This window comes from Pseudomonas sp. TE3644 (genome assembly GCF_056278815.1).
In genome coordinates this window covers 5,007,372-5,064,070 of record NZ_JBWBQF010000001.1, presented here as the reverse complement: position 1 = coordinate 5,064,070, position 56,699 = coordinate 5,007,372, and the positions used below count along the sequence as shown (strand labels likewise).

Annotated in this window: 49 protein-coding genes and 1 tRNA gene (2 of these 50 cut by a window edge); 22 read left to right on the top strand and 28 right to left on the bottom strand. The window is 61.2% G+C overall.

Annotated features, from left to right (window positions below):
- The 3 genes from ACZ9GA_RS22310 to ACZ9GA_RS22300 all read right to left on the bottom strand — a co-directional run.
- Positions 1-938, bottom strand: partial view of a GAF domain-containing sensor histidine kinase gene (locus ACZ9GA_RS22310; RefSeq protein ID WP_457360715.1) — the 5' portion only. 241 nt of this gene lie to the left of the window's left edge; the window shows 938 of its 1,179 coding nt (coding positions 1-938); it begins with the start codon at positions 936-938; the stop codon falls past the left edge of the window.
- Between the two features lie 333 nt (positions 939-1,271).
- Positions 1,272-3,821: a bifunctional diguanylate cyclase/phosphodiesterase gene (locus tag ACZ9GA_RS22305; RefSeq protein WP_457360716.1), complete on the bottom strand. Its 2,550-nt coding sequence runs from the start codon at positions 3,819-3,821 to the stop codon at positions 1,272-1,274.
- Positions 3,822-3,939: 118 nt separating this feature from the next.
- A complete protein-coding gene (locus tag ACZ9GA_RS22300; RefSeq protein WP_457360717.1) occupies positions 3,940-4,998 on the bottom strand; it encodes a diguanylate cyclase in 1,059 nt (352 codons plus the stop codon).
- Between the two features lie 269 nt (positions 4,999-5,267).
- On the opposite strand from ACZ9GA_RS22300, the gene ACZ9GA_RS22295 reads away from it, so the two are divergent.
- Positions 5,268-6,335 carry an MBL fold metallo-hydrolase gene (locus tag ACZ9GA_RS22295; protein ID WP_457360718.1) on the top strand — a complete coding sequence of 356 codons (1,068 nt, stop codon included), beginning with the start codon at positions 5,268-5,270 and terminating at the stop codon, positions 6,333-6,335.
- An 84-nt stretch (positions 6,336-6,419) separates the two neighbouring features.
- Here ACZ9GA_RS22295 and ACZ9GA_RS22290 read toward each other — a convergent pair whose 3' ends face one another.
- Together ACZ9GA_RS22290 and ACZ9GA_RS22285 are read right to left on the bottom strand one after the other, a co-directional pair.
- Positions 6,420-7,289 (bottom strand): formate/nitrite transporter family protein, encoded by an 870-nt coding sequence (locus tag ACZ9GA_RS22290; protein WP_457360719.1) that lies wholly within the window; start codon positions 7,287-7,289, stop codon positions 6,420-6,422.
- Positions 7,290-7,362: 73 nt separating this feature from the next.
- A complete protein-coding gene (locus tag ACZ9GA_RS22285; RefSeq protein WP_457360720.1) occupies positions 7,363-8,238 on the bottom strand; it encodes an alpha/beta hydrolase in 876 nt (291 codons plus the stop codon).
- A gap of 100 nt (positions 8,239-8,338) precedes the next feature.
- Here ACZ9GA_RS22285 and ACZ9GA_RS22280 point away from each other — a divergent pair, with 100 nt between their 5' ends.
- Together ACZ9GA_RS22280 and ACZ9GA_RS22275 are read left to right on the top strand one after the other, a co-directional pair.
- Complete coding sequence (locus tag ACZ9GA_RS22280; protein WP_457360721.1) at positions 8,339-9,331, top strand: diaminopimelate epimerase; 993 nt, start codon at positions 8,339-8,341, stop codon at positions 9,329-9,331.
- A gap of 30 nt (positions 9,332-9,361) precedes the next feature.
- The gene (locus ACZ9GA_RS22275) at positions 9,362-10,540 is read left to right on the top strand and encodes a hypothetical protein (RefSeq protein ID WP_457360722.1); all 1,179 of its coding nucleotides are present in this window, start codon (positions 9,362-9,364) and stop codon (positions 10,538-10,540) included.
- 94 nt (positions 10,541-10,634) lie between these two features.
- On the opposite strand, the gene ACZ9GA_RS22270 is transcribed toward ACZ9GA_RS22275, so the two are convergent.
- A complete protein-coding gene (locus ACZ9GA_RS22270; RefSeq protein ID WP_457363672.1) occupies positions 10,635-12,248 on the bottom strand; it encodes a methyl-accepting chemotaxis protein in 1,614 nt (537 codons plus the stop codon).
- A 188-nt stretch (positions 12,249-12,436) separates the two neighbouring features.
- On the opposite strand from ACZ9GA_RS22270, the gene ACZ9GA_RS22265 reads away from it, so the two are divergent.
- Positions 12,437-13,180, top strand: coding sequence for a UPF0149 family protein (locus ACZ9GA_RS22265; RefSeq protein WP_476226820.1), 744 nt, complete (start codon positions 12,437-12,439; stop codon positions 13,178-13,180).
- Between the two features lie 226 nt (positions 13,181-13,406).
- Here ACZ9GA_RS22265 and ACZ9GA_RS22260 read toward each other — a convergent pair whose 3' ends face one another.
- Both ACZ9GA_RS22260 and ACZ9GA_RS22255 read right to left on the bottom strand, forming a co-directional pair.
- The gene (locus tag ACZ9GA_RS22260; protein ID WP_457360724.1) at positions 13,407-14,006 is read right to left on the bottom strand and encodes a DcrB/PsbP domain-containing protein; all 600 of its coding nucleotides are present in this window, start codon (positions 14,004-14,006) and stop codon (positions 13,407-13,409) included.
- A 93-nt stretch (positions 14,007-14,099) separates the two neighbouring features.
- Positions 14,100-14,345, bottom strand: coding sequence for a hypothetical protein (locus tag ACZ9GA_RS22255; protein ID WP_457360725.1), 246 nt, complete (start codon positions 14,343-14,345; stop codon positions 14,100-14,102).
- A gap of 135 nt (positions 14,346-14,480) precedes the next feature.
- Between ACZ9GA_RS22255 and ACZ9GA_RS22250 the strand changes: the two genes are divergently transcribed.
- Positions 14,481-14,557 (top strand) — tRNA-Val (locus ACZ9GA_RS22250).
- Positions 14,518-15,342 carry a UPF0149 family protein gene (locus ACZ9GA_RS22245; protein ID WP_476227660.1) on the top strand — a complete coding sequence of 275 codons (825 nt, stop codon included), beginning with the start codon at positions 14,518-14,520 and terminating at the stop codon, positions 15,340-15,342. The genes ACZ9GA_RS22250 and ACZ9GA_RS22245 overlap by 40 nt, the downstream gene beginning before the upstream one ends.
- 455 nt (positions 15,343-15,797) lie before the next feature.
- Here ACZ9GA_RS22245 and ACZ9GA_RS22240 read toward each other — a convergent pair whose 3' ends face one another.
- Together ACZ9GA_RS22240 and ACZ9GA_RS22235 are read right to left on the bottom strand one after the other, a co-directional pair.
- A complete protein-coding gene (locus tag ACZ9GA_RS22240; RefSeq protein ID WP_457360727.1) occupies positions 15,798-16,844 on the bottom strand; it encodes a PDDEXK nuclease domain-containing protein in 1,047 nt (348 codons plus the stop codon).
- 565 nt (positions 16,845-17,409) lie between these two features.
- On the bottom strand, positions 17,410-17,889 hold the full coding sequence (locus tag ACZ9GA_RS22235; protein ID WP_457360728.1) for a hypothetical protein: 480 nt from the start codon (positions 17,887-17,889) through the stop codon (positions 17,410-17,412).
- A gap of 432 nt (positions 17,890-18,321) precedes the next feature.
- Here ACZ9GA_RS22235 and ACZ9GA_RS22230 point away from each other — a divergent pair, with 432 nt between their 5' ends.
- Positions 18,322-19,524, top strand: coding sequence for a hypothetical protein (locus tag ACZ9GA_RS22230; protein ID WP_457360729.1), 1,203 nt, complete (start codon positions 18,322-18,324; stop codon positions 19,522-19,524).
- Between the two features lie 87 nt (positions 19,525-19,611).
- Positions 19,612-20,763, top strand: coding sequence for a S8 family peptidase (locus ACZ9GA_RS22225; RefSeq protein WP_457360730.1), 1,152 nt, complete (start codon positions 19,612-19,614; stop codon positions 20,761-20,763).
- Between the two features lie 95 nt (positions 20,764-20,858).
- Here ACZ9GA_RS22225 and ACZ9GA_RS22220 read toward each other — a convergent pair whose 3' ends face one another.
- On the bottom strand, positions 20,859-23,231 hold the full coding sequence (locus tag ACZ9GA_RS22220; RefSeq protein ID WP_457360731.1) for a TOTE conflict system archaeo-eukaryotic primase domain-containing protein: 2,373 nt from the start codon (positions 23,229-23,231) through the stop codon (positions 20,859-20,861).
- Between the two features lie 446 nt (positions 23,232-23,677).
- On the opposite strand from ACZ9GA_RS22220, the gene ACZ9GA_RS22215 reads away from it, so the two are divergent.
- Both ACZ9GA_RS22215 and ACZ9GA_RS22210 read left to right on the top strand, forming a co-directional pair.
- Complete coding sequence (locus tag ACZ9GA_RS22215; RefSeq protein WP_457360732.1) at positions 23,678-24,565, top strand: nitrilase family protein; 888 nt, start codon at positions 23,678-23,680, stop codon at positions 24,563-24,565.
- Between the two features lie 14 nt (positions 24,566-24,579).
- Positions 24,580-25,563, top strand: coding sequence for an asparaginase (locus ACZ9GA_RS22210; RefSeq protein ID WP_457360733.1), 984 nt, complete (start codon positions 24,580-24,582; stop codon positions 25,561-25,563).
- A 390-nt stretch (positions 25,564-25,953) separates the two neighbouring features.
- Here the strand turns inward: ACZ9GA_RS22210 and ACZ9GA_RS22205 are convergent, their stop codons facing one another.
- Positions 25,954-26,853 carry a DUF6216 family protein gene (locus ACZ9GA_RS22205; RefSeq protein ID WP_457360734.1) on the bottom strand — a complete coding sequence of 300 codons (900 nt, stop codon included), beginning with the start codon at positions 26,851-26,853 and terminating at the stop codon, positions 25,954-25,956.
- A gap of 136 nt (positions 26,854-26,989) precedes the next feature.
- On the opposite strand from ACZ9GA_RS22205, the gene ACZ9GA_RS22200 reads away from it, so the two are divergent.
- Entirely contained in the window at positions 26,990-28,537 is a 1,548-nt protein-coding gene (locus ACZ9GA_RS22200) for an McrB family protein (RefSeq protein ID WP_457360735.1), read from the top strand.
- Positions 28,534-29,814 (top strand): McrC family protein, encoded by a 1,281-nt coding sequence (locus ACZ9GA_RS22195; RefSeq protein WP_457360736.1) that lies wholly within the window; start codon positions 28,534-28,536, stop codon positions 29,812-29,814. Before ACZ9GA_RS22200 ends, ACZ9GA_RS22195 begins: the two co-directional genes overlap by 4 nt.
- Positions 29,815-29,877: 63 nt before the next feature.
- Here ACZ9GA_RS22195 and ACZ9GA_RS22190 read toward each other — a convergent pair whose 3' ends face one another.
- On the bottom strand, positions 29,878-30,462 hold the full coding sequence (locus ACZ9GA_RS22190) for a BRO-N domain-containing protein (protein WP_457360737.1): 585 nt from the start codon (positions 30,460-30,462) through the stop codon (positions 29,878-29,880).
- A 454-nt stretch (positions 30,463-30,916) separates the two neighbouring features.
- Here ACZ9GA_RS22190 and ACZ9GA_RS22185 point away from each other — a divergent pair, with 454 nt between their 5' ends.
- On the top strand, positions 30,917-32,218 hold the full coding sequence (locus tag ACZ9GA_RS22185; RefSeq protein WP_457360738.1) for a hypothetical protein: 1,302 nt from the start codon (positions 30,917-30,919) through the stop codon (positions 32,216-32,218).
- A gap of 79 nt (positions 32,219-32,297) precedes the next feature.
- Here the strand turns inward: ACZ9GA_RS22185 and ACZ9GA_RS22180 are convergent, their stop codons facing one another.
- Positions 32,298-33,545 (bottom strand): ribonucleotide-diphosphate reductase subunit beta, encoded by a 1,248-nt coding sequence (locus ACZ9GA_RS22180; RefSeq protein ID WP_027977151.1) that lies wholly within the window; start codon positions 33,543-33,545, stop codon positions 32,298-32,300.
- Between the two features lie 817 nt (positions 33,546-34,362).
- On the opposite strand from ACZ9GA_RS22180, the gene ACZ9GA_RS22175 reads away from it, so the two are divergent.
- Positions 34,363-35,349: a hypothetical protein gene (locus ACZ9GA_RS22175; RefSeq protein ID WP_457360739.1), complete on the top strand. Its 987-nt coding sequence runs from the start codon at positions 34,363-34,365 to the stop codon at positions 35,347-35,349.
- A 100-nt stretch (positions 35,350-35,449) separates the two neighbouring features.
- On the opposite strand, the gene ACZ9GA_RS22170 is transcribed toward ACZ9GA_RS22175, so the two are convergent.
- Both ACZ9GA_RS22170 and ACZ9GA_RS22165 read right to left on the bottom strand, forming a co-directional pair.
- Positions 35,450-36,016: a plasmid pRiA4b ORF-3 family protein gene (locus ACZ9GA_RS22170; protein WP_457360740.1), complete on the bottom strand. Its 567-nt coding sequence runs from the start codon at positions 36,014-36,016 to the stop codon at positions 35,450-35,452.
- Positions 36,017-36,137: 121 nt separating this feature from the next.
- Positions 36,138-39,017, bottom strand: a complete 2,880-nt coding sequence (locus tag ACZ9GA_RS22165) for a ribonucleoside-diphosphate reductase subunit alpha (protein WP_457360741.1) — start codon at positions 39,015-39,017, stop codon at positions 36,138-36,140.
- A gap of 478 nt (positions 39,018-39,495) precedes the next feature.
- On the opposite strand from ACZ9GA_RS22165, the gene fhuF reads away from it, so the two are divergent.
- Complete coding sequence (gene fhuF / locus ACZ9GA_RS22160; protein ID WP_457360742.1) at positions 39,496-40,176, top strand: siderophore-iron reductase FhuF; 681 nt, start codon at positions 39,496-39,498, stop codon at positions 40,174-40,176.
- A gap of 133 nt (positions 40,177-40,309) precedes the next feature.
- Positions 40,310-41,368 carry an IS110 family RNA-guided transposase gene (locus ACZ9GA_RS22155; protein WP_457363673.1) on the top strand — a complete coding sequence of 353 codons (1,059 nt, stop codon included), beginning with the start codon at positions 40,310-40,312 and terminating at the stop codon, positions 41,366-41,368.
- A 338-nt stretch (positions 41,369-41,706) separates the two neighbouring features.
- On the opposite strand, the gene ACZ9GA_RS22150 is transcribed toward ACZ9GA_RS22155, so the two are convergent.
- The gene (locus ACZ9GA_RS22150) at positions 41,707-42,414 is read right to left on the bottom strand and encodes a 4'-phosphopantetheinyl transferase family protein (protein WP_457360743.1); all 708 of its coding nucleotides are present in this window, start codon (positions 42,412-42,414) and stop codon (positions 41,707-41,709) included.
- An 83-nt stretch (positions 42,415-42,497) separates the two neighbouring features.
- Positions 42,498-43,289 carry a dienelactone hydrolase family protein gene (locus tag ACZ9GA_RS22145; protein WP_457360744.1) on the bottom strand — a complete coding sequence of 264 codons (792 nt, stop codon included), beginning with the start codon at positions 43,287-43,289 and terminating at the stop codon, positions 42,498-42,500.
- Between the two features lie 192 nt (positions 43,290-43,481).
- Here ACZ9GA_RS22145 and ACZ9GA_RS22140 point away from each other — a divergent pair, with 192 nt between their 5' ends.
- From ACZ9GA_RS22140 to ACZ9GA_RS22130, 3 genes are all read left to right on the top strand, one after another.
- Positions 43,482-44,159 (top strand): response regulator, encoded by a 678-nt coding sequence (locus ACZ9GA_RS22140; protein WP_008365854.1) that lies wholly within the window; start codon positions 43,482-43,484, stop codon positions 44,157-44,159.
- Positions 44,156-45,502 carry an ATP-binding protein gene (locus tag ACZ9GA_RS22135; RefSeq protein WP_457360745.1) on the top strand — a complete coding sequence of 449 codons (1,347 nt, stop codon included), beginning with the start codon at positions 44,156-44,158 and terminating at the stop codon, positions 45,500-45,502. The genes ACZ9GA_RS22140 and ACZ9GA_RS22135 overlap by 4 nt, the downstream gene beginning before the upstream one ends.
- A gap of 411 nt (positions 45,503-45,913) precedes the next feature.
- Positions 45,914-47,230: a dicarboxylate/amino acid:cation symporter gene (locus ACZ9GA_RS22130; RefSeq protein ID WP_457360746.1), complete on the top strand. Its 1,317-nt coding sequence runs from the start codon at positions 45,914-45,916 to the stop codon at positions 47,228-47,230.
- A 180-nt stretch (positions 47,231-47,410) separates the two neighbouring features.
- Here ACZ9GA_RS22130 and ACZ9GA_RS22125 read toward each other — a convergent pair whose 3' ends face one another.
- On the bottom strand, positions 47,411-47,905 hold the full coding sequence (locus ACZ9GA_RS22125) for a SprT family zinc-dependent metalloprotease (RefSeq protein ID WP_457360747.1): 495 nt from the start codon (positions 47,903-47,905) through the stop codon (positions 47,411-47,413).
- A gap of 83 nt (positions 47,906-47,988) precedes the next feature.
- Positions 47,989-48,588 (bottom strand): Yip1 family protein, encoded by a 600-nt coding sequence (locus ACZ9GA_RS22120; protein ID WP_027977161.1) that lies wholly within the window; start codon positions 48,586-48,588, stop codon positions 47,989-47,991.
- A gap of 311 nt (positions 48,589-48,899) precedes the next feature.
- On the opposite strand from ACZ9GA_RS22120, the gene ACZ9GA_RS22115 reads away from it, so the two are divergent.
- A complete protein-coding gene (locus tag ACZ9GA_RS22115) occupies positions 48,900-50,324 on the top strand; it encodes an MFS transporter (RefSeq protein ID WP_457360748.1) in 1,425 nt (474 codons plus the stop codon).
- A gap of 179 nt (positions 50,325-50,503) precedes the next feature.
- The gene (gene ttcA / locus ACZ9GA_RS22110) at positions 50,504-51,328 is read left to right on the top strand and encodes a tRNA 2-thiocytidine(32) synthetase TtcA (RefSeq protein ID WP_455924369.1); all 825 of its coding nucleotides are present in this window, start codon (positions 50,504-50,506) and stop codon (positions 51,326-51,328) included.
- Between the two features lie 109 nt (positions 51,329-51,437).
- Here ttcA and ACZ9GA_RS22105 read toward each other — a convergent pair whose 3' ends face one another.
- The 5 genes from ACZ9GA_RS22105 to arsC are packed head-to-tail and all read right to left on the bottom strand — an operon-like array spanning position 51,438 to position 54,313.
- Positions 51,438-52,274, bottom strand: coding sequence for a TolB-like translocation protein (locus ACZ9GA_RS22105; RefSeq protein WP_457360749.1), 837 nt, complete (start codon positions 52,272-52,274; stop codon positions 51,438-51,440).
- 8 nt (positions 52,275-52,282) lie between these two features.
- Entirely contained in the window at positions 52,283-52,954 is a 672-nt protein-coding gene (locus tag ACZ9GA_RS22100; protein ID WP_457360750.1) for a DNA-3-methyladenine glycosylase I, read from the bottom strand.
- The gene (locus ACZ9GA_RS22095; RefSeq protein ID WP_457360751.1) at positions 52,955-53,365 is read right to left on the bottom strand and encodes a DUF2069 domain-containing protein; all 411 of its coding nucleotides are present in this window, start codon (positions 53,363-53,365) and stop codon (positions 52,955-52,957) included. It abuts the gene before it with no gap.
- The gene (gene wrbA, locus ACZ9GA_RS22090; protein ID WP_457360752.1) at positions 53,358-53,963 is read right to left on the bottom strand and encodes an NAD(P)H:quinone oxidoreductase; all 606 of its coding nucleotides are present in this window, start codon (positions 53,961-53,963) and stop codon (positions 53,358-53,360) included. The genes ACZ9GA_RS22095 and wrbA overlap by 8 nt, the downstream gene beginning before the upstream one ends.
- Entirely contained in the window at positions 53,960-54,313 is a 354-nt protein-coding gene (gene arsC, locus ACZ9GA_RS22085; protein ID WP_457360753.1) for an arsenate reductase (glutaredoxin), read from the bottom strand. The genes wrbA and arsC overlap by 4 nt, the downstream gene beginning before the upstream one ends.
- Positions 54,314-54,417: 104 nt before the next feature.
- Between arsC and ACZ9GA_RS22080 the strand changes: the two genes are divergently transcribed.
- Positions 54,418-54,873, top strand: a complete 456-nt coding sequence (locus ACZ9GA_RS22080) for a TlpA disulfide reductase family protein (RefSeq protein WP_457360754.1) — start codon at positions 54,418-54,420, stop codon at positions 54,871-54,873.
- 106 nt (positions 54,874-54,979) lie between these two features.
- Here the strand turns inward: ACZ9GA_RS22080 and ACZ9GA_RS22075 are convergent, their stop codons facing one another.
- The 3 genes in view from ACZ9GA_RS22075 to ACZ9GA_RS22065 are tightly spaced (at most 42 nt apart) and all read right to left on the bottom strand, a layout consistent with a single transcriptional unit that may run on beyond the window.
- On the bottom strand, positions 54,980-55,354 hold the full coding sequence (locus ACZ9GA_RS22075; protein ID WP_457363674.1) for an META domain-containing protein: 375 nt from the start codon (positions 55,352-55,354) through the stop codon (positions 54,980-54,982).
- Positions 55,355-55,377: 23 nt separating this feature from the next.
- Positions 55,378-55,815, bottom strand: a complete 438-nt coding sequence (locus ACZ9GA_RS22070) for a hypothetical protein (RefSeq protein WP_027977170.1) — start codon at positions 55,813-55,815, stop codon at positions 55,378-55,380.
- Between the two features lie 42 nt (positions 55,816-55,857).
- Positions 55,858-56,699: the 3' portion of a 2-hydroxyacid dehydrogenase gene (locus ACZ9GA_RS22065; protein WP_457360755.1), read on the bottom strand. Its footprint extends 148 nt past the window's final position; the window shows 842 of its 990 coding nt (coding positions 149-990); the start codon falls outside the window, past its right edge; it ends in the stop codon at positions 55,858-55,860.

Below are 56,699 nucleotides of genomic sequence, written 5' to 3'. Positions count from 1 at the left end.
GCGCGAACCGTCACGATGCCATCGTCGGCGCCGTGATAAATGGCATTGGCCACCAGGTTGGACAGCAGCTGGGCGATGCGATCCCGGTCGCAATGCACGCCCTGCACTGCACCGATGTGCACATCGATCTGGCGCAGCGGGTGCACCCGTTGCACCTCGCTGACCACGTGCAATAGCGCTTCGGCCAGGTCGGGGCGTGGCTGCAGGTCGACGGTAATGCCGCTGCCCAGGCGGCCACGGGCAAAATCCAGCACGTCTTCCACCAGTTGGGTGGCGCGCCGCCCGGCCGTGAGGATGTGCTGGATCAGGCCACGGCTTTTTTCGTCCGCCGCCTTGCGCAGCAGCAGTTCGGCCCCGGCGCTGATGGCGAACAGCGGGTTGCGCAGGTCGTGGCCCAGCACGGCGATGAACTGATCGCGCACGTCGGCCAGCTGGCGCGCTTCGTTGAGGGCGACGCTGGTGCGTTGATGGTTCTCGTCGTTTTCCATCTGGATGGCCAACACCCGCGCGAACGACTCCATCATGGGCTGGATGGGGCTGTGCCTGAGGTTGGCCGGGTTGGGGTCCAGGGCACAGATGGTGCCGAAGAAGCTGCCATCGGTGCGGAATACCGGCACGGAAATATAGCTTTCGAACTGGTAAATGCGCGGGGTGTGATGGTCGTGGTACAGCGGGTCTTCACTGGCCTTGTCGATGACGATGGTCTGGTGATTGCCGCGGATCTCGTCGCACAACGTGGTGGCCAGCTCCAGTTCGCCGCCCACGCCCAGGCCAAAGCCCAGGTTGTCGCGCACGGCGCAGGCGGTCCAGTGGGTGTCGGTGACCCGCGCCACCGCGGCAAAGCGCAGGCCGGTGGTTTCGCACACCACCTGCAGCATGGCCGGGACAGCGTCGATACGGCCGATGGTGGCGATATCAGCGGCGATTGTAGTGCCCATGGACAGTCCGGGGTTCAATGAGGATAAAGGTGAAATTTCCCAAAGTATGGCGGGCAAGTCGAGCAGAGTTTGAAAATAGTTGGCAGGTTGCCAACCTACCCGTGTAGCAGCAACTGTCTTCATGTGGGAGCGGGCTCTGCCCGCGAAGAGGACGCCGTGGTGGTTCAGATACTTCGCGGTGTTCTTTTCGCGGGTAGAACCCGCTCCCACAGGTTGGGGGTGATGTCAGGATAAATAGCGGTGCCTGCATCGCGACTAAAGTCGGCTCCTACGCCGTCCGTGGTAGGAGCCGGCCTTGGCCGCGATGCAGGCGACGCGGCCTGGAGGCCGTGGCTACAAGGCGGCAACGGGGGTGCCCACCAGCAGATGGGTCAGCGCCTGGCGCTCGATGGGGCGGCTCATGAAAAAGCCCTGCACTTCATGGCAGTGGTCATTGCTCAGCGCTTGAAGTTGCTGCTCGGTTTCCACGCCCTCGGCCGTCACGGTCAGGCCCATGGCCTTGCCCAGGTTGATGATGGCCTGCACCACCGCCCGATCGCTGTCGGTGCAGCCCAGCGCGGCGATGAAGCGCTTGTCGATCTTCAGGCTGTCGAAGGGGTAAGTGCGCAGGTAACCCAGCGATGAATAACCCGTGCCGAAGTCGTCCATGTTCAACTTCACGCCTAGCTCCTTGAGCGCCGTCAGGGTGCCCAAGGCATTTTCGATGTCATTCATCATCACGTTCTCGGTCACCTCCAGCTCCAGCCGCTGGGCCGGCAACTGGGTCTGCACCAGCACATCGCGCACGTCGCGCACCACGTCGCCGTGGGTGAACTGCGCCGGTGACAGGTTGACCGAAATCATCACCGACACCGGCCACTGCCGGGCGGCCTCGCACGCCTCGCGCAACACCCAGCGGCCGATGGGCACAATCAGGCCCGTCTGCTCGGCCAGGGGGATGAAGGTGTCCGGCCCCAGTAACCCATGGATCGGGTGCTGCCAGCGGATCAAGGCTTCCACCGAGACAATCTCCATGCCACGCAGGCGGTAGCGGGGCTGGTAGTGCAGCACGAACTCATGATTCTTCACGGCCAGGCGCAGGTCGGTTTCCAGCTGGCGACGATGCTGGATCTGCTCGTGCATCTGCGCGGAAAAGTAGCGCCAGGTATTCTTGCCGTCGGCCTGGGCCTGGTACAGGGCGATGTCGGCGCAACGGATCAGCTCGTCCGGGTCCAGGCCCTGCTGGGCCGATTGCGCGATGCCCAGGCTGGCGCCTACATGCAGGGCCTGGTCCTGGTAGTCGATGGGCTGGTGCAGGTTGTCGATCAGGCGGGCGCAGAACCGGTCGATTTCCAGGTGGCTGTCCATGCCGCACAGCGCCAGCACGAATTCGTCGCTGCCCAACCGCACGACCAAGTCCTTTTCGCGCGTGGAGTCGCGCAGCCGGGCGGCCACTTCCAGCAGCACCGCATCGCCGGCCGGGTGGCCCAGTGAGTCGTTGATGGGCTTGAAGCTGTCCAGGTCCAGCATGATCAGCGTCACGGGCGGCGGCGTGGGTTGCAAGCGCAGTTGTTCGAAGTAGTGGGCCAGCTGGTTACGGTTGGCCAGCCCGGTCAGGGCATCGTGCATGGACAGGTGCTGAATCTGCGCATGGGCGGCCACCTGGTCGGTGATGTCGCTGGCGGTGCCGCGGTAACCCACCACCTGATGATCAAACAGGATAGGCCGGGCCGACACCCGGCAGTAACGCAGCTGGCCGCCGTGATCGCGGTAGGCACAGCGCAGGCTGTTGGCCGATGCGCCGCCCAGGCTGCGCAACCAGGCCTGCAGGGGCATGGTTTCACATTGCAGCAAGTGGTCGATGGTCTGGTTCACCCAGTCCTGGCTGGCATAGCCGGTGACCACGGCAAAGCGGCTGGACAGGTAGTTGAGGCGGTAGTGCTCGTCGGTTTCCCAGATCCAGTCCGATGCCGCCTCGGCCACTGCGCGGAAGCGCTCTTCGCTGGCCTCCAGGGCTTGATTGCTCTGGTGCAGCTTGCCGTAGCCTTCCTCGATCTGGCGCGCGGTACGCAGGGCGTAGCGGAAAAACCAGCCCATCAGCACTGCCAGCACCACGAACGCCGCCGCCAGGGTGGGCAGCACTTGCCACAGCAGTTGGTTGCCCGGCCGCGGGGCTGCCCAGGTCAGGTCGTAGCCAGTGTCGCCCAAGGGCAGGCGCGCCTGGTCGGGCGCGCCGGTAGCATGGCTTTGTATCCCCAGGTTCTGCAAGCCGTAACCGTCGCCCAGGGCCTGCAGTTTAGCGGGGGTAAGGCTGTCGACGAACAGCAGCACCGAGGTGTCGGCAGGGGCGGGCTGCGGGCCGTCGTCGTCGGGCAGTATGGGCGAGGCACTGAGCAGCGCCGGCCAGCCATTGAACAGGGCCACCTGGCTGACGGCAGCACCGCCCGGCATCGCCGCCTGTGCTGCCTGAATCACCGAGCGCAGCGGTGTGGAGATGAAATCGCCGATCTCGGCATTGCTCAATTGGCCCAGGTACAGGCTGTATTTGGTGCTGCGGCTGTCCACCACGAACACCCCTTCATAGCCCATCTGGCTGTACAGCGAAGGGCCCAGGTTATGCTGGGCGTAGGCCCACTGCACATCGACAGGGCCGTTGAGGCGCTGGAAAGCGGTGTTCCACACGCCGTAGCTGCTGGCGCGGCTGGCAGCGTCTGCCTGGCGAGTTTGCAGGGCTTTCTGGGCATAGAAGCGGGTTTGCTGCAGTTGGTCGGCGTTCAAGCCATCGGCGATCTGCACCAGCATGGCCATGGCGGCCACTAACGTGAGGGCAAACAGCCCCGCCAGGACGCCGAGCAGCTTGCGGGTGAATATCAGGTGGCGTGGCGCGGTGGCGGTGCTATCCATACTGGGGCGCATCCTTGGAGACACACGCCCATGGCGGTAGGCCACATAGCATGAAAGCGTCCTGATCTATAGAAGCAGATGGATCCAGAACGTTCCAGCCGGTCGTCCGAATGGATGGTTAATTGAGCAGCAGCAGGTCGGCTGCGCAGATGCTGACCCGGTTGCGGCCTGTGTTCTTGGCCACGTACAAGGCCTTGTCGGCCTCGTCGAGCCAGGCGGCCGGATCGTCCAGTTCCAACCGGCAGGCGGCCAGGCCGATGCTGAGGCTGACCCGCAAGGGTTCGACCTGGTAATGGCGATAGTCGCAGAACACCTGGCGCAGGCGCTCCATCACATCGCTGGCCTGGGCCATGTTGACCCCCGGCAGGATGACGCAGAACTCGTCACCGCCGTAGCGCCCGGCCAGGTCGGTGTCGCGCAGGTTGCGCCGCAGTTGGAAGCTCAAGTGGCGCAGCACCTCGTCACCCACGATATGCCCGAAGGTATCGTTGATGCCTTTGAAGTGATCAATGTCGATCAGCGCCAGCACGGCCTGGCTGTGGTCGCGGCGGCAGCTGCGAAACCGGCTGTTGAGCGCGTCTTTCCAGGCCCCGTGGTTGAGCAGCCCGGTGAGGCTGTCGGTGCGGCTCAGGGTGCTGAGGGTGCGCTTGTGCTCGGACAGTTGGATTGCCAAGCGGTAGCACACCCAGCCCACCGCCAATGGATACAGGGTGAGCATGGGCAGGCAGGCCAGCACCTGCAGGGGCGTGGATTGCGGTGCCCAGCCAAGGCCAAACAGGGTGATGGCGGTCAGCATGCCCAGCAGTTGGGCGCCCAGCCCGCGGATGAACAGGCGCAGGCCGCCACCGGCGACGTTGTTCATGGTGACCATGGACAGCAAGGTGATGGAGGGCAGCGGGTTGAAATGCAGGATAGCGACCCAAAATCCACAGAACAGGGCATCGCACAGCAGGTTGCGACGTTCGGCCTCGAAAGGCTCCGCCGAGCGCAGCGCCAACTGATAGGCGATGTGTGGCCACACCAGGCCGTTCACGGTCAGCAGGGCCAGTAGCCAGGCAGGCGGCGACAGCGGATAGACCCCGGCCAGTACGCTGATCAGGCATAGGGCGGTGCCCAATACCCGCGGGGCGTAGATGCGTTTGGCAAACGACAACCCTTTGCCGGTGCGGTTTTCCATAGATCGAGTTACCCGGCTGAACGCAGCCGCTTCCTTGTACAAGGTTGGCGTATTTGTAGAATTTAGGCGGTTTATCGCATAAATAATGTGAACATTGGCAGTGGCCTTGCAAGCCATTTCAGCGGTAATTCGTTCCGCCGAGGGCTTAAGCACACGGCGTGTAGCATGTAAGAACTTTCCGTAGGAGGCTGTAGGGGGATTCTCTATGGCAAATGGCTACCTGACAGCGGCCGGGGCGACGCGCCCCGACCTTCGGAGTACTGCTGATCATGAGTGAAACGTCACTGAACACCGGGGAACGTTCGGCAACGGACGCCGCCGCGCCCTCGCGCCGCGTCGAAGGCCAGTTCCGCAACCAGAAGATGCTGCCCAAAGACGGCTTCCTGAAGAAACTGCGCATCGGCTTCAAGTACCTGCTGTTGCGCAAGCCGCCCGGCACCCGGCCGCGTCAGGGAATACCTGTACAAACCTTAGACCGGGAGCAGTTGCTTGTATCACCTGATGACAGCTTGTGGCGGCTGGGGCACTCCACACTGCTGATGAAGCTGCGTGGGCGTTTCTTCATCACCGACCCGGTGTTCTCCGAACGCGCCTCGCCCGTGCAGTGGGCGGGCCCGAAGCGTTTTCATCAACCGCCGCTGAGCATCGAGCAATTGCCGCCGATCACGGCCGTGATCCTCTCCCACGACCACTACGACCATCTGGACGAAGACGCCATCCGCCAGTTGGCCGACAAGACCGACTGCTTCCTGACCACCCTGGGGGTCGGTGATCGCCTGATCCAGTGGGGCATTCCCGCAGCCAAGGTCCGGCAACTGGACTGGTGGCAAGAGACCGAGGTGGCCGGCACCCGCTTTGCCGCCACCCCCACCCAGCATTTTTCCGGGCGCAGCCTGTTCGACAGCAACAGCACCTTGTGGGCGTCGTGGGTGATCATGGAGCCCGACCTGCGGATTTTCTTCAGTGGCGATTCGGGGTACTTCGACGGCTTCAGGCAGATCGGCGAGCGCTACGGGCCGTTTGACCTGACGCTGATGGAGACCGGGGCCTACAACGTCAACTGGCCCAGCGTGCACATGCAGCCGGAGGAAAGCCTGCAAGCGCATCTGGATGTGCGTGGGCGGGTGCTGTTGCCGATCCACAACGGCACCTTTGATTTGTCTTCCCACGATTGGGAAGAGCCCTTCCAGCGTATCGTCGCCCTGGCCCAGGCCAAGGGCGTGTCGGTGAGCACGCCGCAGATGGGCGAGCGGGTGAATGTGCGTGGGCCGCAGCAGGGCGCGGCTTGGTGGGAGGAGGCTGCGCAGCCTGCCCCCTCCCCCCGACCCGCGCTGTAGCCGCTGCCGCCAGGCTGCGCTGGCCCAGTGCCTCGCAGCAGATTCCCAGTGTACAAGCGGGCCAGCGCAGCCTGACGGCAGCGGCTACGGGTTGTGGCGGTTGGGTTGATCGGTCTTGGGCGGCGGCGTACCGCTGTCGCTGCGGATCTGCGCATGGCTGATCAGGGCGAAGATGAAACTGCCGCCAATGATGTTGCCCGCCAGGGTAGGCCCGGCAAAGGTCATCAGAAAGTCCTTCCAGCCCAGCTCGCCGGCCCACACCAGGTAGGACACCTCCGCCGAACCCACGACAATATGGGTGAAGTCGCCCAGCGCCATCAGGTAGGTGATCAGGATGATGATCCACATCTTCGCGCTTTCCTGCGAGGGGATCATCCACACCATGGTGGCGATCATCCAGCCCGAGACGATGCCCTTGGCGAACATCTGCGAGGCGTCGTTTTCCATCAGCTTGCGGCCGATGTCGAGGAAGGCAATGTCGGTCTTGCTGTCGAAAATCGGCAAATGCAGCATCACGTAGGACACCAGCAGCGTGCCGGTCAGGTTGCCCGCCAGCACCACGCCCCACAGGCGCAACAGGCGCCCGGCATTGACCAGGGTAGGGTGGGTCATCAGCGGCAGCACGGCCGTGAGGGTGTTTTCGGTGAACAACTGCTGACGCGCCAGAATCACCGCCAGGAAGCCCGCCGAGTAGCCCAGGCTTGCGATCACCTTGCTGGCTTCGGCGTCCGGCAATCGGGAATTGAACAGCCCCATGGCCATCAGCGACAGGCCCATGGTCAGCCCCGCCGCAAGCGCCGACCACCACAGGGCAGCCACGTTGCGTTCCAGCTCATGATCGCCCTGGGCGCGGATGATTTCGTGTAGCACAGCAGCGCGGGGCGGCTGGTTTTTCTGTACTTCCTGCTCTTCGTCGGGCGACAGGCCCGGGGTCTTGCCCTGCTGATTGTCCATGGGGCTCCTGAGCGACTTCACGGGGACGGCAAATGCCTATAGCAATGACCCTGCCGGCCCCGGTTTAGTTGCGTCAGCCCGCGCCCTGTGTGGCCTTCAGGCCAAACAGCTGGTGCAGCGCCCGGGCATAGTCGGCGCTGCCCAGGGTCATGCTGTTGAGGTGCGTGGCGCCGGGCACCAGCAGCAATTGCTTGGGCCCACGGGCGGCTTCGTAAAGCGCCTGGCTGAAGCGCGACGGCACGTAGCGGTCGTCCAGGCCATGCACGATCAGCACCGGCATGCCGATGGCGCCGATCTTGTCGATGGAGTCGTATTTCTCCGACATGATCCAGCGCACCGGCAGCGAGGTGTGGATCACGGCTGCCGCCGCATCGCCCAGGTCGGTGAAGGTGGATTCGATGATCAGCCCAGCGGCCTGCGGGGCGTCGCTCTCGGTGATGTGCCGTGCCAGATCGACGGCAATCGCGCCGCCCAGCGAGTGGCCGTAGATGAAGCGCTTGTCGGCGTTGGGCTGCAACTGCACTAGGCGCTGCCAGGCCACCTGCGAGTCTTCATACACGCTGGCCTCGGAGGGCAGCCCGCCGGGGCTGTCGCCGAAACCACGGTAATCAATGGCCAGCACCGAGAAGCCCAGGTTGCGCAGTTCGGTGATGCGCCGCACCTGGGCGGTGAGGTTCCAGCGCGTGCCGTGCAGGTACAGCGCCGTGGGCGCGTTTTTCTGCGCTGCCGGCCACCACCAGGCGTGCAGGTGCTGGGCGTTGTCCACGGGGATGTTCATCTGCTGCACGCCGGCGGGGATGCCGTTGAACCAGCTGGCCGTGCCTGGCTGGATGCTGTACAGCAGTTCGCGTTCCTTCACGCCCAGGCGCGAGGCACCGACGGTCAGGGCAAGCACAAGCAGCATCAGCACGCTGAGGGCGCGCCAGCGGCGGCGGATCAATGAGGGCATGGCGCCTCCTGGTGTGGGGCGGCAGGAAAGTGACAAGTGTACTCACTGGGGGCATTTCCCGGTAATGTCGAAGTTTTTCCAGTCATTGCGAGGCTGTCCCATGTTGTATGACGCGCGTGGCAATCGCTACGTGGTGAGTTCCCCCGAGCACCTGCGTGGCCTGGGTATCGCCATTCCCGATAACGCGGCCCAGGCCGCCCGCGAGCGTGGTCAGTGGGCGGCGGCTGCGGTAGCAGCGCTGTGTGACTGGCCCGCGGGCGCACGGCCCAGCGATGCCAAGGCGCACCGCAGCGATGGCCTGCTGGTGGGGCCGTTCCAGGCCCAGGCGCCGTTCGACCTGTTGATCGTCAATACCGACGGTACCCTGGCCGAGCGCAGCGGCAATGGCCTGACCATCTTTTCCCAGGCGTTGCACGACCAGGCGCAGATCGCGCCGGGGCAGGGCTTTACGCTAAACGTGCACCATGACAAAAGCGATGCGCTGTCGCCAGTACCGGTCAGCGTCGAGCCGGCCCTGGTCGAGGGTGTGCAAGGCTTCTGGCTGGACCTGGGAAGGCCGGCGTTCGGCAGCGAGGCGGTGGGTGCACAGGGCGTGCAGCCTCAAGCGTTCAATGCGCGTCCCGTTTATCACGTGCCCGGGCTTGCGGCCATTGATGATCAGTGGTCGCGCAGCGTGTTCGTGCGAATCGGCAACCCGCACTGCGTGACGTGGCTCGACAGCCCTCAGGCGTTGCCGAGCATGGCGCAACTGCGGGCACCGCAACTTGAGGCCGCCCTGACGCTGATCGCCTTCGCGCAAGACGGTGGCCAGGGGCTTGGCCTGCCGTGCCCGGCGGGTATCAACCTGCAATGGGCCGCTTGGCTTGCGCCGCAGCAACTGGCGGCGCGGGTGTTCGAGCGTGGCGAGGGCGCCACCGAGTCCTCGGGCACCAGCGCCACGGCGGTAGCCTGCGCAGCCTGGCGAGTGGGGCTGGTCGAGGCCGGGCAGGTCAGCGTGCAGATGCCGGGCGGCACCGCGCCGCTGAAGCTGGTAGCCGAGCACGGCGAACTGGTTGCCGTGCAACTGTTCGGTACCGCCAGCCTTCAGCCATAATGGGCGCATCGTCTTGTAAGGATTTTCTCCATGACCCATGGATGGCTGCGCCCCTGTCTGATGTCCCTGAGCCTGTTGGCCAGCGCTGTGCAGGCTGATGTCTATACCGGCACCCTGGGGGCGATGCCGATTGTCGTCGATCTGGACATGACCAATCCGGAGCAGATCAGCGGGCGGTATTTCTACGAGAAATACCACCGCGACCTGGCCCTGTCCGGCACCCTGGCCGACGGTCAGCTGACCTTGAACGAAGGCCTGGATGACAACAGCGACACCCCGCGCCCGCAGTTGCAGCTAAAGCGCCGCAGCGGCGACGGCTGGGAAGGCCAATGGCAGAAGCCCGATGGCAAGCCGCTGAAAGTGCAGCTCAAGCCGGCGCAGGTGCCCGATACCCCGGCCGGTAGCGACCCGTTCTGGGTGAGGTTGCACGACAACGCCCCCTACGACTACCTGCGCCTGCTGCAGTTGCCGCTGGTCAACGGCAAGCACGACACCTTCATGGGTTACCCCTTGCAGTGGCGCGGCGAGCCGAATTCGAAGATCCAGCTGTTCGAAGTGCAGTCCGGCTACCCGGAACCGCAACTGAGCCAGGTCAACCAGGCATTGCGTGCGCGGCTGTTCAGCGAAGTGGTGAGCTACCACGAGTGCATGCTGGGCAGCACCCGCTTCGGCGAAGGTGAGTACGACCAGACCGTGACGCCGACCTTTCTGTCGCCGGCGGTGCTCAGCGTCAGCGTGTACACCAGCTATTACTGCGGCGGCGCGCACCCGGATTTCGGCGATGCGCCGATCAATTTCGATGTGGTCCATGGCAAGCCGTTGTCGCTGGAGGACGTGCTGTGGGTGGGCCAGGGGCCGGCGTTCCATTACGACGATCGTGAAGGCGCGCAGCAGTCGGAAGAGGCTGACGTGGACTTCGACAAATTCTCGGACTACCGGCAGAAGTTTCTGGCGCCGTGGCTGGTGCAGCAGTTCACCCAGCTGTACCCCAACGAGATGAAAAAACCTGCGGATGAAAACGACTGTGACTACACGGATCCGGAGGTGTGGAATTACCCGACGTGGCACTTTACCGACAAGGGCATTGCCTTTGGGCCGAGCTTTGCGCGGGTGGCGCGGATGTGTGAGGGGACCGAGTGGTCGGTGTTGCCGTATAGCGTGATTGCGCAGCATCCGGGTGGGGTGAAGTTGGCGTTGCCGACGAATTGAACCTGGGACCGCGGCGCCTGTATCGCGGCCAAGGCCGGCTCCTACGCCAATCTGCGTAGGAGCCGGCCTTGGCCGCGATGGGCGCGCGCAAGGCTTAAAGCGAAAACCGCCCCAGCATCCCATCCAGCTCCACCGCCAGACGCCCCAGCTCCTGGCTGGCCGTGCTGGTCTGCGCCGCACCGCTGGCCGTCTGCATCGACAAGTCACGAATCCGCACCAGGTTACGGTCCACTTCCCGCGCCACCTGGGCCTGCTGTTCCGCCGCCGTGGCAATCACCTGGTTGCGCTCATCAATCCCCGCCACCGACTTGGAAATACTGACCAAGGCATCCTTGGCCACCTGCGCCCGTTCACGCGTGCGCCCGGCCTGGGCGGCGCTTTCGGCCAGGGCCTGCACGGTCTGCCCGGTGCCTGCGTGGATGCCCGCCATCATCTGTTCAATTTCACGGGTTGAGGCGCCCGTGCGATGGGCCAGCCCGCGCACCTCATCGGCCACCACCGCAAAGCCGCGGCCTGCCTCGCCCGCCCGCGCCGCCTCAATGGCCGCGTTGAGGGCCAGCAGGTTGGTCTGGTCGGCCACGTTGCGGATCACCTCCAGCACCTTGCTGATACCCAGGGTTTCGGTGGCCAGGGCCTGGGCGCGCAGGCTGGCCTGCTCCACCTGGTCGGCCAGGGCGCCGATGTCGGCCATGGTTTCATCCAGTTGCTGTTGGCCTTCGCGCACGGCGCTGCTGGAGCTGCGGGACTCGGTGGAGGTTTCCACCGCATTGCCGGCCACCTCTTCCACCGCCTGGCTCATCTGCGTGACGGCAGTGGCGGCCTGTTCGATCTCGCTGTATTGCTGCTGCAGGCCTTGGGCGCTGTCCTGCATGATCGCGCCCATTTCCTGGGTGGCCGAGTTCAGTCGTCCTACCGCGCCGCCGATCTGGTGGATCACCGCGTGAAGCTGGTCTCGCATATGCCCGAGCATCTGCAGCAACTGCGCCACCTCGTCCTGGCCGTGGGCGACCACGGGTTGGCTGAGGTCACCGGCCGCCACGGTCTTGGCCACGTCCAGCGCCTGGCGCAGCGGGCGAGTGATGCTCACGCTCAGGCGCCAGGCTTGCAGCAGCATCAGTATCAGCGCCACGCCGACGGCGATCGGCAGCACCCACTGCACTTTCGCCGAGGTGCTGGCCGTGTTCTCCAGCGCCTGGGCACTGGTCTGCTTGTTGAGTTCGCGCAGCAGTTGCACCTGCATGTCCATCAGCGAGCCCTGGTTGGCCAGGTCGTTGTTGGACAGGTTGGCGGCTTCGCTCAGTTGCTTGTGCTCCACCAGGTCAATGGCCTGCTTGAACAGGCTGACAAACTGTTGGGAAGCGTCCTGCAGCAACTTGATCGAATCGCGTTCGGTGCCCTCGGGCACCTTGGCCAGGTATTGGCTGAAGTACTGATCCACCTCGCCGCTGAGCTGTTGCAGGTTGATCTTGCGGTTCACCAGCTCGGCCGGATCGTTCGCGTACACCAGCAACAGCGCCGCCTCGGTGCGCATCTTGGCCAGGTCTATGGCGATGGCATCGGCCTGGGCAATGCTGGACAGCGGCCCTTGCTCGATCAGCTCACCCTGATGGCGAATGTGCTGCACCGCCGCCAGGCAAAGCCCGCCAATGGCCGCCAGCAGCACGGCGCACAGGCCGAAACTGGCCAGCAGGCGTTTGCCGATACTCATGCGGCGTAACAGGGGAGGGCGGTGGGAAGGCTTGCGACGCAGGGTAAAACGAAGGTTCACGGCGGCTGACTCGTATGAAAACTACATCAAAAGGTGTACCTGCGTTCCATGATGGCTTTATGACACTTTGTTGATTCCGTGAAATAAATTTTCGCCAGCCAGCAAGGCTGGCGCATTGGGCCGTCATAATGGCGGCCTACACCATGCCCAACGGACTACGCTGGGCGGTAAATCGACTTACACTGTTATTCATCTCCCCACGGCCCTATTCAATGAACACTCCAAGCGCTGCACCCCTGACCGACGCCCAATGGGACTTCCTCGAGTCGATGCTTGAGCAACACAAATCCGAAACCAGCGTGTGGAACACCTCGGAGCTGGACGGCTACCTCACCGCCCTGGTGTCCGGCCCTACGGTGATCCCGTTCGAGGAGTGGTTCGAGGCCCTGTGGGGCGGCATGGAATTTTTGCCCAAGTGGGAAAGCGACCAGCAGAGCGACCGCTTCATCGCTCTGGTGGTGCAGCACATGAATGAAATCGCCGGCAAGCTGATCGAAAACCCTGAAGAGTTCTCGCCCATCTTCATGGAAGACGAGCACGAAGACGGCCACTTCACCCTCAGCGTCGAAGACTGGTGCTTCGGCTACGAGCGCGGTGTGGTAATGGGCGACGGCTGGCCCGGCCTGCCGGAAGAAGAACAGGAACTTCTGGCCGGCATCCTGGTGCACACCTACGACGACGAAGACGAAGAAGAAGCCATCGACGTCGAAGAAGCCGCCGACATGGTTTGCGTAGGTGCCCTGAACCTGCACGCCTACTGGCTGGCCAAGCGCGCGCCCAGCGAGCCGGTGCGGGTGGGTGACAAGGTGGGGCGTAACGACCCTTGCCCGTGTGGGAGTGGGAAGAAGTTCAAGCAGTGCTGTTTGCACTGAGGTCAGCAACCGTCTTGAAATGGCGTTGTCTGCATCGCGACTAAAGTCGGCTCCTACATCGTGCGTGGTAGGAGCCGGCCTCGGCCGCGATGCAGACAACGCAGTCCTGTAGCAGCTGCCGAAGGCTGCGTCACAGGCGACGCGGTTATTCAGCAACTACGCGGCGTCCGTGACGCGACCTGGCGGCCGCTGCTACGGGTTGCCTGAGACTGTTGGTGCAGCGCGGCTATTTGCCGCTGACGATGTTCTTCACCAGCGCCTCATGCCCCTTCTTGTCATCAGCCCGCGAAATCACCTGCACGATCGACATGCTGGTCCCCGACCCCGCCAGGAACGTGGTGGACAGGGTAGGGCCGCCGCCCTGGGTGGCGGTGCTGTCGATTTCACGCACGCCCAGCCCCTTGATGGTGAATTCCTTCTCGCCGGTTTGCTTGAAATCGGGCAGGCCGGCGCTTTGCTGTTTGACGAAGTCCTTCATCGCACCGTCGAGGAAGTCGGCGTCATAGTCGCTTACGTTTGCCTGCTGCGGCGTGGGGCCTTCGCTGGCCATCACCACGCGCTTTTCCTTCTCGCTCTGATACAGCGTGCCTTTGGCCCCGCTGGTGCCATCCTGCTCGTCACCGGCGTCCATGGCGCTGGCCACGTAACCGGCGGGCAGGGTGAAGCTGAATTTGCCCTTGAGCAGCGACACCTTGGGGCCCGCCGTCGGCTTCTTCGCCGGTGCTGCGTGCTTGCTGGGGTGGGCATGGGTTTGCGCCATGGCCGGTGCGGCCAGCGCCAAGGCCGCGGCGATCAGCGCGGCGTGGGAAAGGGTGCGCAACAACATCGAATACTCCTGGCCAGCCGCGCCTGAAGGGGCCGGGCGCGGCGCGAGGCGGCAAGGGTGCTGCAAGTGCCGGCGGGGCGCAAGTGCGCGCCATCAGTTATCCGGGCAGAGGTTTTCCTTGGCGCAGTCGGCGGCCTTGCGCACGGCGGCGCACCAGTCGTTGTCGTTCTGTTGGCCGGTTGGCATGGCGGCGCATTGGGCCCGGGCTTCCTGCACCTTGATCGGGTCCAGTTGGCGGTTGGCAGTCAGCAAGGTGCGGTAATCGACTTTCGGGGCGTTGGGGTCGGGCGAGCAGGCGCAAAGCGTAAAAAGGGCAGAGCAGAGGGCAAGTGATGCCATTGTTTTTTTCACGAGACAGCTCCCTGAGTCAGCGTTTCAGGTACTGAGTGTAGCCCCCTGAAACGCGCAGTTGTCACATTTGCGCACGCCCATGTTGACAGCCTCGCGTAAATCCGTAGAATGCCGCCCCACAGCAGGCACGTAGCTCAGTTGGTTAGAGCACCACCTTGACATGGTGGGGGTCGTTGGTTCGAGTCCAATCGCGCCTACCAAACAAAATCCGCTCTGCTGGGCGGTGAGAAAAGGGCGATCCGAAAGGGTCGCCCTTTTTTGTTGCCTCACGTTTTACCCTGATACCCTTGAATGTGCCCACTCGCCCTACAGGACACCCGCCATGGCCTACACCATCAGCAACGATCCGCTGACCGCCGAACAGTTTCACTTCATCCAGGACCAGCTGGACGCGTTCGCCATCGAGTCCAGCGTGCGCACGGTGTCGGAAATGGACGGCTTCTTCACGGCCGTGGTGTCCTACAAGGACGCTATCCCGTTCGACGCCTGGTACCTGTCGTTCTGGGGCGGCGGTGACCTGCCCAAGTGGAAAAGCGAGCAGGCCTACCAGACCTTCTTCGATTCGCTGATTCAGCACATGAACCAGATTTCGCTGATGCTGATCGACCATCCCGAAGACTATCACCCCATCTTCAACCAGGCCGAAGACGGAGAAGGCCTGGATTGCCTGGACTGGTGCGTGGGTTACCTGCGTGGCGCTACCACGCTGGTCAGCGGCTGGAGCGCGATGCCCGAGGCACCGACTGCGGCGCTGAACTTTATCTTCAGCCAATTGGATGCCGACAAGGCCTCGGCCAAGCAGCCGACTGACCTGGCGGATGCCCTGACCAATGCTGCCCGTGAACTGCACACCTATTGGGCCGAGCAGCGTACGGATGATGAGCCGGACGACTCGCGCACCGTGCGCATCGAGCAGAAGGTAGGGCGCAATGACCCGTGCCTGTGTGGCAGCGGCAAAAAATTCAAGCAGTGCTGCGGCCGCTGATCTCTTGCGCACCCTGTAGCCGCTGCCGCCAGGCTGCGCTGGCCCCTGAGTACACCCTGGAAATGTCCTGCGCATGAAAGGGCCAGCACGGATGCGCTCCGACAGGACGTTGGAAGGCCACAAAAGAACCCGCTTCGGCGGGTTTTTTATTGCTCGCGACTTATGCAAACGCCCCCCGTAGCCGCTGCCGTCAGGCTGCGCTGGCCGTCCCATACGCAGGTAAATCAACGGGTGTACTCAGGGGCCAGCGCAGCCTGGCGGCAGCGGCTACAAGCGTTGTTACGCCGTCCTATAGCCAAAGGCTTACACGACTACACAGCAATCTCCTCTTTCCTACACCCTGCTCAATCGATATTCTGGATCCAACAACTGAAGCCAAGGAGGCGCTTCAGGGCCACGGATGGTTGGCCATTGAAAGGATGCAGCCCGACACGGATGTTGGAATGGCCAGGACACTAAACCCGCTTCGGCGGGTTTTTTGTTGCCTGGCATTCGGCCAGGGGCGCGTCCAGGTTGTAGAACTCCTGCAGCTTGGCCTGCAACAGGCGCTTGTCCGGCAACTGCGTCTGGTATTCAGCAATCAGTGCGGGCGACAGCGAACGGTTCAGCGCGTATTCCACCACTTCATCATCGCTGCTGGCGCACAGCAGCACGCCGATGGCCGGGTTCTCGTGGGGCTTGCGCACGTCGCGGTCCAGGGCCTCCAGGTAGAACTCGAGCTTGCCCAGATATTCAGGCTCGAAGCGGCCCACCTTGAGTTCAACCGCGACCAGGCAGTTGAGGCCACGGTGGAAGAACAGCAGGTCGAGGCTGAAATCGCGGTGGCCTACCTGCAAGGGGTATTGCGAGCCAACGAAGCAGAAGTCGCGGCCCAGTTCGGCCAGGAAGTCCTTCAGGCGGTTGATCAGGCCGGTGTGCAGCTCGGCCTCACTGTGTTGCCGGGGCAGGCCGAGGAATTCCACTACGTAGGCGTCGCGGAATACGTCCAGGGCGGCGGGGTGGGTGGTGGCGATCGTGGGGGTGGTTTTGGTGGGTTCCAGTACGGTGCGTTCGAACAGGGCGGCTTTGAATTGGCGTTCGAGTTCGCGTTTGGACCACTGTTCCTTGATCGACATCCGCAGGTAAAACTCGCGCTCTTCAGGCCTTTTGCTTTGGCCGAGGATGATCAGGTTGTGGGTCCATGGCAATTGTCGCACCAGCGGTGCGACTAATTCGTCCTGATGGTAGGTTTTGTAAAACTGACGCATGCGGAACAGGCTGGCACGGGTGAAACCTCGCAGGCCCGGGTGATGCTTGGCCAGATAAGCTGCCAGGTCAGCGACTACACCTTCCCCCCATTCAGCGCTTTCCAATTTTTTGCAGATATAAGCACCTACTTGCCAATACAGCTCAATCAACTGCGTATTCACCGCCTGCGCCGCACGCAACCGTGCCCCCGTGATCAACTGCGCCACTTCGGTGAAACTGGTATGCAGGGCTGGGTCGTTGGACGTTTTGCTCATGGTCGATCGCTGCTCGATGTCTGGAAAGACCAGCGACGATAGGGGCACGCAGGGGGCGAGTCGACAGGCCCTCCAGCCATTAAATAGGCAGGCAAAAGGCCAGGTTGGCCAACACATCCATCAGCGAAAGCGCTCTAGCCCAGGGATCTTGCCCACACGGTAGAAAAATCACGCACTGCTGTCAGATTTGTCCTTCAGCCGTATCAGAAATGGAAACGCCCCAACTCGGCTCCGTCCTGCGCCGTCTTCAGAGCCGTGTTACACCACCCATAGCGAAAGGCTTACACGCAGTGCCCACGATCTCCTCTGTTGCCACCCCGGCCACAGGCTTAATCTAGCTACACAGGTGAAGCGCAGGAAGTGCTTCAGTCACGGAAGACAGGCCAGCACGGACGCGCTCTGACAGGATGTTGGAAGGCCATCAAAGAACCCGCTTCGGCGGGTTTTTTATTGCCTGCTGTTGCGCTATACCTCAATTCCCAATGTGGGGCCGGGCGAAGCTCGGGAAAAGACCACCGCGGTGGCCCCTTCCCGAGCTTCGCCCGGTCCCACATCATGATCGCAATTAGTTGATACGGCCCGGTGGGGTAGCGGGCACCTGCTGCCACGGCACATTGCACGTGCGCACATTCGGGTAATACGCCTGCGAAGTGCGGCAGTAATACCAATCCGAGCTGGCCTGCGCCGGCGGTGGCGGCACGGCCGAGGTTTGCACAGGGGCTGCCTGGTACACGGGTGCGGGCTGATATTGATACACCGGCGCCGGTGCGTAATACGTGGTCGCCGGGTAATAGTAGGTAGTCGCCGGGTAGTAGTAGCTACGCGGGTAATAGTACGAGTTGGACACCACCGCAGCGGTATACCCCAACCCCAGCCCTAATCCCAGGCCCCACCAGCCGGCGCCACCACCCCAGCCACCGCCACGCCCATGCCAACCACCACCACCCCCACCATGCCAGCCACCAGCAAAGGCCGGGGCCGACAGCGCGGTTGCGGCGGCCAGTACGCCAACGAGCACACTGCGTTTGATCCGATTGATGTTCATGATGCCTGCCAGATGAAAAGTCCTACGGCGGTTGTTCGCGTGGGCGGTTGAGCATCGTTCCCGCGAGGGGAATGGACGTCTCGCATCCAGGGAATCCGGTCGCCGTGGTGGCCGGAAAACACCCCTGCATCCCACTTGATAATAGACCAAGTCCGATGCGCCAAACCGTGCGGGCGCCCAGTGGCAATGGCGCCCCGGCCCCCGTCACGCCTGCGAGGGCATGACTTAACAGTAATCCTTTTCACCTGTCTGCAACATGAATGCGTGTACCGCTGGGCATACGCCTACGGGCGTGGTTTATGCATCGGACCTGCGGTTGCCAGGGCATTTGGGAAACTTCATACAAGCAAACCGGAAACGGCCGGTATTTTCACTTTGGCGGGTGGTTTTTCATCTCATGGCAATTCAAATGAGTGATCAAAAGGACCGTCCATGTCGCCCGATACCCCCGCGCTCCCCATCCAGACCCGCACCGTGCTTTGCCTGCTGCTGGCCGTGGCAGCCCTCAGCTTCATCAGTGGCCTGAGCCTGTCCCACGGCCTGCTGCCCGAGGCCAGTTGGCCGTCTTATGCGGACATGGTTGGCAACCTTGACCAACCGGGCGCCTGGCTGCGCTGGGTGATCGGCGACCTCAGCGAATTTGTCTTCTACAAACACGAGTTCGCCGCCCTCGGCCTGATGGCCGGCGCAGGCCTGGCCTGGTGGGCCAACGTCACCGGCAAACGCTGGCAGGGCTTCGCCATTGCCTACGGCACAGGCCTGTGGCCCTGGCTGGTAACCAGTTCAGTCATTAGCCTGGTCCTGAGCAACCTGCTGTGGGGCTGGACCCTGGACGCCGACACCTGGCAGCCCACGTTCGTCGCTTTCGTCTCGCTGCCTGCGGCTCTGGTGCTGATGTACGGCCCCGGCTGGAAAGTGGCCCTCAACGGCGCCGTGTTCGGGGCGCTGCTGGTCACCCCCGCCAGCCTGTTGCTGGTCAATTTCGTCTGCCTGCGGTGGAACATTCCTGCCGTGGTAGGCGCCGTTTCCGGCATGGCCTTGGCCACCCTCGTAGCCTGCCTGCTGTGCAAATGGTTCCCGGCCCTGATGGCCAGCAGCACCGAGCCACTGACGCCGCAACCGCCCGCCGCGCCGCTGCATCACGGACTGATCTGGGGCGTTCGCCGCGTATTGGCGGACTTTTCCGAAGCGCCGTTCTTCGGCAACGAACTGGCCAGCCTCGGCCTGCTCGGCGGCGTGCTGCTGGCCTGGTGGCTCAACCCTGACAGCCCCGTGTACGGCACCGGCCTGCTGCTGCCGATCATTATCGGCCAGGCCCTGAGCTCGGCGATCGGCATCTACCTGTGGCGCGGGCACTGGATGACCAAGGGTTGGTACCCCACCTACATCCCCATCGTCTCGGTCGTACCCGCCGCAGTGCTCACCCATGGTGGCAGCCCGCTGGTGGTGGCCTTGAGCGCAGTGCTGGGCGCCCTGGTCGCCGCGCCACTGGCCGACGGCCTGGCGCAAAAACTGCCCACCTGGCTGCCGCCCTTCGTGGCCAACGTCATCGCCATGGCCATCAGCACACTGTTGATCGTGCCCTTCATCGGCCTGCTGATCGTGGCCAGCGCCTGCACGCAGGGCTATTGGTAAGCCATCAAGGCTTTCCCTCTACCTCGCCCGGTTCACGGGGCCTATGGTCGCGAAGGCAAACCCGCCGCCCTTACAAGGACCGTAACCATGAGAGAGTACATTGTGCTGCGCCGCGAGGCGCCCCGTTCCACCTACGGCTTCGCCAGCCTGGCCAGCCACGAAGAAGCCGACCCTACCCTGAGCGTGGAGCGTATCCCCGCCCACGCCCTGGCCGAACTCACCGCCGAACCGGAAGTAGCGCTGGTGGCGCCGAAAATGCCCACCCGCCTGATCCAGCCCAAAGCCGTCAGGGCCAAAACCCTGGCCCCCTGCTGGGGCATCGAAGCCGTGGGCGCCCTGGCTAGCCGCTACACCGGCGACGGCGTCAGCGTCGCCGTACTGGACACCGGCATCGACGCCAGCCACCCCGCCTTCAGCGGCATGGACCTGATCGAAAAAGACTTCAGCGGCTCCGGCAACGGCGACGTCGAAGGCCACGGCACCCACTGCGCCGGCACCCTCTTTGGCAGCGGCCCTGGCCAGCGCATCGGCGTGGCGCCGGGCGTCAACCGCGCACTGATCGGCAAAGTGCTGGCCAACGACGGCACCGGCAGCTCGGAAATGGTCTTCGACGGGCTGCTGTGGGCCCTGGACCAACGCGCCGACATCATCTCGCTGTCCCTGGGATTCGACTTCCCCGGCATGGTCAAAACCCTCAGCGGCCAAGGATGGCCAGTGCCATTGGCCACCTCCAACACCTTGGAAACCTACCGCGGCAACCTGCGCATGTTCGACGCCATCATGGCTATCATCAAAGCCCGCAGTGCCTTCGGCACCAGCCCCCTGGTCATCGCCGCCGCGGGCAACGAAAGCCGCCGCAAGACCAGCCCCGAATACCGCATCGCCGCCTCGCTGCCGGCTGCGGCCGACGATGTGCTGTCCGTGGCTGCTGTGGGGCGTGATGGGCAGCAACTGCGGGTGGCTGACTTCTCCAACACCTTCGCTACTTTGGCCGCGCCTGGCGTGGGCATCACTTCGGCTGCGCCAGGGGGCGGGTTCAGGACCCTGAGCGGCACCAGCATGGCGTGCCCGCATGTGGCGGGGGTAGCGGCGTTGTGGTGGGAGGCGATTGCGGCCAGCGGCAGGAAGGCCAACTCGCGGAATGTGCGGGCGCAGTTGATTGCGCAGGCTAAGCGGGATGGGATTGTGGATATGGATGAGGTGGATTTGGGGCAGGGGATGGTGGTGGCGCCGGTGTAGGGGGATGGGGGGCTGCGCTGGTTGTGGCCCAACGTGGGAGCCGGCAAGCCAGCTCCCACTCGCTCGAAACAGCGCCACCTTATTTTTGTCTGAGGCTAAAGCAACTCCAGCGTTCCCGATGAATCCGCCAGCCGATACCCCATCGCCTTGTATCCCGCTTTACGCTTCTCCCACATCCTGAGCAAAGCAACATTTCCTTCGTCTACGAAATCTATAACTTGCACATCGGACTTATCGGTGTGGGTACGGTGCAGTCGACCGGCGTATTGCTGAAGCATGCCTTTCCAGGAAATGGGCATCGCTAATACCAGTGTGTCCAACGGTGGGTGGTCAAAACCTTCGCCGATGAGCGTACCTGTAGCCACCAGCACCCTGGGCGCTTGCGCTTCAAGCGACTCCAACTCGCTGAGCAGGGAAATGCGCTGCTTTTTAGGGATGCGCCCGTGGAGAGTAAAAAGGTTCGTCACATGCTCCCTTAGCACTGCGTCCAGCGCCTCCACATGCTCGGTACGCTGGCTCAGTACCAGCACTTTTCTGCCTTGGTTGTAGGATTGAATCACTTCCGATGCGATGATCGAAGTGCGCGCAGAGTCTTGCGCCAATTGTTTGAAAATATCCTGAATGCCTGCGCCTTCCGCGACCGAGATAGTCGCTGAAAGTAACCGCGGCATCACGGACAGATCGTGCGGCGCACTCATGGGGCGGGTGGCTGTATGGCGGATAGGGCCGCATTGCATGAAGATGATCGGTTGTTGGCCGTCGCGCCGGATTGGCGTGGCGGTAAGCCCCAACACATAGCGTGCCGGAGCGCTCCTCAACAGCGCCTCGAAGGATACCGCTGAAAGGTGATGGCATTCGTCGACGATGATCTGACCGTAGTTCTTCACCAGGTCGCTGATCTCGCCCTTGCGTGACAATGACTGCACCACCGCGATATCGATTTTTCCGGTGATCTTCGATTTGCCGCCACCGACTGTACCGACAACCTCTTTGCCAACGCCAAGAAACGCCTGCAACCGTTCTTGCCATTGCCGCAGCAGTTCGGTGCGATGGACAAGAATAAGGGTATTCACCCGACGTCTGGCGATCAGCGCGGCAGCCGTGACGGTTTTTCCGAAAGCGGTGGGCGCACACAGCACACCAGTGTCATGAGGCAGCATTGCGCCGATCGCAGCATCTTGATCGGGCCGCATCGTCCCCAGGAAATTTACATCCAGTGGTATGCCAGCGAAGCGTTCATCCTGCAGCACCGGGGTGATTCGGTGTTCTTGCAATAGTGCGAGCGCTGCATCCCAGCAACCCCGTGGCAACGCAATGTGCAAAGGGAAGTTCTGAGCACAGCCGATGACTCGTGGTTTGTTCCACACAGACATGCGCATCGCCTGTGCTTTATAAAATTCAGGGTTCTGAAAAGCCGCGAGCCTGATTAACTGGTTGGCAAGAGGTTGCGGCAGTTGAGTCTTTTCAAAGTAAATCAAATTGGCCATCGTGACAGTAAGCGTCGCCGGCATTAAGCAGTTGTGCGTCTGGGCTTTCTCCCTGGTGTCCTTCCAAGGTTGCGCACTCTCGTCCTCATCGACATACGCCACCGCTACAGGGTCTCGGTTGCCGATGGCTTGTGTAATCGCCGGTTGGATTTGCTCCGCCGTCATTCGCTGGATCGATGCCAGAAAAGCCCATTGGTCTGGATAGGGCTGTAACAAGGCGTCTACGAAGACACTGTGATCATTTGCCCTCGCGCGTTTTTGCAGAGGCAAGGCTATGAGATTTCCGAAACCGCCCTTAGGCATAAAGTCCTGGTTTGGAAAGAGCCGATCGTATGAGCTGAGCGAAAGCTGACGAGTGCGTTCGCAGGCATGGCTGATGATTGCCGCACCCAGCCGGCGGGCATCGCTGGCCGGGACTTTGCCCTCAAAGAAGATCCAAGCATGCGCGCCATTGCCCGACCGCGAGATCTCAAGCGCTACCGGGATGTCGAGAGCCTCGCAAGACTGCACGAACGCGACAGCATCAGCGCGCCATTCGGCTTCATCAAAGTCGGCGGCCAGAAAGCAGCAGGTATCATCCCCCAGTAGCGGATATACGCCGACAACCTCCGTTCCCGCAAGATGGCGGTAGATGACTTCGTCCGTGACAGGCAGTAACTGGCGCCGACTGCAATCACCACATTTGATTCGTGGCTTTTCGCAGATTCCGGGCCGCCACTCATTCGCGCAGGCAGGGGTATATCCTGACTTGCCGGTCTTGCCCTCCCAGCGCAACGGGTAAACATCGGTACGGCCTTTGAACAAGCTGCGGAACAACGCAAGCTTGCCATCTGTGTCGAGCGCCTGGGTTGAGGGAACGTGTACCACGGGTATCAGTCGGGGCTCGACTGGCACCTGCCAGTCGATGCCGTGAGTTTCAAGCAGCGCAATCAGTCTGGCGTTTTCTGCTTGTAGTTTTGCCACCAGTGGAGTGTCTTTCACCTGACTTGACCTGAATATGAAAAACGTTCAGCAATTTGGCCCAGCAGCCAATCTTGTTTCGAATGCATCAAACGTTTTGCGTTCTAGCAAAACCCATCGACAACCTACCGTTACGCTGCGAGGAACGCCAACGTCCCTGCTGTTTTGCGCGATGCTGAGGTTGGTCCATTCAAATTTTACTCGAGATATCCCCGGCTGATGAGTTGATAGCAATGAGCGGCCTAGCCCATTCAACCACTACCGAGGCTCGGAAAATTCCGACGTTTTAGTCAGTCATTTCCGATCATTAGAAAGGCGCATCTGAGAAGTGATGGATCAGTGCTCCTAACCAATATTTCGGAACAGTCCCACCAAACCTACGGAAAACACCGACTTGTGCGTCCCAACGAATGCCCTCTCAATACCCAGAGCCACCCATTCGAATGACAAAAACAAGGAAAGCGCCCATGTCCAACCCCGTAAGCCCCGTCCGAATCGCCGTCATCCAATGCGACCCCCAAGTCGGCCTCAACAACTGCGAAACCAACCTCTGCCGCACCCTGACCCTAGCCCAAAAAGCCACCGAAGCCGGCGCCACCCTCATCGTCCTCCCCGAACTCGTCACCACCGGCTACACCTTCGCCACCCGCGCCGAAGCCTTCGCCCACGGCGAAAACCTGGAAACCGGCCCCACCATCACCGCCTTGCGCGCCTTCGCCCGCGAACACGAGATCTACCTGGCCGCCGGCCTGGCCGAACTCGACGGGCCCCACCTCTACGACACCGCCGTACTGCTAGGCCCCACCGGCCTCATCGGCAAATACCGCAAAGCCCACCTCTGGCACCAGGAAAAACTCTGGTTCACCCCCGGCAACCTCGGTTTCCCGGTATTCGACACCCCTATCGGCCGCATCGGTCTGCTGATCTGCTGGGACATCTGGTTCCCCGAAGCGCCGCGCCTGCTCGCCCAGCAAGGCGCCGACATTATCTGTAGCCTCAACAACTGGGTATGGACGCCGCCACCGTTGTTCGACGCCAGCGGCAAATGCATGGCCAGCTACCTCACCATGACCGCCGCCCACGTCAACAACGTCTTCATCGCCGCCGCCAACCGCATCGGCGTCGACCGCGGCGAACGCTTCCTGGGCTGCTCACTGATCGCCGGCACCAACGGCTGGCCCATCGGCGACGTCGCCCCGCCTGACGAAGAAGCCATCCTCTACGCCGACGTCGACCTGGTGTCCGCCCGCAGCGCCCCCATTTGGAACACCCTCAACGACCTGCACCGCGACCGCCGCTGCGACCTGTACGATGGCATGCTCGGCTACCGGCACCATCCCGCCGCCCCACGTTAAGGAGAACAGCGCCCATGACCCAAGCCCCCTCCCTGCCACGCCTGGCCATTGGCGCCCTGGGCGGCACGCTCAGCATGAAAGCCAGCCAACCCGACGCCGGCGTCACGCCAGCCGTGGATGCCCAAGCCATGCTGCAGGCCGTGCCGCCCCTCGCCGACTTGGCCCAAGTGCATGCGCAAACGCTGCACCTCATCCCCAGCGCCTCGCTCACCTTCACCCAACTGCTCGACGTACTGCACTGGGCCGACGCCCAGGTGCGGGCGGGCGCGCAGGGCGTGGTCATCACCCAGGGCACCGACACCCTTGAAGAAAGCGCGTGGTTCCTCGACCTGCTGTGGCCGCACGATACGCCGCTGATTGTCACCGGGGCGATGCGGCCGGCTTCCCATGTGAGTGCAGACGGGCCGGGGAACCTGCTCAACGCCGCCATTACCGCGCTGGACCCGGCCAGTCGCGGGCGTGGGGTGCTGGTGGTGATGAACGAGGATGTGCATGGGGCGCGGCATGTGCGGAAAACCCATGCGTTGGCGATTCATGCGTTTACGTCGCCGGGGTATGGGGCGGTGGGTTCGGTGGTTGAGGGGCGGGTGCGTTATGGTCAGCCGCCGCAGGTGCGACAGGCGTTGCCGGTGCCTATGCGCACGGATCATAAGGTGGCGTTGCTGGAGGCGACGTTGGACGGGGATACGTTGCTCCTCGATCAGATTGTGGGGTTGGGGTATGCGGGGTTGGTGGTGAATGGGTTTGGGGCGGGGCATGTGTCGCAGGATTGGGCGGTGCGTTTGGGGGAGATTGCCGAGGTGATGCCGGTGGTGGTGGCTACGCGGACGGGGGAGGGAGCTACGGCTCGGGGGAGTTATGGGTTTGTGGGTGGGGAGATTGACCTGCAGGCGCGGGGTGTTTGGATGGCGGGGGAGTTGGATGCGCGGAAGGTTCGCATCCTTATGTGGCTGTTAATCGGCAGCGGCATGCAGGCCAGCCTGCAGAATCATCTGTAACCGCAACCGGCTTGTGTGGGAGTGGGCTGCGGTTAGGCGGTCACTGTCTGTTGGCCATTTCGCGGGCAGAGCCCGCTCCCACATCGCAGATTTCGAAAGTCTTGGAGCTGCGGCAAGCGTCCAAACCGGGTCGGGGATGGCACGCAGATCTTGTGGGACCGGGCGAAGCTCGGGAATAGGGCCACAGCGAACAAATCTGCAAATCAGCTATAACTGCAACGACCGTGTCGGCACCGGCGATTTGCAGCCGCTGCCGATAGGCTGCGCTGGCCATTGAGTACACTGAAAATCTGCAGCGTGGATCAAGGCCAGCGCAGCCTGACGGCAGCGGCTACAGAGTCATCGTGACAGTGGCGCGAGCCAGCGCCCTCCAACCGAGTGGCACCGCATTCACGAATGCTGCCCCAGAAGCCTCTTCGCCTCATACTCCGGAATGCCATGCCTACGCACCGCACAAGCCACACAACCATTTCTAATGCTGATTTGCCGCTCAAGTCTCCTCGCAGCCTTGACCTTGGCAAGCAGGCGAATGGCGAACGCAAGGCCGGCGAATATTTCTGCGGTCAATAAGGCCGAAATCTCTCGCTGGTCAGCAATTCTGCCTTCATGCCCGTCGCTGAACGGCGGCAGAAGGATCTGGCACAACACATCCAGCCGATTGCTGGTGAAGTCCTTGGTGGTGAAGGGAGCAAGCTTTTCTGCGGAGCTGCAATCCGCTAGCGTCAACGGTGCTGCCCCTATTTCCAGATACACCTGGTTTTTTGCGACATAAAAGCTGGGGCCGTTCTGCTTGAAGTGCATCAGCACAAAAGGATTTGCAATGAGCAGCGTTGAGGCGATGGTCAGCAGGAAAAGCGTGATCACGCACACCCGCAGCAAGGTAAATATGTTCTGCGTCGTCAGGTAGGTCCTCAGCCGAATATCCGCGAAATCATCCCAATTAATGATGCTTCTCGACAGGGACACATCGTCGATAGGCAGTTGATGCTGGGTGATCCATTTTTCCGCCCGCTCAGCGTCCGAGAAGCTTTTTACTGGAATGTTGAATTCAAATCGGAAGAACTCAAGTTCTCTGGCGCGCTTGCGCATTTTCTCAAAACGGGGATCGTCGAACGTTTGTTTGCCGTCAAAAAATCTCCAGACTCGGTCCCTCAAAAAGAAAAAAGAGCCTGAGCGGCGGTAGATATAAATCATGGCCATCGCCATGATCACCCCGCCCAGAATAGAGGTCACCACCGCCCAGTTCTGAAAAGTGAAGGTCAGGAGCGTCGAGGTTTCTGCGTTTTTCATCGAAGGCAAAAGTCCATTTCATATCGCGGGTGCGGCCCACGCCTCGGGGGCTGGACGTTCGTAGCGGCGAGCAGTCTTTACCAATACTGGCGATTTGGCTACCGTGCTAGGAATTTTCCTACAAGGACGTTCCGCAATGCCTCCGCTCAACCAAATTTTCTTCGGCCCGCCAGGCACCGGGAAAACCTACGCGACCATTGCGGCCACTCTCGAAATCCTCGACCCCGTTCATCTGAAGGCCAACGCCCAAAACCGCGAAGCCCTGAAAAAACGCTTCGACTACCTAGTAGCCCAAGGCGACGTCCGCTTCGTCACCTTCCACCAAAGCTTCAGCTACGAAGACTTCGTAGAAGGCCTACGCGCCGACACCGACGACAGCGGCCAGCTCCGTTACACCGTCGTTCCAGGCGTGTTCAAAACCCTATGCCGACCGGACCAACCCAAGTACCGCGCTTTCCAGATTGGCGACACCTACGGCACTGGTTACAAGGTCATCTACGCATCCCACGACGTCGTAGAGCTAGAAAAGCCCAAAGGCAATCACCTGGAAATCGGCATGGGCATGCTCAATGGCCTGGCCAAAGCCGTAGCCTCAAACCAACTGACCATCAACGACCTGCGAAACCAAACCTGGGACAGCAAACTCCCGAACTCAACGTTCGATCCGTTCTTGGTCAACGGCTACAAAAACTTCCTGCCGTCCATGGTTGAACACATGATCGGGGCACAGGAAGCCGGTCTCTTCGAGCAGGACCAAGTGAAAGCCAGCGACACTCCCAAGGTCCTGATCATCGATGAGATCAACCGCGGCAACGTATCGCGCATATTCGGTGAGCTCATCACTCTCATCGAACCCTCCAAGCGCGCCGGGAATTCCGAAGCGTTGGAAATCACGCTGCCCTATTCCAAAGAGCGCTTCAGCGTCCCGAACAACTTGTATCTCATCGGCACCATGAACACCGCTGACCGTTCGCTGGCATCGATGGATATCGCGCTGCGCCGCCGCTTTAGCTTCATTGAGGTTCCGCCCAATCCAGACCTACTGGGGAAAATAGCAGTAGAGGGTGTTGAGATTGATGAACTACTAAGCGTCATGAACGCTCGTATTGCCGCTTTGCTTGATCGCGATCACTGCCTTGGCCACGCCTACTTCATCCCACTAAAAGATGAACCAACCTTGGCGCGCCTTGCGGAGATATTCAAACAGCAGATCTTGCCCCTGCTGCAGGAGTACTTCTTTGAAGACTGGCAGCGAATCCAGTGGGTGCTCAACGACCAGCGAAAACCAGTGGAGCACCGCTTCTTGCTGCAGCCGAGCCAGGACCTCAACGTGCTGTTCGGTGACGCCGTCGTGGTCAACCAAAACAACGAGCGCTGGGATATCAATGCGCAGGCTTTTGAGCGTGTTGAATCCTACCTAGGCATCATCGATCACACCGCTAAAGCGTCCGTACCTCCCAAGTACGAGGCTAAGGAGAAGCAGTGGGGGGATGTAGTACTACGCCAATCCACCTCAGGCGCTGTCGAGCTGCTGCGTAACGGCCAAGTGATTGATGCCAGACCGGTACTGGAAGAGATCGCGAAGGAGCACGATATCTCACTGCTGACATCCACCGGCACCCCGCAAACCACTCGCCGGTTAGGCAGGAAGATCATCAGCTACTTGATCGAGCAAGCGCCGTGAGCATGACTGTCACCGTGCGTGAATACGCCCGGTTGACCACCAGTCACGTCGAGCACCCGACCTTGGACTTCGCCCAAATCAGTGCCTCAGCGTTCGACTGGCTATGCGAGCTCAATGCCGGATTCACCCAGGGCGGCGCAGCTCTGGTACAACTCCAAGACCGACGTTGCCTGAAACTCGACAACTACGTCGGCGCCTTGGAAAGCCCCTGCGGCACCCGCATCGAGATACTGCCCAAACACTTCGAACAGGGCGACTGCATACAGCAGAGTCGGGCGCTGCTGCGCCGCATGATCCAAGCCTCGTTGAAGCTACCGACTCGGCAGGTTGGCGCTACCTCACTGCAGCGTTTTGATGCGCCCCTGACTGAATGGGTGATGGCGCGGTTTCTTGATGCGCTGGATCATTTGATCAAGCGAGGCATCCGGTTCGATTACCAACGCATCGAAGAAGAACAGCCATTCCTACGCGGACAACTGAATACCGCCCGCCAGGTAAGACAGTCACCGGCGCGCCAACACCACTTTCAAATTCGTCATGACGTGTTCTTGCCGGATCGACCCGAAAACCGACTGCTCAAGACGGCGCTGGAAATCGTCTGCAAGACAACCCAAGACCCCACTAGCTGGCGCCTATCCCACGAACTGCGCACCGTGCTGCTGGAGGTATCGAGCAGCCGGGACACGGCCCAGGACTTCAAACAGTGGCGTAATGATCGGCTGATGGCCCACTACCAACCGGTCAAACCGTGGGTTGAGTTGATCATTCAACAACAGACGCCATTGGCGGTTGCGGGCGAGTGGCGGGGGATGAGCCTATTGTTCCCGATGGAGCGTTTGTTTGAGAACTACGTAGCGGCTTGCTTGCGGGACACGTTGGTGCCAGGCGCTACCGTGAGAACGCAGGTGACGGGTGAGCATCTTTGCTTGCATCGGGACAGGCATGTTTTCCAGTTGCGGCCTGACTTGATGGCCGAACTGGCCGGCAAGCGTTGGGTGATGGATACCAAGTGGAAGCGGCTGGATGGAGAGCTGGTGGGCAAACACTATGGGATCAGCCAGGCGGACATTTACCAGATGTTTGCGTATGGGCATAAGTACCTGGAGGGGGAAGGGGACCTGGTGCTGATCTATCCGCGGCGGGCTGGGTTTCAGCAGGCCTTGCCGGTTTTTGAATATGCCGCGGGGCTGAGGCTGTGGGTGGTGCCGTTTGATTTGGAGCTGGGGCGATTGGTGGCTGGCGAGGTGGTCAGCGTGCCGTTTCAAAGTAGGCATTGAGCATTACGTGGTATCGGACTGCTCTGACATGGAGGCCTGAGGGCAGACCTCCATGTGGATCGGCTAGCGCCCGATCAGCTTGCCGACGAACTGTCGCCAGCGTGAGGGGAGTGGGCGTGGGCCAGATTGTGCGAGGTGAGGGTGAGTCAGAATCTCGGGTACGTCCCGGAGGTGAATCCAGGGCTCGCTTTGCCAATGCAGCATGCTGAGGGACAAGTTCGCCCAGCGTAGAAGGCTAAGGCTTGGGGCGTGAGTGTCGTGGTCAGCACGCTCGTCGCGCATCACGGCGATGACTTCGTGGGTTAGCCAGCGTCGCAGGCTGCGGTTTTCTGGGATGAAGTGGTGGACCAGGGTCATGTAGACGGCGGATTCGCTGATCATGACGGTGGGCTGGATTTCACCGTTGTAGAGTAGGGAGAGGGTGCGGGTTTGGTCGGGGTCTAGCTTGCGGAGGGCGTGGGATTCGAGGTGCCGACCGATGAGTCGGCCTAGGTCTCGGGCGGAGAACCAGATTTGGGATTCTAGCCAGAGGGCGTGGAGCGGGCGGTTGTGGCGGGTGAAGACGATTGGTATGCGCGGAGCGTCGTTGGATTGGTTTACTCGTCCGTCGTCGGGCCTTCGGTGGCTGCCGGTTTCGTTGGTTGACATGTCCATTTACCTCTACTTGATAGCTTTCTTAGGGCTAGGTGTCGGGGGTTAAGAAACCTCAAGTAGAAGGCCGGACGTATTCCCCTTGCGGGTCTTGTATTAGTCCACCCCCGACGTAGCAGAGCTTTTGAGACGTGCAGCCGGGGGCCGCAGGCACAAAATACCGCATTTTCGGGAGCGGGTTGGCCGCTACTTGAGGCGTTTCTTAGGCGCGAAACTAGGGTAAATGTTGCATCTGTCGGGCACAATCATACCGGTGTACGAGCTTTCCGAAAGTTGTTGCAGGACGTAACAGTCAGCTGTATTCAGTAGATATCAAGGTTGTCTTCAGTGCTATTGTTTTGACTGAATTGATATTAGATTTCAGAAATGGTAGTGGTGATCTTGTCGGCTTTTTTTTTGTTTCGAATTATGATTATTCAAACTGTGTCGTCAAATTTTGCAGGAGGCATCGGTGGCTTTTGACAAAGGAATAAGTTTTGAGAATGCACTGTCACATTGGAGCAAAAAACACAGCGTTTCCAATGACTTTGAGCTTGAGCTAAAAGCAAAAGCTCTTGAGCTAGCCATAGCCTGCATCAATGATGGGAGCCTGCGCTCTCTAGATGGGGTGGACTCGCCTTTGTCTCAGGTAATCAAGAAGCTGCATGGGGTCCATCTAATTGAAATGAACTCGGGTTGGGTTGAAACCTCCCAGGATTGGTGCTGCCCCTGTTGCGGTCGCAGCAAACTCAATATTTCTAGGGTTGGGGCCAAGAATCAGATATTGGCCAAGCTTGTTATCCATCATGATCATATGGAGGATGCTTTGAAAGCTGCTTTTTATAAGGCCTTCATAAACTCCGGCGTATCTGAGGGTACCCGGACAGGCCTGGCTTTCATTGAGCGAATGGCTCCTGCATTCTCCGCGTATCCTCCGGTTTTGATTTGCGAGGATTGCAACAATGTTGATGGTAAAGCGAAGCTAATTCTGCGGAGTGCTAGTTGCAGCAATAATTATTTCTCTTTTTCGATATTTCAGTTGAGAAAGTTTATAGTGGTGTCCGATAATTGTGCGCATAAGATTGACGAGTCAAAGCTTTTTGAAGTGTGGGGTGACGTAAAGAATTCTTATGTTTCAAGAATGAAGCTGATATATCAGGTCGCTTTGGCAGCGGCTACGCAAGACTATTGGTATGAAAGATACCCAGAAGGGTTTGTGCCCATTCCAACGCTTTCGAATGGACACGGAAAATGGGGAGGGCTAGACAGGGTTTCCGGGGAAGAACTCAGCAAGTACATGCGGAAAAAATCAATCCAGCACCAGACGAATTTTTTGCGGTGGCGTACGGAAAGCAGAAAGTCGGGGAAGCAGCCGCCAGTTAATTTTTTATCTGTACTAATGTCTCGGCCCGGTTGTGCGACGATGTGGAATAGTTTACCCGATGGTTGGAAATGTTCGATATGCTGTCGGGGGAAGTTTGAAGTGGTGAGTTTTGAGAACGAGCGTGTAAGCTTTCAAACGCACACTCCAACTCAAAGAAGTGTTATGTGGAAAGGTATCGGGGTGATTTGTATGTCTTGTTGTAGTGTGGTTAAAGCTATGAGGCTTGAGCTTTGGAAGGGTAATGGTTGTCCGGAGAAAACCACGTTTGACTATATATCACCATGCGAGCTTAGAGGGATAATTATTTCGAGGCCTCATTCTAGTCACTTGGTTAAAGCTCAAGAGGCCCGTGCGCTCGTAAAGCTGCGTATTGAAGAGTGTTTCAGATGAGTGCTGCCGTACATGTTGGGAATTAAAAAAGCCCCTTGCTGGGGGCTTTTTTAAGTTGGATTGGGTTGTAAGGTGGAAGTCAGTCCCAGCTCAACGCTCCACCAGTCTGATACTCAATAACCCGAGTCTCAAAGAAGTTCTTCTCCTTCTTCAAGTCCATAATCTCACTCATCCAAGGGAACGGGTTAGTAGTCCCTGGATACTCTTCCTTCAACCCAATCTGCGACAGGCGACGGTTGGCAATAAACTTCAGGTAATCTTCCATCATCGCCGCATTCATCCCCAGCACGCCACGAGGCATGGTGTCACGCGCGTATTCGATCTCCAGTTGAGTACCCTGCAGAATCATCTGCGAAGCTTCTTCCTTCAGTTCGGCATCCCACAGGTGCGGGTTTTCGATCTTGATCTGGTTGATCACGTCGATACCGAAGTTCAGGTGCATCGACTCGTCGCGCAGGATGTACTGGAACTGCTCGGCTACGCCGGTCATTTTGTTGCGGCGGCCCATGGACAGGATCTGGGTGAAGCCGCAGTAGAAGAAGATGCCTTCCAGTACGCAGTAGTAGGCGATCAGGTTGCGCAGCAGTTCTTTGTCGGTCTCTGGGGTGCCGGTGTTGAATTCCGGGTCAGAGATGGCGCGGGTGTATTTCAGGCCCCAGGCTGCCTTTTTGGCGACCGATGGGATCTCGTGGTACATGTTGAAGATTTCGCCTTCGTCCATGCCCAGCGATTCGATGCAGTACTGGTAGGCGTGGGTGTGGATCGCTTCTTCGAAGGCCTGGCGCAGGATGTACTGGCGGCACTCCGGGTTGGTGATCAGGCGGTACACGGCCAGGGCCAGGTTGTTGGCTACCAGGGAGTCGGCGGTGCTGAAGAAGCCCAGGTTGCGCATGACGATGCGGCGCTCGTCGTCGGTCAGGCCTTCCGGGTTACGCCAGGTGGCGATGTCGGCGGTCATGTTGACTTCTTGCGGCATCCAGTGGTTGGCGCAGCCGTCCAGGTACTTTTGCCAGGCCCAGTCGTACTTGAAAGGTACGAGTTGGTTGAGGTCGGCGCGGCAGTTGATCATGCGCTTTTCGTCAACGGCGACGCGGGCGGCGGAGCCTTCCAGCTCGGCCAGGCCTTCGGCGACGTCGAGTTTGTCGAGGGCGGCTTTGGCGCGGGCTACGGCGGCGGAGTCGTTGGCGGTGACGGCGCGGGCTTCCTGGGCAGCACCGGCACCGGCGCTGTCGAGTTTGTCCATGGCAGCTTCAGCGGCGTGGCCGGCGTTGGCGCCTTTGGCGGGTTGCGCGTCGTCTTCTTTGTCGAATTCGTCCCAGCTCAGCATGGTGATGAAGGCTCCTGCTTGGGTCTGCCCGCGGGCGACCGGATGGATTTTAAGATGAGGTTGCCATTGGCCGTGTAGCGCACGAAGGCTCGACGGACGGCATTTCTAAGGTGTTCGGATTTGCCCGGTTGCCGCGTTTTGTGGCGACCGCTGCGGATGATCGGAATCAGCAGTGACGCTTGCGGTGGACGGCAGGGTTGAGGCCGAAATCAGGTACGCAAGTCATCATGGTTTTTGCCCTGTGTGGGGGACGCGATTATACGGAATATTGCAGCGTCCGTGTTCATCGTAGCGCAATCAATTCGCTATTTTGGGTGGGCTTTTTGGAGCCCCTGGTTTGCAAACGGGTGTTGACCGCTTACGCAGGTGAATCGCGTATGTGGTGTTGGTTGTGGTTTGCAGGCACTAAATATAGTGTTTTGGGGGCGGGTTCGCAAGGATGATTGCGAGAAGTTTCTGGGGGTGTGGCGTTAGGGCGCGGTGGGGTTGCAGAGTGGGGGCGAGCAAGGCTTCTGGATCGATGGTTTGATGCGCGGGATGTGGGCGCGCGAAGGGTGAGTCAAGACTGGTTACAACCTGGGCAGGGGAGCTGCGGCGTTTGATGCGACTGACGCTGTATGCTCCTGGTGGTATTGCCATGCGGGGCATTACCAGCTAGTGCAGGTCGACGGCCTGCAGAGAGATCATTCGGGCTGCACAAAGGAAAACGGCCGCTTGCGCGGCCGTTTCCTCTTTTGCGTCTTGGCGTCTGGCGTCCGTCCGAGGAGGGTGCTGCCAACCGTTGAGCCCAAGCGCTTACAAGGAAAGCTTAACACGCATGCTGGATCAGGACAAAGCCGATGGGCTGGTTACCTTGGCGCGCCTTCAGGCGCTGTCATACCCGCGCTTGCGCAATTACCGATCATTTTTTCGAGCGCTCGACAATGCTCAGGTGTTGGGGGTGTACGAATGGAATGAGCATTTGAGTGGTGCGCTCTTTCGCACCATTTCGCTAATCGAAGTGGTGATGCGCAATCGATTTCATCATGCGATGAGCCAGCGTTATGGTGTGTTAGGCGGCCTCGGATCGAAAGATTGGTATGCCCACGTCGATCTGAATCCGTTGTCGGTTTCCAAGGTTTTGAAGGTTACCCACTATCGACGGGGTAGGCAGATGTTACCTAGGGTCCCGGTGCCCAGCCCTGACGATGTGATCTCCAAATTGACCTTCGGATTCTGGCCACACCTGCTGGACCTGGAAGCGGATTTGCACGGGCAGCCCATAGACTGGGGGGCAGTGCTGGTCGAAGTGTTGCCCGGTCACCGGCAGCGCCAGGCAACTTATTGGGCCAAGCCCAGACATCGGGATGCGCTGTTCGCTCGCTTGGATCTGTGTAATGAGTTAAGAAATCGAATTGCTCATCATGAGCCGGTTTGGAAGCTCGGTCCGCTGCTGGCAGAGGCCCGATCGCGTCGTGGCAGCCGAGTGACGGTCGAGGCCGGGGCGCCTTTGAATCCACTGGAAGCGCTGGATCGCTTGCGGTTGATTTATGAGCGCTTGGTGGAACTGTTGAGGTGGCTGTGCCCAGACAGTGCTCGGCTGTACCAAATGACCGAATTGCACGTGAAGTGCTTAAGCTTATTGCGTCCTGAATCGGTTAGAAGCTTTCAGTATTCTCGGCTGGGCGGGGTAATTGAGCTGGGCTCGGGTATGGATCGCCGCGCTTTGCGTAAAGCATTCAAATATGCGGCTCGTAGAAAACAGCCCGTCATCATTCGAGATGGGCATCGATTGATTGGTCATTTGACTTGCCTAGGGAGCTGAGTTCAGCGGTGTTTGGGTAGGCCAGCGCAGCCTGACGGCAGCGGCTACGGGGTTTGGCTTTTTTCGGATGGGTGTGGCGGCTGGCCTCTCGCGAGCAAGCTCAGGGCAGCAAGTCCCTGAGGTATTCGTTGGCTTCCCGCACGATGAAGCGCTCTGGAGTGAACAGCCATGGCCCGTACCAGTCACGGGCGTCACGGTAACCCGGGTGCGTGGAGTCGAACATTGCGGCGCGGAAGTCTTCGTAGCCGGGTGGGCCGCCCACGTCTTCCGGCGGGCAGGCGTTGGCGCCGTCGATGCAGTAGGGCACGCGCTTGCGGGGTGGGGCGGAAATGGTTGCTTCGACGGTGATGCGGTGTTCCCAGCCGTCGCCGAAATCGTACAGATACTCGAAAGCCAGTTCGCCGTTCAAGGTTTTGAGCAGGGTTTTGCGGGCTTGAGGCTTTATGGGCAGGTAGCCGTCGGGGATGCCGTAGTGCTCGCCAGCGATGAGGTACTGATGCTGATGGCTGTTTTCCCACCCCATGGTGAGCTGGATGACGTGATGCAGCTTGGTCAGTGTGATGTTTTCCGGTACGGCCACGCGGCGCCAGATTGCAGGTTCAATGCCCAGCAGCTCTATGTGCAGGATCAGTAGATTGGGCTTCTTGGGAGCAGCAGGTTTGGCCATGGGTAGGTAAGCCTTGGTGCGTTTTGTGTTCTGGAATGAAAAAAGCCAACCTGCACCCTGAGGTGAGGTTGGCTTTTTCGAGGCTAGCGGGTTACCCGTTATCAGGCAACCCGATCAGCCCTTATTGGCAAGCTTCGCAATCCGGCTCGTCAATCGCGCAAGCCTTGGGCACTGGCGCTGGACCCGCTGCCTGGACAGGTGCGCTGTCACCACCGCTCGACACGGCGTTCAGTTTGCCGGTGTTGATGGTGGATTTCTCGGTGCTGGTTGCAGCCAGGGCACGGAGGTAGTAGGTGGTTTTCAGGCCACGGTACCACGCCATGCGGTAGGTGACGTCCAGTTTCTTGCCCGAGGCGCCGGCGATGTACAGGTTCAGCGACTGAGCCTGGTCGATCCACTTCTGGCGACGGCTTGCTGCGTCGACGATCCACTTGGTGTCCACTTCGAAGGCGGTCGCGTAGAGGTCTTTGAGCTCTTGCGGGATGCGCTCGATCTGTTGCACCGAACCGTCGTAGTACTTCAGGTCGTTGATCATGACCGAGTCCCACAGGCCACGGGCTTTGAGGTCGTGTACCAGGTACGGGTTGATCACGGTGAATTCGCCCGACAGGTTCGATTTCACGTACAGGTTCTGGTAGGTCGGTTCGATCGACTGCGATACGCCAGTGATGTTGGCGATGGTGGCGGTCGGTGCGATGGCCATGATGTTCGAGTTACGGATGCCTTTCTGAACGCGGGCACGGACCGGGGCCCAGTCCAGGGTTTCGTTCAGGTCGACGTCGATGTACTTCTGGCCACGGGCTTCGATCAGGATCTGTTGCGAGTCCAGTGGCAGGATGCCTTTGGACCACAGCGAACCCTGGAAGGTCTCGTAGGCGCCGCGCTCGTCGGCCAGGTCGCAAGAGGCCTGGATGGCGAAGTAGCTGACCGCTTCCATCGACTTGTCGGCGAACTCGACGGCAGCGTCGGAGCCGTACGGGATGTGCTGCAGGTACAGCGCGTCCTGGAAGCCCATGATGCCCAGGCCGACAGGGCGGTGCTTGAAGTTCGAGTTCTTGGCTTGTGGCACCGAGTAGTAGTTGATGTCGATAACGTTATCGAGCATGCGAACGGCGGTGTTCACGGTGCGCTGCAGCTTGGCGGTGTCCAGCTTGCCGTCCACGATGTGGTTCGGCAGGTTGATGGAGCCCAGGTTGCAGACAGCGATCTCGTCCTTGTTGGTGTTCAAGGTGATTTCGGTGCACAGGTTGGAGCTGTGGACCACGCCTACGTGCTGCTGTGGCGAACGCAGGTTGCATGGGTCCTTGAAGGTCAACCATGGGTGGCCGGTTTCGAACAGCATCGACAGCATTTTACGCCACAGGTCTTTGGCCTGGATGGTTTTGAACACCTTGATCTTGTTGTACTCGGTCAGGGCTTCGTAGTACTCGTAGCGCTCTTCGAAGGCCTTGCCGGTCAGGTCGTGCAGGTCCGGTACTTCGTTTGGCGAGAACAGGGTCCACTTGCCGTCATCGAAGACACGCTTCATGAACAGGTCAGGGATCCAGTTGGCGGTGTTCATGTCGTGGGTACGACGACGGTCATCACCGGTGTTCTTGCGCAGTTCGATGAATTCTTCGATGTCCAGGTGCCAGGTTTCCAGGTAGGCACACACAGCGCCTTTGCGCTTGCCACCCTGGTTCACGGCTACGGCGGTGTCGTTCACTACTTTCAGGAACGGAACCACGCCTTGCGATTTGCCGTTGGTGCCCTTGATGTACGAACCCAGTGCACGGACCGGGGTCCAGTCGTTGCCCAGGCCGCCGGCGAATTTGGACAGCATGGCGTTGTCGTGGATGGCGTGGTAGATGCCCGACAGGTCATCCGGCACGGTGGTCAGGTAGCAGCTGGACAGCTGTGGACGCAGGGTACCGGCGTTGAACAGGGTCGGGGTCGACGCCATGTAGTCGAACGACGACAGCAGGTTGTAGAACTCGATTGCACGGTCTTCTTTCTGCTTCTCTTCGATGGCCAGGCCCATGGCCACGCGCATGAAGAAGATCTGCGGCAGTTCGAAGCGCACGCCATCCTTGTGGATGAAGTAACGGTCGTACAGGGTTTGCAGGCCCAGGTAGGTGAATTGCTGGTCGCGCTCGTGGTTGATCGCCTTGCCCAGTTTTTCCAGGTCGAAGGTGGCCAGCACAGGGTTCAGCAGTTCGAACTGGATGCCTTTTGCTACGTAGGCAGGCAGTGCCTTGGCGTACAGGTCGGCCATTTCGTGGTGGGTGGCGCTGTCGGCCACTTCCAGGAAGCCCAGGCCTTCGGCGCGCAGGGTGTCCATCAGCAGGCGGGCGGTGACGAACGAGTAGTTCGGCTCACGCTCTACCAGGGTACGGGCGGTCATCACCAGGGCGGTGTTGACGTCTTTCAGGGCCACGCCGTCGTACAGGTTTTTCAGGGTTTCGCGCTGGATCAGGTCGCCGTCGACTTCGGCCAGGCCTTCGCACGCTTCGGTGATGATGGTGTTCAGGCGGCCCATGTCCAGCGGCGCCAGGGTGCCGTCGGCCAGGGTGATGCGGATGCTTGGGTGGGCAACTACCGGGGTTTCGGCGGTAGTGCGGGTGGCGCGCTCCTTGGAGCGGGCGTCGCGGTAGATCACGTAGTCGCGGGCTACTTTCTGCTCGCCGGCACGCATCAGGGCCAGTTCAACCTGGTCCTGGATTTCTTCGATGTGGATGGTGCCGCCCGAAGGCATGCGACGCTTGAAGGTGGCGGTGACTTGTTCGGTCAGGCGCGCCACGGTGTCGTGGATGCGCGACGAAGCGGCAGCGGTGCCGCCTTCAACTGCGAGGAATGCCTTGGTGATGGCGACGGTGATTTTGTCGTCGGTGTAAGCAACGACGGTGCCGTTACGCTTGATCACGCGCAGCTGGCCCGGTGCGGTGGCGTTCAGATCCTGATTGGATTCTGTAGCCTGGGGCGCCTTTCCGGTCGGGTTCTCGCGAGTTGTGTCAGTTTGCATCAGTGTCTCCATGCTCAGGGGAAGGGGGCGCTTGGTCCCCCCTGACAAATAGGTTTTCCCACGTCATGGAAACCTGGGGTTCCGGCACGACATGTGGGTAAAGCTCAAGGGAAAAAAATGGAAAAACAGAAAAATAAATAAAAAAACAGGCTTGAGATTAGTCCAGAAAATATGGTTGGCAAATCAGCCAAAACCCAACATGTAGTGGTTTCTCGCGCGGGCGATACAAGATAGAGCGGGTAGGGGCGGATTGCAACTGCATGCTTCTGTGGATAAGTTGTGAGTAAATTGTGAGAGAAAGCCTACGGCCCGCGCCGTACGGTTTCCTACGACTTTGGACCATTTGTCGACTAAAAAAATGGCCCCGATTTTTTGCGGGCGCGCACCCTAACACAAAAAAACACAGGCACCGAGGCGTTTTTGGCATGCTGTTGTTTCGCGCGCCCGCTGGTGTCCCTGGGCGCCCTCGGGAGTCTTGATGAATCACCCATGGGCCAGCGGCCCTTACGCCTCTTTTCTGCAAGGTTTGCTGCCGGTGGACGACCCGCGCCCGGCGCAGTCGCTGCACGATGCCTTGCACCCTGAGCAACTGGATGCGGCCTTGCTGCGCATTTACGGTCAGCCGCTGTTCGATGAGCAGAAGCCGGTGTTGGTTTCCCAGTGGTCGAAGTATTTTTTCATGCATTGGCTGCCGGCGATTCTGGTGACGCAGTTGGTGCATGGCTGGTACCTGCCGTTGCAGCTGGACCAGGTGGGGCTGGTGCTCAATGAGCGCGGCTTGCCGTTGGCGGTGAAGCTGCTGGAGGAGGGCGAGCCGGGGGATGCCGACGAGTCGCTGGAGCCGGTGGTGCAGGCCAGCCTGTGGCCGTTCATCGAGCGGCTGAGCGCGTATGGCGAGGTGCCGGCGGCGGTGCTGTGGGGCAATGCCGGGGATTACCTGGAGCAGGCCACGGTGCGCTTGCAGGCGCTGGGGGTGGCGGTGGGGCCGGCGTTGGCGTTGCTGCATTCGCGCAAGGCGGCGGATGGGCGCAGCAACCCTTTATATGAGCCGACAAGGTATTTGCCGGATGGCAAGCGGCAGCGGCGCAGTTGCTGCCTGGCGTACAAGGTGGGGTGGGTGGGGCATTGTGAGCATTGCCCGTTGTTGCCCGTCGCCTGATGCCTGTAATTGGATGGACTCGCCCAAGCCGAGGCGTCAATGCGCCACGGTGGCAGTCTAAACAGCCAACGACAGCGAGGGCGAGTCCATGAAAAAGCATACTTCGATTGATCAATCCTTGTCTTCCGCCAATTTGTCGGTCTGCACGACCGTGGCGGTCGATCTGGCCAAACATGTCTTCCAGGTTGCCGGCGAAGACGCTCTAGGCCAGGTGCACTACGAACAGCGCCTCAAGTCGCGCGAAGCGTTCTACGAATTCCTTCAACAACTGGCACCCCACGTCATAGTCTTGATGGAGACGGGGCCAGGTGCGCAAGCCTGGGCGCGACAGCTGCAGGAGCAGGGCGTCGAGGCTCGGATTCTGCCGGCCAAGCTGGTGACAGCACACCGCACAGGGCCTAAAAACGATCGCAACGATGCGTTGGCGATTTTGCGGGCCGGTCGTGACGAGAAAATCTGCGCAGTACCGATCAAGAGCGTCGCGGCGCTTGCCATGCAGGCATTGCATCGTGCCCGCCAGGGCTATGTGCGCCGCCGCACCGCATTGAGTAATCAGATGCGCGGCCTGCTGCTTGAGCACGGCGTGGTCCTGGCTCAAGGTGATGTCGCCATCAGCCAGAGAGTTCCACGAGTATTGGAGGATGCCACTCAACCAGTGCCGGCCATGTTGCGCGAGTTGATCGATGAACTGCTCGCGGAATGGCGCTTTTTGGGCGAGCGCATTGCGGTGTTGACGGGCCGTCTGGCAGCAGCGGCAAACGCCGACAGCACGGCCAAGCGGCTGATGAGCGTGCGCGGTATCGGTCCGGTGACCGCCACGGCGTTGGTAGCCAAGGAAACCCAGCCCGAACGGTTCCCCAATGCACGCAAGTTCGCGGCCTACTTTGGCCTGGTTCCCGACCAACACAGCAGCGGTAATAAAGTTCGCCTGGGCGGTATGAGCAAGCGAGGCGATTCATATCTGCGCAGCCTGATGATCCAGGGCGCACACGCAGTGCTGCAGCAACTGCGACCTGATTCCGAGCAACCCGATGACCGCCGATTACTGCGTTGGATGAACCGCCTGGGCCGCAAGCAGGCTGCGGTCCGGTTGGCCAATCGCAACCTGCGTATCGTTTGGGTGCTTCTACAGAATGACCAGACTTATCGTCGACAGCCTGGCAGCGGCCAGCCAGCGATGATGAGCCACTGATCCACCGAGTTCTGCCACCGAGGTAACGACTGTCCAACCCTGTGCTGAAAAACATTGACCCCAGATAGGATCGGCGTGGATTGATGCCTAAGCGGCTAGCGGCCTTCGAGGCCTGACTGTAATCGGCATACCACGAGCTCTTCCAATGTCGGCCAGAGGCCCAAAGCGGCTTCCTTGAATAGGCCTAATACATAGATGCAACGGGCGACAGTTTTTCAAAAGCGGGTAGACAGGAGGGGCGAGTCCATACATAGCCGCTGCCGCCAGGCTGCGCTGGCCAGAGTGAACCCTGAAGATCTCCAGCGAGGCACAGGGCCAGCGCAGCCTGGCGGCAGCGGCTACGGGGCGATGGCGATCAGGCTCAGCAAGTGCTCATCCTGCACGCTGAACTGCCCTTCAATCTCAACCCCATGCCCCCACCGCTGCGACAACTCCGTCAACAAGCGCATCCGCACCCGCCCCGTACCGTCCCATTCCACCACCTCGGCATGCTCGAAATAGAAGCGCTTGCCGACGATTGGGTATAGCGCCTTGAACAGGCTTTCCTTGATGGAAAACGTCAGTGTCACGGTCAACGAGACTTGCGCCGGGTCCATGCGCGCCAGTTCGTCGGGCGTGAGGATTTCACCGGCCAGCCGCGTGGCGCGTTCATCGCCCAGCAGGGTTTCCATGTCCAGGCCCAGGCCTTGCCACTCGCTGCCGTGGGCGACGATGGCGCCGGCCCAGCCGGTGGCGTGGGTGATGGAGCCGCTGATGCCTTCAGGCCAGATAGGGGCGCGGTCGTCGCCGATGGCGGGGACGTGATCAAGGCCGGCCAGTTGCTGCAAGGCGCTGCGGGCGCACAGGCGGCCGGCCAGGAATTCGGCCTGGCGCTTGGCGACCGAGCGTTGGATGCTGGCAGGGGGTTGGATGTGGGCGCGCTGGAAGTCGTCCACGGCCAGGGCCTTGGGGTCGAAGCGGTTGCTGGTCAGTACCACGCCGGGCAGGGCGAAGGGCAGGGGCCAGTGGGTGTGGGGGGCGGTGCAGCAGGCGATGGGTGGGTTCATGCTCCTAGTCTGCCATACCCGCCCCGGCCGCTGAACCCCAAACCCCGCACCGTAGCCGCTGCCGTCAGGCTGCGGCTACAGGGTCAGTTGAAGACTTTCTTCAGGAAGGCCTGCATATCCGCCCACGATTTCTCATCCGCTTCCTTGTTATAGCCAATGTCCGGCCCGCCATGATCGCCATGCGCCAACCGATCCGCATCCGGGTTGGTAAACCCATGCTTGGCCCCTGGTTGCACCACAAACTGGTAATTCACCCCGGCCGTCGACATCTCGGTCTTGAAGGCGGCCACGTCCTTGGCCGTGCTCATGCTGTCCAACTCGCCGTGCTCCACCAGGATCGGCGTTTTCACGCTGCCCTTGGTGGCGCGGGTCTTGGCGGCCAGGCCGCCGTGGAAGCTGACCACGCCGGCCAGGGTGGCGCCGTGGCGGGCGGCGTTGAGTACCACGGTGCCGCCGAAGCAGTAACCGATGGCGGCGATTTTCTTCTCGTCGGTTTGCGGTTGCTGTTTGAGCAGCTTCACCCCGGCATCAAAGCGCGCGCTGGACACCTCGGCGTTGGCCGAGGCTTCCTGCATGAAGGCCATGGCGTCTTTGGGGTGTTCGGTGTTTTTGCCGTCGCCGTACATGTCGATGGCCAGGGCGCTGTAGCCCAGGGCGGCGAGGGCGCGGGCGCGGCCCTTGGCGTAGTCGTTCAGGCCCCACCACTCATGCACCACCACCACGCCCGGGCGCGGGCCCTGGATGGCGTCGTCGTAGGCGAAGTAGCCCACCAGCGGCGTGCCCTTGAGGTCTTTGTAATGCAGTTCCTGGGTCTTGATTTCGGCCTGGGCCAGGGTGCTGGCGGCCAGCAGCAGGCACATCAACAATACGCGCATGGGTGTGGTTCCTTGAATAAGCAGTCAGCTGAGCCTAGACCAAAGCTGGTTCAGTCAGGGTTCAGCGCTGCCTGACTAAGCTTGTTACAGGTACACTCTTGGCGCCGCGGCTTGCTTGGGCAAGCGCCGGTGCCGTCATTCGCATGAGGTAATACGGCGTCCCGCAACGCAGGGCACCAATCGGGGAGCACTATGAAACTGCTGGTGGTAGAAGATGAGGCGTTGTTGCGGCACCACTTGTTTACCCGCCTGACCGAGAGCGGTCATGTGGTGGAGGCGGTGGCCAATGCCGAGGAAGCCTTGTATCAGGCCTCGCAGTACAACCACGACCTGGCCGTGGTGGACCTGGGCCTGCCAGGCATGGGCGGCCTGGACCTGATCCGCCGCCTGCGCGCCGAGGGCAAGTCGTTCCCCATCCTGATCCTGACCGCGCGCGGCAACTGGCAGGACAAGGTCGAAGGCCTGGCCACCGGCGCCGACGACTACGTGGTCAAACCCTTCCAGTTCGAAGAGCTGGAGGCGCGCCTCAATGCCTTGCTGCGCCGCTCCAGCGGTTTCATCCAGTCGACCATCGTCGCCGGCCCCCTGCTGCTGGACCTCAACCGCAAGCAGGCCAGCCTGGACGAGCAGCCCCTGGCGCTGACCGCCTACGAATACCGCATCCTGGAATACCTGATGCGTCATCACCAGCAGGTGGTGGCCAAGGACCGCCTGATGGAGCAGCTGTACCCGGACGACGACGAGCGCGACCCGAACGTGATCGAAGTGCTGGTGGGCCGCCTGCGCCGCAAGCTGGAAGGCACCAACGGCTTCAAGCCGATCGAGACCGTGCGCGGCCTGGGCTACCTGTTTACCGAGCGCTGTAAATGATCCGATCGCTGCGCGTACGGTTGATGCTGGCCGCCTTCATTCTGGCGGTGTTGTTCATGCTCGGCCTGTTGCCAGCGTTGCAAAGCACCTTCAGCCTGGCGTTGCGCGAGTCCATCGAGCAGCGCCTGGCCTCGGACGTGACCACGCTGATCTCTGCCGCGCGGGTAGAGAACGGCAAGCTGCAGATGCCCGACCTGCTGCCCGACGAGCGCTTCAACCTGCCCGACAGCCGCCTGCTGGGCTACATCTACGACCGCCAGGGCAACCTGGTGTGGCGTTCGCGGGCCACCACCGAGCAGAGCATCAACTACACGCCGCGCTACGATGGCCTGGGCGCGCAGTTCGCGCACATCCACGAGCACAATGGCGATGAGTTTTTTGTCTACGACGTGGAAGTGAAATTGCTGGGCGGCAAGAACGCGGCCTATAGCATCGTCGCCCTGCAACCGGTGAAAGAGTACAAACAGATTCTGTCCGGGCTGCGCGAGAAGCTGTCGCTGGGCTTCGGCGCCGCGCTGCTGGCCCTGCTGGTGCTGCTGTGGGCGGGCTTGACGTGGGGCTTGCGCGCGCTGCGCCAGTTGAGCTCGGAGCTGGACGAAATCGAGTCCGGCGCGCGTGAAAGCCTCAGCGAAACTCACCCCCGCGAACTGCTGCGCCTGACCGGCTCGCTCAACCGCCTGCTCAGCAGCGAGCGCGAACAGCGCGGCCGTTACCGCGACTCCCTGGGCGACCTGGCCCACAGCCTGAAAACCCCGCTGGCGGTGTTGCAGGGCGTCAGCGAGACCATCGCCCAGCGCCCCGAGAACCTGGAGCAGGCGCGCATCCTGCAAAGCCAGATCGAGCGCATGAGCCAGCAGATCGGCTACCAGTTGCAGCGCGCCAGCCTGCGCAAGAGCGGCCTGGTGCGCCATCAGGTGCTGCTCAAGCCCTTGCTGGACAGCTTGTGCAGCACCCTGGCCAAGGTGTACCGCGAAAAGCGCGTGAACGTGGTGTTCGACATTCCGGAGTTGGCCCAGGTGCCGATGGAAGAGGCGGCGCTGCTGGAGATGCTCGGCAACCTGCTGGAAAACGCCTACCGCCTGTGCCTGGGCGAGGTGAAGGTAAGCCTGGTGTTCGGCGAGTTCGGCACCCAGCTGAGCATCGAGGACGACGGCCCGGGCGTGCCGGAGAGCCAGCGCGCGCGCATCCTGCAACGGGGTGAGCGGCTGGATCGGCAGAATCCGGGGCAGGGGATTGGCTTGGCGGTGGTCAAGGACATCATCGAGAGCTACGACGCCCAGTTGACTCTGGATGACTCGCCCCTGGGCGGGGCGGCGTTTCGGGTGCGCTTCAAACCTTTCTGATTTGCGCTATACCTCAACTAAGTATGTAGCCGCTGCCGAAGGCTGCGCTGGCCCTGTGCCTCGCCGGAGATCTCCCGTGTACGTAAGGGCCAGCGCAGCCTGGCGGCAGCGGCTACAGGCCTGGTCGCAATTGTCGCGGCGGATATCCGCCACATGGCGGAACTCGCCCAGCCTAAATGGCGGATATCCGCCATGCACAAATTCCCATGGTGGCTAACATGATGGCACCCACCCCCGCATTCATTGACCATTAGCCCAGGCACGCATTCTGGCACGGCCCTTGCGATACAACTGGCAAGGTCTGCCACGCGCAGCTCGACAATAAATCCCTCCAGTACAGGAGGGTTCGTGCTTTAGGTGTCGTGTGCATCAGGGAAATGGATGCCAAGCGATGCACTTGAGGAACTTGCAATGACGACTCGTCAGCCACTGTACAAATCGCTGTATTTCCAGGTGATCGTCGCGATCATCATCGGTATCGCGTTGGGGCACTTCTACCCTGAAACCGCAGTAACCCTCAAGCCTCTGGGCGACGGGTTCATCAAACTGATCAAAATGGTCATCGCCCCCATCATCTTCTGCACCGTGGTCAGCGGCATCGCTGGCATGGAGAACATGAAGGCCGTGGGCAAGACCGGTGGCTACGCGCTGCTGTACTTCGAAATCGTCTCCACCATTGCTCTGCTGATCGGCCTCGTTGTGGTCAATATCGTCGGCCCGGGCAACGGCATGCACATCGATCCGTCCACCCTGGACGCCTCGAAAGTCGCCACCTACGTGGCTGCCGGTAAAGACCAGAGCGTGATCGCGTTCTTCCTCAACATCATCCCCAACACCATCGTCGGCGCCTTCGCCAACGGCGATATCCTGCAGGTGCTGATGTTCGCCGTGCTGTTCGGTTTCGCCCTGCACCGGCTGGGCGCCTACGGCCGGCCGCTGCTGGACATCATCGATCGCTTTGCCCACGTGATGTTCAACATCATCAGCATGATCATGAAACTGGCGCCCATCGGCGCGCTGGGTGCCATGGCCTTCACCATCGGCGCCTACGGCGTCAGTTCGCTGGTGCAGTTGGGCCAGCTGATGATCTGCTTCTACATCACCTGCATCCTGTTCGTGCTGCTGGTGCTGGGCTCGATCGCACGCTTCCACGGCTTCAGCATCCTCAAGCTGGTGCGCTACATCCGTGAAGAACTGCTGATCGTGCTGGGCACCTCGTCCTCGGAATCGGCACTGCCACGCATGCTGGTGAAGATGGAGCGTCTGGGTGCACAGAAATCCGTGGTGGGCCTGGTGATCCCGACCGGTTACTCGTTCAACCTGGACGGTACCGCGATCTACCTGACCATGGCTGCCGTGTTCATCGCCCAGGCGACCGACACCCACATGGACGTGTTCCACCAGCTGACCCTGCTGGCCGTACTGCTGATCTCCTCCAAGGGCGCCGCTGGCGTGACCGGTAGCGGCTTCATCGTGCTGGCCGCCACCCTGTCGGCCGTTGGCCACCTGCCGGTGGCTGGCCTGGCGCTGATCCTGGGCATCGACCGCTTCATGTCCGAAGCCCGCGCCCTGACCAACCTGGTGGGCAACGCCGTGGCCACCCTGGTAGTCGCCAAGTGGGTAGGTGAGCTGAACGAAGACACCCTGAAGACGCAACTGGCCGCCGGGCCGACTGCGATCGAGGTGGCTGAAGCCAATGAAGCGGTGGTGGCAGACGCCCCGCGCTAAGCGCTGAAGCAATAAAAAACCCATCCTCGGATGGGTTTTTTTATGCCCGGGCCTCGCACAATTTACTGTAGGAGCGGACTGTGTCCGCGAAGGCCTCACCGCGTACTGCCTGAACCACCGCAGCGCCAGCTTCGCGGCCACAGGCCGCTCCTACAGGTATCGAGGGTGGTAGGAAGGGCGTTATTCCACCCGCGTTTCGCCGGTAAACACCAGCGTATGCCGGCACCGCCGGCACAGGTACCGCCGCCCCTGGCGCACCAGGCTATGGCGCTGCGCGCTGAAGGGAAAGTCACTCTCGGCACACGGGCAGCGGTAGATGTAGCGCATCACCCGTCGGCGTTTCACCTCATAGTTATGGCAACGATTGGGCGGCAGTTCGTAAACGCCGCGCATGATCAACTGCCACTCTTCACCATGGGGCGCAATGCGATCCCCAAACAGTTGATGGGCCACCAGGTGCGCCACTTCGTGCGGCACCGTTTGACGGAGAAAGTCTTCGGCGTTCTCACGGTAAAGCTGGGGATTGAAACGCAGCAGATTCTCATGCAAATGCGCCACGCCGGCTTTCTGCCCGCGCAGCTTGAAGCTCACTTCGGGGCGAACGAAGGAGCGTTTGAAAAAGGCTTCGGCTTGCTGATAACAGGATTCAACGCGGGAATTGAGTAACTCGGGCATGCTAGACGACACTCCATATGCGCGGATTATGCCGCAACCACACGGGCATGCCGAGCCGCCCGTCGCCGGGCGGCCGCTCTGGGTCAGTTGGTGTAGACGGGGCCTACGCCCAGTCCCCAGATGATCACCGTGAACGCCATGATCGCCACCAGCACCACCAGGCCCACCGCCAGCACCGAACTTGAAAACAGAAAGCCCTCGTCCGGATCGATGTTCATGAAGGTCGGCAACCCCACATACAGCAGGTACACCGTGTAACTAATGGCCGCGGTGCCTACCAGCATGCCCAGCCACAGGTGCGGATACAGCGCCGCCAACCCGCCGATGAACAGCGGCGTGGCCGTATACGTAGCAAAGGCAATGCAGCGCGCCAGGCTGGGGCTGGCGTCATAGGTACGGGCCATCCAGTGAATGAACGCCCCCATCACCGCCACACCGGCCAGCATGGCAACGTAGGACATGATGGTCATCCACACCGCGCTTTCCAGCGTGAGCATCACCGGCGCCCGGTTGCCGATCACCCAGCCCACCTGGGTTGTGCCGATAAACGCCGATATGGGAGGTATCGCCGCCAATATCAGGGTGTGGGTGAAATACATATGGCCGATGGTTTCTTCCTCGCCACGTATCTGGTGCCATTCTTGATCTGGATGGGTGAACAACCCTACGACGTGATGGATCATGCCAGTCACTCCTACGGAAGTTACAGCTTCACAGGGGAGTATAGGGGGGAGATCCCTGCAGTTTTAGAGCAAATGGTGCTGTAGAGGTGGGTTGTAATGACTTTGCAGTCTTTGTGTCGGCCGTTTGCTGATGCAGATCGTCTCCTGGTTTCAGCGCGATTGGCAGGTCTCTTTTGATGCTCACGATTTGACACAGATCAGTAGGCCGTTTTTGGTTGCTGGCGAATTCGTCGAACAGTAGGTTCCTCTGGAAAACTCAGGAGATTACCAGCCGTGAAGCAAACAGGATTTGATTCGAGGAGCGCTGATTAATGGAAGTTGTAACCAGCCCTTTGTCATCTATCGCTAGAAACCGTTCGAAAGTCGCTGCTCTATTAATGATTGTCCTACCGGTCTTGCTGGTGACCATCGATAACACCATCCTCAACTTCGCCTTGCCCAGAATTGCAATCGCGCTCCAGCCATCTGCCGCCGCGCAGTTGTGGATGATTGATGCCTATTCTCTGATGCTGGCAGGCCTTCTGGTCACGATGGGCCGTCTTGGCGATCGGGCAGGTTATCGTCTCCTCTTATGCGTAGGATGCAGTGGGTTTGCAGTCATATCGGTTGCCGCCGTGTTTGCTACCCAGGCTTGGCATTTGATCGCCGGGCGCGCCGTGTTGGGTTTTTTTGGGGCGATGATCCTGCCTGCGACCTTAGCTTTGATTCGCACTGCTTTTGATGATCGCGAGGAGCGGCGACTGGTCGTTGCGGTGTGGGCGACTTGCTTGACTGTGGGTTCAGCGGCCGGCCCACTGCTGGGAGGGCTTCTACTCCAACAATTCGACTGGCAGGCAGTTTTCCTCGTCGCGTTGCCGTTCCTGTTGCCAGTATTGCTGCTATCTCCCTTCGTCGCTGAGTCTGCGAAACGGCAGGGGGCGCCGATAGACGGTCTGAGTGTTTTGCTCAGCCTGACCACCATGGCCGCTTTGATGCTTTCGCTTAAACATATGACGACAGTCGGGGTGAATATATCGGCAGTGGTCGGGCTGTTGGTCGGTACGTTTCTCGCTACGGCCTTCGCACGTCGCCAACTTCACCTGGAACAACCATTGCTGGACCTCAGGCTGTTCAAGTCCGGTGAGTTCTGTGTCTCCATCCTAGTCAACTTGGTCAGCCTTGGTTTGCTGGTCGGTTTCCTGTTTTTTGCCACGCAACTGTTGCAGCTGGTGTTGGGGCTCTCACCCCTTGTCGCCAGCGTGATACTCGTTCCGGGGCAAATTCTGGCGGTTGGTGCAGGGCTTGCGATTGTCCCGGTCGCGCAGCGTCTTGCGCCGCACATCCTTATTCCAGGCTGTCTTTGTTTGGCGGCAGGTGCATTCGCAGTCATGGCACTTAATACAGTTACGGCCCTGTCTCTGGGGGTGGCCTTCGTGTTGCTGAACGTAGCGGTTGCCGCGCTGACCAGCGTATCCAACGACATCGTCTTGAGCTCGGTGCCCGCTGACAGCGCGGGTAGTGCATCGGCCGTCAGTGAAACGGCCTACGAGATCGGGGTGGTGATGGGCACCACACTCATGGGGGGCGCCGTAGCAGCGTGGTATCGCCTGGGCACCTCGTCGTTAAATGACAATGGAGGCTTTGACGCCACCGAAACATCGACCCTTGGGGTGCCCATGCTGCCGCTCAACACCTGCCGGCGGATGACGCAGTGTTCCTGCTGGATGTCGCAAATACCGCTTTCAGGGAAGGGGTGACGGTGACCAGTGCCCTCGCCAGCGGGTTAATTGTAATGTTTGCCGCTTACGCCTGTTGGGGGCTGCGACGGGGCTGATAACACCAAGGTTGCGATCCCGTCATCGGTTGGCATACCCGTGGCGCTTCTTTGCGGGTAAAATGCCCGGCTTTTCGTCTCACCACGCGGATTTCAAGCGCCATGGGCACCCTTTCGGTCAACCAGAACAAACTGCAGAAACGCCTTCGTCGGCTGGCCGGTGAAGCCGTCGCCGACTACAACATGATCGAGGACGGTGACAAGGTCATGGTCTGCCTGTCGGGCGGCAAGGACAGTTACACCATGCTCGACGTGCTGCTGCACCTGCAGAAGGTCGCGCCGATCAAGTTCAGCATCGTGGCCGTGAACATGGACCAGAAGCAGCCAGGCTTCCCCGAACACGTGCTGCCGGCCTACCTCAAAGAGCTGGGCGTGGAGTACCACATTGTCGAGAAGGACACCTATTCGGTGGTCAAGGAGTTGATCCCGGAAGGCAAGACCACCTGCTCGCTGTGCTCGCGCCTGCGCCGCGGCACGCTGTACACCTTTGCAGACGAGATCGGCGCCACCAAGATGGCGCTGGGGCACCACCGCGACGATATCGTCGAGACGTTCTTCCTGAACATGTTTTTCAACGGCAGCATGAAGGCCATGCCGCCCAAGCTGCGCGCCGACGACGGCCGCAACGTGGTGATCCGCCCGCTGGCGTACTGCAACGAGAAGGACATCCAGGCTTACTCGGACCTCAAGCAATTCCCGATCATCCCGTGCAACCTGTGTGGTTCGCAGGAGAACCTGCAGCGCCAGGTGGTCAAGGACATGCTGGTGGAGTGGGAGCGCAAGCACCCGGGGCGTACCGAGAGCATTTTCCGTGGTTTGCAGAATGTGGTGCCGTCGCAGTTGGCGGACCGCAATCTGTTTGATTTCGTCAATTTGGCGATTGATGAAAGCGCGCCTTCGCGGGTGCTTAATGTGCTGAATATCTAGTACCGCGTCGCCTGTATCGCGAGCAAGCTTTGCTCCCACAGGGTTGAGCCGACCACCATGGATGGCTCAACCCTGTGGGAGCAAAGCTTGCTCGCGATGAGGCCCTGCGCTACGGCACAGCCTTCAGCTCAATCACCCTGTTACGCCCACCCTCCGCCAACAGATAGGTATTGTCCCCTGTAGGCAACAACTCCTGCGGCGCCCGCAGGTGCGACAGAATCACCTGCAACTTGCCATCCGGGGTGCGTAGCCATAAGCGCGCCAGGTGCGTCTGGTCTTCGACAATCCACAGCCCGCGCTTGTCGCACAGGATGAATGTGGGCTTGGTGATGCCGTCCACGTACACCGGGTCTTGGCCCGATTCGTCGAACTGACGAACCACGCCCTGCTTCTTCGCCGTGTACAGCAGCTTGCGGCCAGGGCAAATCTCTACCGATTCGCTTTCCGACAGGTTGTCGCGCAGCACGGTCAGCGAGCCGTCGGTGGCGTCGTAGCGCATCAGCCGGCCGTGGTCGTGGCGGTCTTCGATGGCGTACAGCCTGTTGCCGTCAGGCTTGAGGCCCTGTACGTCGGTGCCCATGAACAACGGCGTGACCTTGCCGTCCTTGAGCAATTGCACCGGCTTGTTTTCCCATTCCTGGCTGAACGCATGGCCGCCCATGAACGGCGCCAGGCCGTCCGGCTTGCTCAGGTTGGCCACCAGGGTAGTGCGGGTGCCGTCCGGGGCGATGCTGATCAGGCTGCCAGCGTCGTTGCGCAACTCCTGGGTGACCAGCACGTTGGCGCCATCGAAGCCCAGGCCCGCCGCTTTCTCGACGTTGTCGTACACCAGCCGGGTGCTCCAGCCAGCGGCCGCCTGCACGGGCCAGTAGTGCTGCCAGGCCAGAAAACCGAACCCGCAGACGACGGGGATGCCTGCCAGCAACAACAGCGATTTGAGCTTCATCATTGTCCTTAATGGTTGACGGTGTAGGCCAGCATCGCCGACAGCTGGCACATGGGCCGTCCGCTCTCGGCCTGCCATTGGTTGAACACCTCCTGCACCTTGGCCTGGTCGCGCTTGCTGCTGGGCACCTTGTCGACGATACCCTGGGCGTTGAGCGCGGCCACCACGTCCCAGGTAGGGATGAAGGTGTCCTTGCCCACCATGCGCAGGAAGCGCGGCGCCGACAGGCCGCCCAGTTGGTTGCCGTGCTTGGCCAGGTACTGCCACAGGCCGACGATGTCGGTCACCGGCCAGTCGGCGATGAAGTCGCCGAAGCTTTTATGCTCGTGCTCGATGTCGAGGATCATCTGGGCGTTGCGCGGCACGCTCTTGAGTTTGCCCAGGTGGCGGATGATGCGGGTGTCCTGCATCAGCCGCTCCAGGTGCTCGGCGCCCATCAGTACTACCTTTTCCGGGTCGAAGCCGAAGAACACCTGCTCGAACGCCGGCCACTTGGCGTCCACCAGGCTGTGCTTGAGGCCGGCGCGGAACACGCGCAGGGCCAGGGTGGACAGGTAGCGATCAGCGGGGATGTTGCGCAGTTGCGCCGGGGTTTTCGGCTCGGGCAGGTGGTCTTGCAGTGCCTTGGCCGAGCCAAAGCGGTTGAGGCAGTATTCGTTGAGCCACTTGTAATCCTGCATTCACGCCAGGCCCTCTCCGGCCAGTTTCCGATTCAATTGAAAGCGCCAGCGCACGTACAGCAGGGCGCTGGTGAACACCGCCAGGCTGGCGGCCATTTCCAGCAGGCCGAACAGCTGGCGGCTGGGGTCGAAGGCGGCCAATGCGCCCTTGATGAAGTACAGATTGATGGCAAAGCACGTCCAGGAATGCCCGCGGGCGCTGCCCGTGAGCATGCCCGGGGTCAGCACCAGCAGCGGCACCCATTCGATCAGCAGGATCACCCACGGGCGCGCGCCGTGCAGGTCGGCGACCCACAGGGTGTACACGCCCAGCAGCGCCATGAAGCCGAAGAAGCACGCCAGGCTCAGCCCGCGTGCCAGGCGTACCCGCGGTTGCAGCCACTCGATGCTGGGCAGCGGCCGTTTAGCCACGCGGGGCTTCCAGTTTCTGCGCGATGCCGCCCAGGCGCTGGCCCAGGGCGCGGCACAGGGTGATCTCGTGCTCGTCCAGGGCGCGCTTGCTGTCGGCGCCGGCGTGGTGGCTGGCGCCGTACGGGGTGCCGCCGCCGCGGGTGTCCAGCAGCGCCGATTCGCTGTAGGGGATGCCGCTGATCAGCATGCCGTGGTGCAGCAACGGCATCATCATCGACAGCAGGGTGGTTTCCTGGCCGCCGTGCAGGCTGGCGGTGGAGGTGAACACCGACGCCGGCTTGCCCACCAGGGCACCGCTCAGCCACAGGCTGCTGGTGCCGTCCAGGAAGTACTTGAGCGGCGCGGCCATGTTGCCGTAGCGGGTGGGGCTGCCCATGGCCAGGCCGGCGCAGTTTTTCAGGTCGTCGATGCTGGCGTACGGGGCGCCGTGGTCGGGGATGCTGGGGCCGGTGGCCTCATGGTCGGCCGACACTGGTGGCACGGTGCGCAGGCGCGCCTCGATGCCGCTCAGCTCCACGCCGCGGGCGATGTGCTTGGCCATCTGTGCGGTAGCGCCGCTGCGGCTGTAATACAGCACCAGGATATACGGTTGGCTCACGGCAGAATCTCCAGCACTTTCTCGGGCGGCCGGCCGATGGCGGCCTTGTCACCGGCGATCAGGATCGGCCGTTCGATCAGTTTCGGGTGTTGGGCCATGGCGGCGATCAACTGGTCTTCGCCCAGGGTGGCGTCGGCCAGGTTCAGGGCCTTGTATTCGTCTTCGCCGGTGCGCAGCAGGGCACGGGCGTGCAGGCCCAGCTTGGCCAGCACGGCCTTGAGGGCGGCGGCGTCGGGCGGGGTGTCCAGGTAGCGCACTACGGTGGGTTCCAGGCCGCGGGCCTGCAGCAGTTCCAACGCGGCACGGGATTTGGAGCAGCGCGGGTTGTGATAAAGCGTCAGGTCGGTCATTTGCGGTCGCACCTTGAGTCAAGTGGGGGCTATTCTAACCATGTGGCCGGCGGTGTCTAACCGCGCGCCATCTTTTTGGCAGCACTTTAAGGAAGGTAGCAATCATGGCATGGCGCGTGGCGGTGTTTTTGGCCCTGGTGATGCTCGGCGGCTGCGGCGCCGACTATGGGGTCGACCAGAACGGCAAGCTGGTCAAGGCGCGGCAACTGGACGACCAGTGGCTGGTGGTCAATTACTGGGCCGACTGGTGCGGGCCGTGTCGCACCGAAGTGCCGCAACTCAACGCCCTGGCCGAGCAGATGAAAGGCAAGGGTGTGGCGGTGGTGGGGGTGAATTTCGATGGGCTGCACGGCGATGAGCTGAAGAAAGCGACCCAGGAGCTGGGCATTACTTTCACGGTGCTGGCCGATGACCCGGCGCCGCGCTTTGATCTGCCGCAGAACGATGCGTTGCCGATTACCTACATCATCGATGCAAAAGGCAAGGTGCGTGAGCAGTTGGTGGGCGAGCAGACGGCGGCGGGGATCAGCGAGAAGTTGGCCAAGCTGAAAAATTCCTGATCTGTAGCCGCTGCCGAAGGCTGCGCTGGCCATCAGCCCCGCTGGAGATCTCCAATGGGCCCGGGGGCCAGCGCAGCCTGGCGGCAGCGGCTACAGGCGCAGTAGGTCAGCCCTCGTCAGGCCACAAGCGCAGCGGCTTGCCTTCTTCGGGCCACAGGCGAATCTGGCCTTCCTTGGACACGCTCCAGCGCTGCACGCCGCCCAAGGCCTGCAGGAAGCGTTGTTCCTGCTCCATGGTGGCCGGGTCGCACAGGCGGCGGGTGCTGCCCACCTCGCCGAAGGTGAGGTGGTGGTGCGACAGCGTGTACGGCGCAAACCAGTGGTTGCAGCCGGCGTTGCCATAGGCGCGGCCGTCATCGCCCAGGGTCAGGCTGATGTGGCTGTAGTCCATCAGCGGCTTGTCGCCGATCCACTCCAGGGTGTACGCCTGCTCCTGTTGCAGCTTGGGCCCGGACGCGCAGCCCGCGAGGGTGGCGGTCATGGCCGCCAGCAGCAGGGCTTGTTTCACGGGCGCGACTCCTGGCATTTGCGGCACAGGTGCTTGTCGCCAGTGGTGCTCCAGCCCAGTTCAGCGATGCGCGCGGTAGCGGCAGGCTTCTGCGCCTTGGTGCCCAGCTTGGCGTCTACCGCGAATTCGAACTCCAGGTCCGCTTCACAGGCGTCGCACTGCACGTGCCACTGGTGGATGGCCAGCTCGCCGAACACCGGGCCACGGGCAACGGCCACCCATTGGCCGGGCGGGTTGATCAGGTGGCGGACTTTCTCGATGGTCAGGCGCATGGACAAGGTCTTGCTGCCCTTGAGGGTCACCAGCAAAACGTCGTCATTGTGGATCGAACCACCGTTGCCGGTGACCTGATAACGGCCCGGCGCCAGGGCGCGGCATTCGATCAGGGTGTGGTGCGGGTTGAGCAGGCTGTAGCGAAAATCGTGTTCGACCATGGGTCCTCCAAATCTGCGCGACATGCTAGCACGGCCCGCCCGCTAAGCCTCGACCCGATTGCTCGGGGAACCACGCCCCCAGTCGGAAATATTGTTCAGGGTGGTGCTGGCGATGGCCGTCAGCGCCTCGCGGGTCAAAAACGCCTGGTGGGCGGTGATGATCACGTTGGGGAAGGTCAGCAGGCGCGCCAGCACATCGTCTTGCAGCGGCAGGTCGGAGCGGTCCTCGAAGAACAGTTGCGCTTCTTCTTCATAGACGTCCAGGCCCAGGTAGCCCAGTTGCCCGCTTTTCAGCGCGTCGATCAGCGCCGGGGTGTCCACCAGGGCACCGCGGCCGGTGTTGATCAGCATGGCGCCCGGTTGCAGTCGGGCCAGGCTGGTGGCGTTGATCAGGTGGTGGCTGTCGGCAGTCAGCGGGCAGTGCAGGCTGATGATTTGCGCCTGGGCCAGTACCTCGTCCAGTGGCAGGTAGCGGGCGCCCAGGGCCAGCACGGCGTCGTTGGGGTAGGGGTCATAGGCCAGCAGTTGGCAGCCGAAGCCTTGCATGATGCGGGCGAACGTGGCGCCGATCTGGCCGGTGCCGATCACGCCCACGGTCTTGCCCACCAGGTCGAAGCCGGTCAGGCCGTGCAGGGTGAAGTCGCCGTCGCGGGTGCGGTTATAGGCGCGGTGCAGGTGGCGGTTGAGCGCCATGATCAGTGCCACGGCATGTTCGGCCACGGCGTGGGGCGAGTAGGCGGGCACCCGCACCACGTCCAGCCCCAGGCGTTGGGCGCAGGGCAGGTCGACATGGTTGTAGCCGGCCGAGCGCAGGGCGATCAGGCGCGTGCCGCCGGCGGCCAGTTGCTCCAGCACCGGGGCGCTGAGGTCGTCGTTGATGAAGG

Coding starts and splice junctions, on each gene's coding strand:
- ACZ9GA_RS22305 (WP_457360716.1), bottom strand. CDS start 3,821: ATGGATAGCACCGCCACCGCGCCACGCCACCTGATATTCACCCGCAAG.
- ACZ9GA_RS22300 (WP_457360717.1), bottom strand. CDS start 4,998: ATGGAAAACCGCACCGGCAAAGGGTTGTCGTTTGCCAAACGCATCTAC.
- ACZ9GA_RS22295 (WP_457360718.1), top strand. CDS start 5,268: ATGAGTGAAACGTCACTGAACACCGGGGAACGTTCGGCAACGGACGCC.
- ACZ9GA_RS22290 (WP_457360719.1), bottom strand. CDS start 7,289: ATGGACAATCAGCAGGGCAAGACCCCGGGCCTGTCGCCCGACGAAGAG.
- ACZ9GA_RS22285 (WP_457360720.1), bottom strand. CDS start 8,238: ATGCCCTCATTGATCCGCCGCCGCTGGCGCGCCCTCAGCGTGCTGATG.
- ACZ9GA_RS22280 (WP_457360721.1), top strand. CDS start 8,339: ATGTTGTATGACGCGCGTGGCAATCGCTACGTGGTGAGTTCCCCCGAG.
- ACZ9GA_RS22275 (WP_457360722.1), top strand. CDS start 9,362: ATGACCCATGGATGGCTGCGCCCCTGTCTGATGTCCCTGAGCCTGTTG.
- ACZ9GA_RS22270 (WP_457363672.1), bottom strand. CDS start 12,248: ATGAGTATCGGCAAACGCCTGCTGGCCAGTTTCGGCCTGTGCGCCGTG.
- ACZ9GA_RS22265 (WP_476226820.1), top strand. CDS start 12,437: ATGGCGGCCTACACCATGCCCAACGGACTACGCTGGGCGGTAAATCGA.
- ACZ9GA_RS22260 (WP_457360724.1), bottom strand. CDS start 14,006: ATGTTGTTGCGCACCCTTTCCCACGCCGCGCTGATCGCCGCGGCCTTG.
- ACZ9GA_RS22255 (WP_457360725.1), bottom strand. CDS start 14,345: ATGGCATCACTTGCCCTCTGCTCTGCCCTTTTTACGCTTTGCGCCTGC.
- ACZ9GA_RS22245 (WP_476227660.1), top strand. CDS start 14,518: ATGGTGGGGGTCGTTGGTTCGAGTCCAATCGCGCCTACCAAACAAAAT.
- ACZ9GA_RS22240 (WP_457360727.1), bottom strand. CDS start 16,844: ATGAGCAAAACGTCCAACGACCCAGCCCTGCATACCAGTTTCACCGAA.
- ACZ9GA_RS22235 (WP_457360728.1), bottom strand. CDS start 17,889: ATGAACATCAATCGGATCAAACGCAGTGTGCTCGTTGGCGTACTGGCC.
- ACZ9GA_RS22230 (WP_457360729.1), top strand. CDS start 18,322: ATGTCGCCCGATACCCCCGCGCTCCCCATCCAGACCCGCACCGTGCTT.
- ACZ9GA_RS22225 (WP_457360730.1), top strand. CDS start 19,612: ATGAGAGAGTACATTGTGCTGCGCCGCGAGGCGCCCCGTTCCACCTAC.
- ACZ9GA_RS22215 (WP_457360732.1), top strand. CDS start 23,678: ATGTCCAACCCCGTAAGCCCCGTCCGAATCGCCGTCATCCAATGCGAC.
- ACZ9GA_RS22210 (WP_457360733.1), top strand. CDS start 24,580: ATGACCCAAGCCCCCTCCCTGCCACGCCTGGCCATTGGCGCCCTGGGC.
- ACZ9GA_RS22205 (WP_457360734.1), bottom strand. CDS start 26,853: ATGAAAAACGCAGAAACCTCGACGCTCCTGACCTTCACTTTTCAGAAC.
- ACZ9GA_RS22200 (WP_457360735.1), top strand. CDS start 26,990: ATGCCTCCGCTCAACCAAATTTTCTTCGGCCCGCCAGGCACCGGGAAA.
- ACZ9GA_RS22190 (WP_457360737.1), bottom strand. CDS start 30,462: ATGTCAACCAACGAAACCGGCAGCCACCGAAGGCCCGACGACGGACGA.
- ACZ9GA_RS22180 (WP_027977151.1), bottom strand. CDS start 33,545: ATGCTGAGCTGGGACGAATTCGACAAAGAAGACGACGCGCAACCCGCC.
- ACZ9GA_RS22175 (WP_457360739.1), top strand. CDS start 34,363: ATGCTGGATCAGGACAAAGCCGATGGGCTGGTTACCTTGGCGCGCCTT.
- ACZ9GA_RS22170 (WP_457360740.1), bottom strand. CDS start 36,016: ATGGCCAAACCTGCTGCTCCCAAGAAGCCCAATCTACTGATCCTGCAC.
- ACZ9GA_RS22165 (WP_457360741.1), bottom strand. CDS start 39,017: ATGCAAACTGACACAACTCGCGAGAACCCGACCGGAAAGGCGCCCCAG.
- fhuF (WP_457360742.1), top strand. CDS start 39,496: ATGAATCACCCATGGGCCAGCGGCCCTTACGCCTCTTTTCTGCAAGGT.
- ACZ9GA_RS22150 (WP_457360743.1), bottom strand. CDS start 42,414: ATGAACCCACCCATCGCCTGCTGCACCGCCCCCCACACCCACTGGCCC.
- ACZ9GA_RS22145 (WP_457360744.1), bottom strand. CDS start 43,289: ATGCGCGTATTGTTGATGTGCCTGCTGCTGGCCGCCAGCACCCTGGCC.
- ACZ9GA_RS22140 (WP_008365854.1), top strand. CDS start 43,482: ATGAAACTGCTGGTGGTAGAAGATGAGGCGTTGTTGCGGCACCACTTG.
- ACZ9GA_RS22135 (WP_457360745.1), top strand. CDS start 44,156: ATGATCCGATCGCTGCGCGTACGGTTGATGCTGGCCGCCTTCATTCTG.
- ACZ9GA_RS22130 (WP_457360746.1), top strand. CDS start 45,914: ATGACGACTCGTCAGCCACTGTACAAATCGCTGTATTTCCAGGTGATC.
- ACZ9GA_RS22125 (WP_457360747.1), bottom strand. CDS start 47,905: ATGCCCGAGTTACTCAATTCCCGCGTTGAATCCTGTTATCAGCAAGCC.
- ACZ9GA_RS22120 (WP_027977161.1), bottom strand. CDS start 48,588: ATGATCCATCACGTCGTAGGGTTGTTCACCCATCCAGATCAAGAATGG.
- ACZ9GA_RS22115 (WP_457360748.1), top strand. CDS start 48,900: ATGGAAGTTGTAACCAGCCCTTTGTCATCTATCGCTAGAAACCGTTCG.
- ttcA (WP_455924369.1), top strand. CDS start 50,504: ATGGGCACCCTTTCGGTCAACCAGAACAAACTGCAGAAACGCCTTCGT.
- ACZ9GA_RS22105 (WP_457360749.1), bottom strand. CDS start 52,274: ATGAAGCTCAAATCGCTGTTGTTGCTGGCAGGCATCCCCGTCGTCTGC.
- ACZ9GA_RS22100 (WP_457360750.1), bottom strand. CDS start 52,954: ATGCAGGATTACAAGTGGCTCAACGAATACTGCCTCAACCGCTTTGGC.
- arsC (WP_457360753.1), bottom strand. CDS start 54,313: ATGACCGACCTGACGCTTTATCACAACCCGCGCTGCTCCAAATCCCGT.
- ACZ9GA_RS22080 (WP_457360754.1), top strand. CDS start 54,418: ATGGCATGGCGCGTGGCGGTGTTTTTGGCCCTGGTGATGCTCGGCGGC.
- ACZ9GA_RS22075 (WP_457363674.1), bottom strand. CDS start 55,354: ATGACCGCCACCCTCGCGGGCTGCGCGTCCGGGCCCAAGCTGCAACAG.
- ACZ9GA_RS22070 (WP_027977170.1), bottom strand. CDS start 55,815: ATGGTCGAACACGATTTTCGCTACAGCCTGCTCAACCCGCACCACACC.